65 protein-coding genes and 1 tRNA gene (1 of these 66 running past the window's edge) are annotated in these 56,765 nt (G+C 42.3%); 57 read left to right on the forward strand and 9 right to left on the reverse strand.

What is annotated here, in order from left to right:
• Positions 1 to 54: 54 nt before the first annotated feature.
• The gene (locus tag PG418_RS09785) at positions 55 to 1,704 is read right to left on the reverse strand and encodes an Alw26I/Eco31I/Esp3I family type II restriction endonuclease (RefSeq protein ID WP_118437760.1); all 1,650 of its coding nucleotides are present in this window, start codon (positions 1,702 to 1,704) and stop codon (positions 55 to 57) included.
• 451 nt (positions 1,705 to 2,155) lie between these two features.
• Here PG418_RS09785 and PG418_RS09790 point away from each other — a divergent pair, with 451 nt between their 5' ends.
• Positions 2,156 to 2,818, forward strand: a complete 663-nt coding sequence (locus PG418_RS09790; protein WP_498837333.1) for a hypothetical protein — start codon at positions 2,156 to 2,158, stop codon at positions 2,816 to 2,818.
• A gap of 164 nt (positions 2,819 to 2,982) precedes the next feature.
• Here the strand turns inward: PG418_RS09790 and PG418_RS09795 are convergent, their stop codons facing one another.
• Both PG418_RS09795 and PG418_RS09800 read right to left on the reverse strand, forming a co-directional pair.
• On the reverse strand, positions 2,983 to 3,480 hold the full coding sequence (locus PG418_RS09795) for a hypothetical protein (protein ID WP_498837334.1): 498 nt from the start codon (positions 3,478 to 3,480) through the stop codon (positions 2,983 to 2,985).
• A gap of 132 nt (positions 3,481 to 3,612) precedes the next feature.
• Positions 3,613 to 3,861: a hypothetical protein gene (locus tag PG418_RS09800; protein WP_498837335.1), complete on the reverse strand. Its 249-nt coding sequence runs from the start codon at positions 3,859 to 3,861 to the stop codon at positions 3,613 to 3,615.
• 142 nt (positions 3,862 to 4,003) lie between these two features.
• On the opposite strand from PG418_RS09800, the gene PG418_RS09805 reads away from it, so the two are divergent.
• From PG418_RS09805 to PG418_RS09845, 9 genes are all read left to right on the forward strand, one after another.
• Entirely contained in the window at positions 4,004 to 4,180 is a 177-nt protein-coding gene (locus PG418_RS09805; RefSeq protein WP_015560864.1) for an excisionase family DNA-binding protein, read from the forward strand.
• 36 nt (positions 4,181 to 4,216) lie between these two features.
• On the forward strand, positions 4,217 to 6,526 hold the full coding sequence (locus PG418_RS09810; protein WP_498837336.1) for a phage/plasmid primase, P4 family: 2,310 nt from the start codon (positions 4,217 to 4,219) through the stop codon (positions 6,524 to 6,526).
• A gap of 17 nt (positions 6,527 to 6,543) precedes the next feature.
• The gene (locus PG418_RS09815; RefSeq protein WP_498837337.1) at positions 6,544 to 6,783 is read left to right on the forward strand and encodes a hypothetical protein; all 240 of its coding nucleotides are present in this window, start codon (positions 6,544 to 6,546) and stop codon (positions 6,781 to 6,783) included.
• An 18-nt stretch (positions 6,784 to 6,801) separates the two neighbouring features.
• Entirely contained in the window at positions 6,802 to 7,722 is a 921-nt protein-coding gene (locus PG418_RS09820; RefSeq protein ID WP_498837338.1) for a phage major capsid protein, read from the forward strand.
• Between the two features lie 51 nt (positions 7,723 to 7,773).
• Entirely contained in the window at positions 7,774 to 7,998 is a 225-nt protein-coding gene (locus tag PG418_RS09825) for an excisionase (RefSeq protein WP_187115602.1), read from the forward strand.
• 110 nt (positions 7,999 to 8,108) lie between these two features.
• Complete coding sequence (locus PG418_RS09830) at positions 8,109 to 8,318, forward strand: MerR family transcriptional regulator (RefSeq protein WP_498837339.1); 210 nt, start codon at positions 8,109 to 8,111, stop codon at positions 8,316 to 8,318.
• Positions 8,318 to 9,598 (forward strand): tyrosine-type recombinase/integrase, encoded by a 1,281-nt coding sequence (locus PG418_RS09835; protein ID WP_498837340.1) that lies wholly within the window; start codon positions 8,318 to 8,320, stop codon positions 9,596 to 9,598. The genes PG418_RS09830 and PG418_RS09835 overlap by 1 nt, the downstream gene beginning before the upstream one ends.
• A 109-nt stretch (positions 9,599 to 9,707) precedes the next feature.
• The gene (locus PG418_RS09840; protein WP_349158302.1) at positions 9,708 to 10,721 is read left to right on the forward strand and encodes a DUF4062 domain-containing protein; all 1,014 of its coding nucleotides are present in this window, start codon (positions 9,708 to 9,710) and stop codon (positions 10,719 to 10,721) included.
• A gap of 294 nt (positions 10,722 to 11,015) precedes the next feature.
• Complete coding sequence (locus tag PG418_RS09845) at positions 11,016 to 11,477, forward strand: low molecular weight protein-tyrosine-phosphatase (RefSeq protein ID WP_270613383.1); 462 nt, start codon at positions 11,016 to 11,018, stop codon at positions 11,475 to 11,477.
• A gap of 241 nt (positions 11,478 to 11,718) precedes the next feature.
• On the opposite strand, the gene PG418_RS09850 is transcribed toward PG418_RS09845, so the two are convergent.
• A complete protein-coding gene (locus tag PG418_RS09850; protein ID WP_195509661.1) occupies positions 11,719 to 12,576 on the reverse strand; it encodes a class I SAM-dependent methyltransferase in 858 nt (285 codons plus the stop codon).
• A 443-nt stretch (positions 12,577 to 13,019) separates the two neighbouring features.
• Between PG418_RS09850 and yedF the strand changes: the two genes are divergently transcribed.
• From yedF to PG418_RS09945, 19 genes are all read left to right on the forward strand, one after another.
• Complete coding sequence (gene yedF, locus PG418_RS09855; RefSeq protein WP_022220213.1) at positions 13,020 to 13,619, forward strand: sulfurtransferase-like selenium metabolism protein YedF; 600 nt, start codon at positions 13,020 to 13,022, stop codon at positions 13,617 to 13,619.
• Positions 13,620 to 13,976: 357 nt separating this feature from the next.
• On the forward strand, positions 13,977 to 14,897 hold the full coding sequence (locus PG418_RS09860; RefSeq protein WP_498837341.1) for a selenium metabolism-associated LysR family transcriptional regulator: 921 nt from the start codon (positions 13,977 to 13,979) through the stop codon (positions 14,895 to 14,897).
• An 86-nt stretch (positions 14,898 to 14,983) separates the two neighbouring features.
• Positions 14,984 to 16,027, forward strand: coding sequence for a selenide, water dikinase SelD (gene selD / locus PG418_RS09865; protein WP_082421154.1), 1,044 nt, complete (start codon positions 14,984 to 14,986; stop codon positions 16,025 to 16,027).
• 24 nt (positions 16,028 to 16,051) lie between these two features.
• On the forward strand, positions 16,052 to 17,446 hold the full coding sequence (selA, locus tag PG418_RS09870) for an L-seryl-tRNA(Sec) selenium transferase (protein WP_055297559.1): 1,395 nt from the start codon (positions 16,052 to 16,054) through the stop codon (positions 17,444 to 17,446).
• Entirely contained in the window at positions 17,443 to 19,359 is a 1,917-nt protein-coding gene (selB, locus tag PG418_RS09875) for a selenocysteine-specific translation elongation factor (protein WP_008372453.1), read from the forward strand. Before selA ends, selB begins: the two co-directional genes overlap by 4 nt.
• A complete protein-coding gene (locus PG418_RS09880) occupies positions 19,356 to 20,273 on the forward strand; it encodes a selenium metabolism-associated LysR family transcriptional regulator (RefSeq protein ID WP_022220210.1) in 918 nt (305 codons plus the stop codon). Before selB ends, PG418_RS09880 begins: the two co-directional genes overlap by 4 nt.
• Before the next feature lie 13 nt (positions 20,274 to 20,286).
• Positions 20,287 to 21,426: an aminotransferase class V-fold PLP-dependent enzyme gene (locus PG418_RS09885; RefSeq protein WP_156330664.1), complete on the forward strand. Its 1,140-nt coding sequence runs from the start codon at positions 20,287 to 20,289 to the stop codon at positions 21,424 to 21,426.
• Between the two features lie 181 nt (positions 21,427 to 21,607).
• Positions 21,608 to 22,705 (forward strand): YedE family putative selenium transporter, encoded by a 1,098-nt coding sequence (yedE, locus tag PG418_RS09890; RefSeq protein WP_195367870.1) that lies wholly within the window; start codon positions 21,608 to 21,610, stop codon positions 22,703 to 22,705.
• 69 nt (positions 22,706 to 22,774) lie between these two features.
• The gene (locus tag PG418_RS09895; RefSeq protein WP_498837342.1) at positions 22,775 to 22,978 is read left to right on the forward strand and encodes a sulfurtransferase TusA family protein; all 204 of its coding nucleotides are present in this window, start codon (positions 22,775 to 22,777) and stop codon (positions 22,976 to 22,978) included.
• Positions 22,978 to 23,214, forward strand: coding sequence for a putative Se/S carrier protein (locus tag PG418_RS09900; protein ID WP_008372464.1), 237 nt, complete (start codon positions 22,978 to 22,980; stop codon positions 23,212 to 23,214). The genes PG418_RS09895 and PG418_RS09900 overlap by 1 nt, the downstream gene beginning before the upstream one ends.
• Before the next feature lie 211 nt (positions 23,215 to 23,425).
• Positions 23,426 to 24,043: a GntR family transcriptional regulator gene (locus PG418_RS09905; protein ID WP_227084843.1), complete on the forward strand. Its 618-nt coding sequence runs from the start codon at positions 23,426 to 23,428 to the stop codon at positions 24,041 to 24,043.
• Complete coding sequence (locus PG418_RS09910; protein ID WP_022220206.1) at positions 24,040 to 24,684, forward strand: GntR family transcriptional regulator; 645 nt, start codon at positions 24,040 to 24,042, stop codon at positions 24,682 to 24,684. The genes PG418_RS09905 and PG418_RS09910 overlap by 4 nt, the downstream gene beginning before the upstream one ends.
• A gap of 417 nt (positions 24,685 to 25,101) precedes the next feature.
• Positions 25,102 to 26,370 carry an SLC13 family permease gene (locus PG418_RS09915; RefSeq protein WP_055261647.1) on the forward strand — a complete coding sequence of 423 codons (1,269 nt, stop codon included), beginning with the start codon at positions 25,102 to 25,104 and terminating at the stop codon, positions 26,368 to 26,370.
• Between the two features lie 56 nt (positions 26,371 to 26,426).
• Positions 26,427 to 27,326, forward strand: coding sequence for a L(+)-tartrate dehydratase subunit alpha (gene ttdA, locus PG418_RS09920; RefSeq protein WP_008372474.1), 900 nt, complete (start codon positions 26,427 to 26,429; stop codon positions 27,324 to 27,326).
• A complete protein-coding gene (gene ttdB, locus PG418_RS09925) occupies positions 27,326 to 27,952 on the forward strand; it encodes a L(+)-tartrate dehydratase subunit beta (protein WP_008372475.1) in 627 nt (208 codons plus the stop codon). The genes ttdA and ttdB overlap by 1 nt, the downstream gene beginning before the upstream one ends.
• Before the next feature lie 226 nt (positions 27,953 to 28,178).
• Positions 28,179 to 29,537, forward strand: a complete 1,359-nt coding sequence (locus tag PG418_RS09930) for a Wadjet anti-phage system protein JetA family protein (RefSeq protein WP_055261649.1) — start codon at positions 28,179 to 28,181, stop codon at positions 29,535 to 29,537.
• A gap of 28 nt (positions 29,538 to 29,565) precedes the next feature.
• Positions 29,566 to 30,192 carry a DUF4194 domain-containing protein gene (locus PG418_RS09935; protein WP_173690096.1) on the forward strand — a complete coding sequence of 209 codons (627 nt, stop codon included), beginning with the start codon at positions 29,566 to 29,568 and terminating at the stop codon, positions 30,190 to 30,192.
• Positions 30,176 to 33,544 (forward strand): ATP-binding protein, encoded by a 3,369-nt coding sequence (locus tag PG418_RS09940; protein WP_431834347.1) that lies wholly within the window; start codon positions 30,176 to 30,178, stop codon positions 33,542 to 33,544. Before PG418_RS09935 ends, PG418_RS09940 begins: the two co-directional genes overlap by 17 nt.
• 6 nt (positions 33,545 to 33,550) lie before the next feature.
• Positions 33,551 to 34,753, forward strand: a complete 1,203-nt coding sequence (locus tag PG418_RS09945) for a Wadjet anti-phage system protein JetD domain-containing protein (protein ID WP_055158019.1) — start codon at positions 33,551 to 33,553, stop codon at positions 34,751 to 34,753.
• 273 nt (positions 34,754 to 35,026) lie between these two features.
• Here the strand turns inward: PG418_RS09945 and PG418_RS09950 are convergent, their stop codons facing one another.
• A complete protein-coding gene (locus tag PG418_RS09950; RefSeq protein ID WP_008372489.1) occupies positions 35,027 to 35,614 on the reverse strand; it encodes a TetR/AcrR family transcriptional regulator in 588 nt (195 codons plus the stop codon).
• Between the two features lie 136 nt (positions 35,615 to 35,750).
• On the reverse strand, positions 35,751 to 36,782 hold the full coding sequence (locus tag PG418_RS09955) for a proline racemase family protein (protein WP_022220198.1): 1,032 nt from the start codon (positions 36,780 to 36,782) through the stop codon (positions 35,751 to 35,753).
• A 145-nt stretch (positions 36,783 to 36,927) separates the two neighbouring features.
• Here PG418_RS09955 and PG418_RS09960 point away from each other — a divergent pair.
• The 8 genes from PG418_RS09960 to PG418_RS09995 all read left to right on the forward strand — a co-directional run bounded on the left by PG418_RS09960 (position 36,928) and on the right by PG418_RS09995 (position 43,191).
• Positions 36,928 to 37,025, forward strand: a tRNA-Sec gene (locus tag PG418_RS09960).
• Between the two features lie 421 nt (positions 37,026 to 37,446).
• Positions 37,447 to 38,775 carry a proline reductase-associated electron transfer protein PrdC gene (gene prdC / locus PG418_RS09965; RefSeq protein ID WP_008372495.1) on the forward strand — a complete coding sequence of 443 codons (1,329 nt, stop codon included), beginning with the start codon at positions 37,447 to 37,449 and terminating at the stop codon, positions 38,773 to 38,775.
• A gap of 77 nt (positions 38,776 to 38,852) precedes the next feature.
• Positions 38,853 to 40,724, forward strand: a complete 1,872-nt coding sequence (gene prdA / locus PG418_RS09970; RefSeq protein ID WP_498837343.1) for a D-proline reductase (dithiol) proprotein PrdA — start codon at positions 38,853 to 38,855, stop codon at positions 40,722 to 40,724.
• Between the two features lie 11 nt (positions 40,725 to 40,735).
• Positions 40,736 to 41,017 (forward strand): CBO2463/CBO2479 domain-containing protein, encoded by a 282-nt coding sequence (locus PG418_RS09975; RefSeq protein WP_022220196.1) that lies wholly within the window; start codon positions 40,736 to 40,738, stop codon positions 41,015 to 41,017.
• Positions 41,018 to 41,038: 21 nt separating this feature from the next.
• Positions 41,039 to 41,491, forward strand: a complete 453-nt coding sequence (locus tag PG418_RS09980; RefSeq protein ID WP_022220195.1) for a glycine/sarcosine/betaine reductase selenoprotein B family protein — start codon at positions 41,039 to 41,041, stop codon at positions 41,489 to 41,491.
• Between the two features lie 27 nt (positions 41,492 to 41,518).
• Positions 41,519 to 41,764, forward strand: coding sequence for a proline reductase (locus PG418_RS09985; protein ID WP_008372503.1), 246 nt, complete (start codon positions 41,519 to 41,521; stop codon positions 41,762 to 41,764).
• A 177-nt stretch (positions 41,765 to 41,941) separates the two neighbouring features.
• Complete coding sequence (gene prdD, locus PG418_RS09990) at positions 41,942 to 42,706, forward strand: proline reductase cluster protein PrdD (RefSeq protein ID WP_498837344.1); 765 nt, start codon at positions 41,942 to 41,944, stop codon at positions 42,704 to 42,706.
• A gap of 11 nt (positions 42,707 to 42,717) precedes the next feature.
• A complete protein-coding gene (locus PG418_RS09995) occupies positions 42,718 to 43,191 on the forward strand; it encodes a glycine/sarcosine/betaine reductase component B subunit (protein ID WP_055158009.1) in 474 nt (157 codons plus the stop codon).
• Positions 43,192 to 43,306: 115 nt separating this feature from the next.
• On the opposite strand, the gene PG418_RS10000 is transcribed toward PG418_RS09995, so the two are convergent.
• Entirely contained in the window at positions 43,307 to 43,927 is a 621-nt protein-coding gene (locus tag PG418_RS10000; RefSeq protein WP_008372509.1) for a TetR/AcrR family transcriptional regulator, read from the reverse strand.
• A 196-nt stretch (positions 43,928 to 44,123) separates the two neighbouring features.
• Between PG418_RS10000 and PG418_RS10005 the strand changes: the two genes are divergently transcribed.
• Entirely contained in the window at positions 44,124 to 46,385 is a 2,262-nt protein-coding gene (locus PG418_RS10005) for a methyl-accepting chemotaxis protein (protein ID WP_498837345.1), read from the forward strand.
• A 76-nt stretch (positions 46,386 to 46,461) separates the two neighbouring features.
• On the opposite strand, the gene PG418_RS10010 is transcribed toward PG418_RS10005, so the two are convergent.
• Positions 46,462 to 46,653 carry a hypothetical protein gene (locus PG418_RS10010; RefSeq protein WP_008372514.1) on the reverse strand — a complete coding sequence of 64 codons (192 nt, stop codon included), beginning with the start codon at positions 46,651 to 46,653 and terminating at the stop codon, positions 46,462 to 46,464.
• 425 nt (positions 46,654 to 47,078) lie between these two features.
• Positions 47,079 to 47,621 carry a nitroreductase family protein gene (locus PG418_RS10015; protein WP_195367877.1) on the reverse strand — a complete coding sequence of 181 codons (543 nt, stop codon included), beginning with the start codon at positions 47,619 to 47,621 and terminating at the stop codon, positions 47,079 to 47,081.
• A 471-nt stretch (positions 47,622 to 48,092) separates the two neighbouring features.
• On the opposite strand from PG418_RS10015, the gene rpsJ reads away from it, so the two are divergent.
• The 19 genes from rpsJ to rpsE form a co-directional block, all read left to right on the forward strand.
• Complete coding sequence (gene rpsJ / locus PG418_RS10020; protein WP_008372521.1) at positions 48,093 to 48,410, forward strand: 30S ribosomal protein S10; 318 nt, start codon at positions 48,093 to 48,095, stop codon at positions 48,408 to 48,410.
• A gap of 90 nt (positions 48,411 to 48,500) precedes the next feature.
• Positions 48,501 to 49,181 (forward strand): 50S ribosomal protein L3, encoded by a 681-nt coding sequence (gene rplC / locus PG418_RS10025; protein WP_008372522.1) that lies wholly within the window; start codon positions 48,501 to 48,503, stop codon positions 49,179 to 49,181.
• 30 nt (positions 49,182 to 49,211) lie between these two features.
• Positions 49,212 to 49,832 carry a 50S ribosomal protein L4 gene (gene rplD / locus PG418_RS10030; protein ID WP_008372524.1) on the forward strand — a complete coding sequence of 207 codons (621 nt, stop codon included), beginning with the start codon at positions 49,212 to 49,214 and terminating at the stop codon, positions 49,830 to 49,832.
• A complete protein-coding gene (gene rplW, locus PG418_RS10035) occupies positions 49,832 to 50,137 on the forward strand; it encodes a 50S ribosomal protein L23 (protein WP_008372525.1) in 306 nt (101 codons plus the stop codon). The genes rplD and rplW overlap by 1 nt, the downstream gene beginning before the upstream one ends.
• Before the next feature lie 69 nt (positions 50,138 to 50,206).
• Positions 50,207 to 51,049: a 50S ribosomal protein L2 gene (rplB, locus tag PG418_RS10040; RefSeq protein ID WP_055261675.1), complete on the forward strand. Its 843-nt coding sequence runs from the start codon at positions 50,207 to 50,209 to the stop codon at positions 51,047 to 51,049.
• A 25-nt stretch (positions 51,050 to 51,074) separates the two neighbouring features.
• Complete coding sequence (gene rpsS, locus PG418_RS10045) at positions 51,075 to 51,356, forward strand: 30S ribosomal protein S19 (RefSeq protein WP_008372528.1); 282 nt, start codon at positions 51,075 to 51,077, stop codon at positions 51,354 to 51,356.
• 31 nt (positions 51,357 to 51,387) lie between these two features.
• Positions 51,388 to 51,774 (forward strand): 50S ribosomal protein L22, encoded by a 387-nt coding sequence (gene rplV / locus PG418_RS10050; RefSeq protein ID WP_008372530.1) that lies wholly within the window; start codon positions 51,388 to 51,390, stop codon positions 51,772 to 51,774.
• An 11-nt stretch (positions 51,775 to 51,785) separates the two neighbouring features.
• On the forward strand, positions 51,786 to 52,442 hold the full coding sequence (gene rpsC, locus PG418_RS10055; protein WP_008372532.1) for a 30S ribosomal protein S3: 657 nt from the start codon (positions 51,786 to 51,788) through the stop codon (positions 52,440 to 52,442).
• Positions 52,442 to 52,879 (forward strand): 50S ribosomal protein L16, encoded by a 438-nt coding sequence (gene rplP / locus PG418_RS10060; protein ID WP_008372535.1) that lies wholly within the window; start codon positions 52,442 to 52,444, stop codon positions 52,877 to 52,879. The genes rpsC and rplP overlap by 1 nt, the downstream gene beginning before the upstream one ends.
• Positions 52,869 to 53,075, forward strand: a complete 207-nt coding sequence (rpmC, locus tag PG418_RS10065) for a 50S ribosomal protein L29 (RefSeq protein ID WP_008372537.1) — start codon at positions 52,869 to 52,871, stop codon at positions 53,073 to 53,075. The genes rplP and rpmC overlap by 11 nt, the downstream gene beginning before the upstream one ends.
• 29 nt (positions 53,076 to 53,104) lie before the next feature.
• A complete protein-coding gene (rpsQ, locus tag PG418_RS10070) occupies positions 53,105 to 53,359 on the forward strand; it encodes a 30S ribosomal protein S17 (RefSeq protein ID WP_022220191.1) in 255 nt (84 codons plus the stop codon).
• A 36-nt stretch (positions 53,360 to 53,395) separates the two neighbouring features.
• Complete coding sequence (gene rplN, locus PG418_RS10075) at positions 53,396 to 53,764, forward strand: 50S ribosomal protein L14 (protein WP_008372541.1); 369 nt, start codon at positions 53,396 to 53,398, stop codon at positions 53,762 to 53,764.
• Positions 53,765 to 53,776: 12 nt separating this feature from the next.
• Entirely contained in the window at positions 53,777 to 54,088 is a 312-nt protein-coding gene (gene rplX / locus PG418_RS10080; RefSeq protein WP_022220190.1) for a 50S ribosomal protein L24, read from the forward strand.
• Positions 54,089 to 54,111: 23 nt separating this feature from the next.
• Positions 54,112 to 54,651: a 50S ribosomal protein L5 gene (gene rplE, locus PG418_RS10085; RefSeq protein ID WP_008372545.1), complete on the forward strand. Its 540-nt coding sequence runs from the start codon at positions 54,112 to 54,114 to the stop codon at positions 54,649 to 54,651.
• A 13-nt stretch (positions 54,652 to 54,664) separates the two neighbouring features.
• Positions 54,665 to 54,850, forward strand: a complete 186-nt coding sequence (locus tag PG418_RS10090; protein ID WP_008372546.1) for a type Z 30S ribosomal protein S14 — start codon at positions 54,665 to 54,667, stop codon at positions 54,848 to 54,850.
• A gap of 19 nt (positions 54,851 to 54,869) precedes the next feature.
• Positions 54,870 to 55,271 carry a 30S ribosomal protein S8 gene (rpsH, locus tag PG418_RS10095; RefSeq protein WP_008372548.1) on the forward strand — a complete coding sequence of 134 codons (402 nt, stop codon included), beginning with the start codon at positions 54,870 to 54,872 and terminating at the stop codon, positions 55,269 to 55,271.
• A gap of 133 nt (positions 55,272 to 55,404) precedes the next feature.
• Complete coding sequence (gene rplF, locus PG418_RS10100) at positions 55,405 to 55,947, forward strand: 50S ribosomal protein L6 (protein WP_008372550.1); 543 nt, start codon at positions 55,405 to 55,407, stop codon at positions 55,945 to 55,947.
• Between the two features lie 19 nt (positions 55,948 to 55,966).
• Positions 55,967 to 56,335 carry a 50S ribosomal protein L18 gene (rplR, locus tag PG418_RS10105; RefSeq protein ID WP_008372552.1) on the forward strand — a complete coding sequence of 123 codons (369 nt, stop codon included), beginning with the start codon at positions 55,967 to 55,969 and terminating at the stop codon, positions 56,333 to 56,335.
• A gap of 15 nt (positions 56,336 to 56,350) precedes the next feature.
• Positions 56,351 to 56,765 carry the 5' portion of a 30S ribosomal protein S5 gene (rpsE, locus tag PG418_RS10110; RefSeq protein WP_008372554.1) on the forward strand. It continues 95 nt past the right edge of the window, so the window shows 415 of its 510 coding nt (coding positions 1-415); it begins with the start codon at positions 56,351 to 56,353; its stop codon lies off the right edge, out of view.

Raw genomic sequence — 56,765 nt, forward strand, 5'->3', positions numbered from 1 at the left:
ATAAGAAAAAGGACGCATGAAAAAACTTTCGTTTTTTCACACGCCCAATTAGATTTATTCTTCAATTTCACGTGAATAACGGGCAGAATCCCAGTTGTTGGACAACTCCTGAGCTACAAGAGACATGATTTCATACAGTTTTTCTTTCGCTGCGACATATTCGTTAAGTGACAAAAGTTTATTATAATCGACCTCATTAAGAAATGATTCAATCTCATTGTCTGATATAACTGGATTAGAAATTATGGAACAAAGTTTTGAGTTAAGTATTTTGTATTCTTGTGGTACAGAACTTAAAATATCAAAGATAGTTGATTTTAGCTGTTCTATAGTTGGGCTGTTATATATAAAACCATTTCGATTATCTTTTGTAGCATAATCTGACAGTGATTCAAAGGCAATTCGTATTTTTCGGCGCTTTTGAATAGTAACATAGCGAAGAGAACTGGTTTCATATGTAAAATCAACGGTTACAATATGATTGTAAATTTCTTGGCTATCGGGTATTATTTGATATTGATAATCTGCATATTGCAAATTAAGTAAACTAAGCAGAAATAAACATTCTCCAGAGGTCATAAATTTGCTTAATAGCATCAGTGCAATGTTGCGATTATCACGCATAATTTTAGATAATCGTAGTGCTGTTTCAGCATTTGTAACTTTATTTTTGCAAAGATTCCAAACAGGTGTGGCATACCATGTTGTGACTGTTTCACCAGTGGATTCTACAGCAATTAAGTGTTGAACATCGGAGAAGTAGAGTCTATTATTTTTAGCACTGTTACAGGGAGAACATAGTAATTGAAATTCTGGTCTGTGACAAAAGCCTAATGAAATAGGTCCAATATGATCCGCATCGCAAGGTAATGGGTGTTCGTGGGCATCACCGAAATTTGCGCAAGGTTCTTGTCTAAGAGCTGGATTTGATTTAATATATCCCATTAACATATTGGCTGTAATCCAATTTCCGTCACTCCAATTTTCAAAAGCACGGCGATCTTTTGAATAAGAAGCTAAATTTGCATCAGAACGACCTTTGTCAGTTTTTTTGCGACAACAACGATTATAATGAAAACCATCAAGTCTATCTGGAGCATTTGACATAGAACCAGGTCCAAGCATGCTTGGTTCTAGTGGAATATATTTTTGGTCAATCCATTCTAACCATTCAGAAAGCGTTGACAGTTTTGGAATGTCAGGTGCTTCTTTACAACTAAGTAAAATTGGAAGTGTATGAATGGCATGATTTTTGTATTCGGTGATAAATTCAGTGACAAAATCTAAGATGTGAGTAATTTCTGTCATTTCAATATCGTTGTTGTAAAAATCAAGCAAATGTACTCTTTTTATAAATCTTTTACTTAGATATGCATATCTTATCTCTAGTTCTTTGCCACAAACGGGACAAGGACGTATTCCAGTAGGATGTATTCTCTTTGCAACTTTACTTATCCATTTGTCTTCAGTTGTGCTGATTCCAATTTCCGCAGCTTTGTTTTTCCACCATTGTAGCCTTTTGTCGTGTGAATCTTTAAACTCTCCGCTTTTTCTGTTGGATGGTGTTTCCCATTGTATTCTGCCGTCTGGATAGCGTAAATCAGGCATACCGCTATATGCAGGATGGGAAGCTATAAATTCCTTGTATTTAGAGAAAGCGGGATTAGAAACTTTTTTTCCCTTTTTTTCGCCACTTTTTGCCATAGATTTTCCTCCGTATTTATTAATTTGTAGGTAAAATTATAATTTTTTTTTAAAACTTCATATTATTATATCAGAAAATGAAAGTATTTAATATAGTCTTTTGGAATGCTAAAAGTGTAAATGCACTTTGAAATGGTAGGGGTATTCAAATCTCTACGGGTCTTCTTCCTGAAGACCGATGGCCCCCTTCGTGCGAATTTTCGCAGAATTAAACAGGGGGGATACCCACCAAGGTCGGTTTATGTAAAAATATCCGCAGAATACCGCTGCTAAAGCCGATTTTGTTTTGCTGGATAGTACCGAAATACGAAGAAAAAACATGTAAAAAGCAGCATAAAAAGCACAGTTTTTCTGCGTACATTTTGGCAGAAATATAATCCGAATTGTCTTGCTATTTTGTGCCATCAGAGTGATATATGTACTACCGAATAAAGAAAGGCGGGTACACATTATGATGAATGAAATCAGATTTACATTGGAATCGAAGCAGAGACCAAAGCTGGCACAGGAGATTGGAAACATACTTGGGACAGTACCGCATTATGAACGGGTACCAAGCTGTGCATATGATATTGCAGGATACCGACTGGACAAAGAGGGTGTACTGCATATCCCGGAGGGAGCAGAAGAAACAACGAAAGACCTGATTCTGCAGTTACGAGAGCGTGGGTTTCAGGACGATGCGGAAATAACGGAAGAAGTGCCAGTGCAGCAGGACAAACTGACAATAGTGATTCCGAGAGAAAGCCTTACGGATACGGCATTGGAAAATTTGCAGAAGATCATAGCAAATAAGCAGATGCTTTTTCAACGCGCATTTCGGACGGACAGCACAGAAGTTGAAATTACAGAGGAAAAAATAAACTTCACATGGTTTCCATACACAACGGATAGTGATGAGATTGCAGCCTACACGCAATTTATCTCAAGGCTGTGTGATATGGCAAGAGATGCAAAAAGGGTATCATCAAAGCCGACCGAAACGGACAATGACAAATATGCTTTCCGCTGTTTTCTGCTCAGACTTGGCTTTATCGGAAAAGAGTATAAGACAGCGAGAAAGATTCTGCTTAGAAATCTTACGGGAAATTCAGCATTCCGCTGCGGAGAGTAAGGATAAAATGGCATTGGGTGTCGGTGATGAACCGATGCCCTTTTTCTATGGGAAAATAGTTGGGGCAGCTTGTGGCAGATGATTTAGGTTATTCTTATAGAGCCTATATAGAAAATAACCTATATTACTTGCCACATCTTGCCCCAGTGTGAAAACAGCCGTGGTCACGCCCAGCGGTTATCATTTTCTTCCTGTATCTTTCTGCGATAAGCAGTGCGGGATTTTCTACGGTTTCGTTCTTTTTTACATTCTGGATTGTCACAGTATTTCTGGCGGTTCCCGTTTTTGATGAACAGACGGCCGCAACACTCACAGGTGGCAACGCCCACACGGTCGGCATAAGCAATGGGGTAATCTGTAGGGATAGATACATATTGCGACAGAGCGAATCGGGCAGCATCAAAAACAGAATGGAAGTCCGGCATGACCTTCAATTCTCCATTTTCATCCAGTCCCAACTTCATGGTTACGCCACTCATTTTATTTAGGTAAGTTGATATTTTACCGAGATGTTTCTGCATAGGAAACGAATTAAAATCTGCAAATTCATTCGTCCATGTGATCTGCGCAAGATCCGTGGAAACGTCAAGCCGTTCCAGACATTTTTTGAACATCAGGATGACAAGGGTATCCCGGTACAGGCTTTCGAGATCTTTCCGCATGGTGTGAACATCAAAAGTGAAATTACCAAGAATGTTAGTGGAAAAATCCCAGTATTCCGTATCCTTTTCAATATCCCAACGATATTCTTCGATGTCCTCAGAGGCATAGTAGGGGTGTGCGTACTGCTGACACTAAGAAATGATATCATCGGCAGCAGTGTTGTCATTTTTTCCACGGATACTCTGGTACAGGTTATTCAGCGAAAGCCAGAGCTCATTTCCGTCCAAGCCGTATCCACGGTTGAGTCTTGGAACATCGCCCTCGCCCAGACAGGCAGTGATTATGATTTCTCTATTCTGTTCTGTTTTTTCATAGTATTTGAAAGTTGCGGTCAGCCGTGCATCCGCACTCATTTTCCCCAAACTGAAATCTTCGTTCATATTCTACCTCCATTCTTACCGATAGAACTTGCTTTCAGTACGAGTTCTTACCAATAGAAAATAGTCTTTGGTAACATTATAAAGTATACTGTGATAGAAAACAAGAGCAATTCATGTTTGGAATGCAGAGAGGAGGATGGCTATGGATAAAGTCACGATGAGCGTACAGGAAATGGCAATGCAGATGGGAATCAGCCTGAGCAAAGCGTATGCACTGACCAGAGAAGCGGATTTTCCAATCGTCCGTGTAGGCAAGCGGGTATTGGTTCCTGTTTCCGAATTTAAGGTGTGGTTATCGGCAAGAGCCACGGAGAAATGATACGTCAGAAAATAAGCGGGGAAGGAGGAGCACAGAATGTATGAGAAACTTCCGGAACAGTTGAAAAAAGACGGACGGTTCTGTCTGTGGAAATATGAAGAAAGAAACGGACGCATGACCAAAGTGCCGTATCAGACAAATGGCAGAAAAGCGAGCAGTGCCGATAAAAATACCTTTTCGGATTTTCGATTGGCAGTCAGTGCAATGGATGGTTATGACGGAATCGGTATGGGTGCATTTGATGATTTCTGCATGGTAGATATCGACCACTGTGTGTTTGGTGGAAAGCTGACACAAATGGCAGAAGATGTCGTGTGGAAAATGGACTCCTATACAGAATTCAGTCCCTCCGGCACGGGAGTCCGCATTGTATGTAAGGCATCTTCCCTGTCTTATGATACGGGCAGATATTACATCAATAATCAGAAACTTGGTCTGGAAATCTATGCAGCAGGTGTGACGAAGAAATTTTGTACTCTGACAGGAAATGTGATCCGTAACCGTGGTGTTGAGGAGCGAAGCGTTGAACTTGGGGAAATACTGGAAACTTATATGCTCCGTCCGATTCCTAAGAAAAAGAACGATGTACAGGATATTCCCGGCAGTTATCTGTCCGATGATTCCGTGGTCCGCTTGGCATCGGATTCCAGACAGGGCGAAAAGTTCAAAGCCTTGTGGAATGGAGAAATTCCGGAAGGAAAATCCCACAGCGATGCGGATATGTCGCTTGCAAGTATCCTTGCATTTTGGTGTGGCGGTGACACAGGGCAGATGGACAGACTGTTCCGAAAATCGGGATTGATGCGGAGCAAGTGGGACCGTGTGCAGAGTGGCTCAACCTACGGCGCATTGACGATGGAAAAGGCAGTGGCACAGGCACTGGATTTCTACAGACCTTATGCAAGGACATCAGCAGAGAGTGATTTTGATGATATGCTGCAGAAGCTGATAGAAGTGAATGTGTCGGATAACAGCAGATACCCGTGGAATGACAACGGCTCAGGCAGATTGTTTGCGGATGTGTATAAAGATATCGCAAGGTATGTGCCGGAAAGGAAAAAGTGGTATGTGTATGACGGAACCCGGTGGATTCCGGACATTGGCGGATTGAAAACAATGGAGCTTGCAAAATCCCTTGCGGACAGTCTGGTCAGATATGCCCTGACAATTACTGATGAACGTATAAGAAAGGACTATCTGGAATATTCTGCGAAATGGCAGAGCCGGAATTACCGTAACACGTATATCAGTGATGCCCAGAGCGTGTATCCGATTGCAATGTCTGAGTTTGACCGCAATGTTTATTACCTGAACTGTCAGAACGGAACACTGGATCTGCAGACGGGAGAGTTCCATCCGCATACACCACAGGACAAGCTGACCAAGATTGCAGGGGCGGCCTATGATCCGAATGCAAAGAATCCACGTTTTACCAGATTTGTTTCAGAGGTGATGAGTGGGGATACGGAGAAAGCAAGGTTCATGCAGAAAAGCCTTGGTTATGGTCTGACAGGTGATACCCGCTATGAATGTATGTTTTTTTACTACGGTGCAACCACCAGAAATGGGAAAGGGACTCTGATGGAAAGCACACTTCATGTGATGGGAGATTACGGTTTGACTGTCCGACCGGAAACGATTGCTGCAAAACCGTCTGCCAACAGCCAGAACCCGACAGAGGATATTGCACGTCTTGCCGGAGTGCGGTTCGCCAATATCTCAGAGCCAAGGCGGGGATTGGTGCTGAATGAAGCACAGATCAAAAGCATGACGGGAAATGATACATTGAATGCCAGATTCCTGCATGAAAACAGTTTTGATTTTAAACCACAGTTCAAGTTGTATGTAAATACAAATTATCTTCCGGCTATTACGGATATGACACTGTTTTCGAGCGGACGTATCGTAATCATTCCCTTTGACAGACATTTTGAGGAATGGGAGCAGGAACAGAATCTGAAAGCGGAATTTTCCAGGCCGGAGGCAGCAAGTGCCATCTTAAACTGGCTGATTGAAGGCTACACCATCTTGAAAGAAGAAGGTTTCGCTCAGCCCAAAGCAGTAAAAGATGCCACCATGTCCTATCAGCATGACAGCGATAAAATGGAACTTTTTGTGGAGGAATTTCTGGAACAGGAGAAGGATGCGGAATGCCGGACATCGGCAGTGTATCAGGCATACCGCAACTGGTGCAATGACAATGGATATTTTGCGGAGAACAGCCGGAATTTTAACCAGGCACTTCGTACAATCGGTACGGTAGTCCGCAAGCGTCCGAGGGATGGTGGAGAAAAAACCACACTTTTAACAGGATATCGGCTCTTGTGCAGAGATTTCCTCTGCTGAGAAAAAAGGAGGTATACATGGGAAAACAGAAAGCAGCACCACCGATGCGGTTTGAACCATCGAATTTTTCAACAGACAAGTACAGATGTGTGAATGTCATCAATTTAAGGGACAGATGCCCGGTCATTATCATGGCAAGCGAATCCTGTGACCCGCCCTATTACCGTGTGGTTGACGGCTCATTGGAGATGTTTTATCTGTCCTATTCTGAAGCAGTGGATTATTGCAGACAGAGTGGTTATATGACACAAAAATAATTTTTCAGGAGGTTTATTATGATTAACAGTACAGCTTATTATAACGATTTTTGGAACGAAATGAGAGGAAAACAGGCAGTTACGGACAACCTTTATAACAACCGTGAAAGCAAGACAAATGCGTACCATCTGCCCGGAGAATCAAATAAAAAATATACGGCAGTACTACAGAAAGAAAGTGCAGTCCGTCAGCTGGCAACCGTTGTGAATGCGACCAGAAGTGACAGCCGTCTTTGGACATTTGACTGTGAAGGTCAGGCTGAATGGGGCGATATGGTCAATCTGGAGGGCATGGATAACGAGGACGATTTTCAGAGATTTGAAGTACAGGCATATAGATTGTCCGAGCTTGTCAGACTTGGATTGGAGTTCGCTTCTGACCAGTCCTTTGCCATAGAGGACTATGTAATCGGGAAAATGGCACGCTGTTTTGGCACAAGCGAGGAACAGGCGTTTATCAACGGAACAGGGGAAAATCAGCCGACTGGTATTCTGCACGCCACTGACGGAGCAGAAACGGGCGTGACGGCAGAGAGTGATTCTGCTATCAGCTATGATGAAATCATCAAACTGTATCTATCCGTGGATAAGAAATACCGTAAACATGGTACATGGCTTATGAATGACGAAACGGCTCTGGCACTCCGTACCCTCAAAGATTCAGCCGGAAACTATCTGTGGAAGGAAAGTGATGAAATGATTTTCTCAAAACCTGTGCAGATTGTTGATTCCATGCCGTCTATCGGAAAGGGGCAGAAAGTAATCGCATTTGGAGATTTCAGCAATTACTGGCTCGTTCAGCGTTTTCCGCTGACTATCCGCACATTGAAAGAAAAGTTTGCCATGCGTGGACAGGTAGGATATCTGGGATGCGAATATCTGGATGGAAAGTTGATCCGTAAGGATGCAGTCAAGGTACTTCAGATGGCAGCAGACTAAGCAGTTGGGGCTGTGGAAATACTGCAGCCTCGTATGGAAGGAGGATTGCACATGGTAATAGAAAAACATGATACTACGGAAAATACACTTGTCCCTGTGAGTGAAAAGTACACACTGACAATCAAAGAAGCAGCATCGTATTTTAATATCGGGACAAAGAAAATGCGTAGACTGGCAGAAGATAACAGAGGAAGATTTGCGGTATTCAGCGGAAACAGGTATCTGATTATCCGCCCGCAGTTTGAAAAATTTATTAGTGCTTCTTCGGAGATATAATTCCGTTTGTCTGCCGAAAGTAGTTGATATTATCAGCGTTCAGAGTGATATATAGTATGACCTCGAAAACCTGTGAAAACAGCCACTTTTGGCAGAAAGGAAGTACTTTTATGGCAAGACCAAATTTAGCAGAAAAGGATATTTTAAATCCTTCTGAGGCAATTGAATATTTTGTTTTGAGCCGGAGAAAATTTTATGATTTATTGAGTAATACGGATGGAGAAGATTTTCTGGCATACTACGGAGAACGCAAGCTGATTCTTCGTGTAGCCTTTGAAAGGTATCTGCGTAACCATCCAGAGTTGAGGAGGCGGGGATAATGGCAAAGGTAGGAAGAGGACAGACAAGGCGGGATTCCAAAAGAAGAGTCCTCAGACCGGGGGAGAGCGTAAGAGCAGACGGAAAATATCAATATAAATATCATATTGATGGAAAACCACATTTTGTATACAGTTGGAAATTGGAGCCTACGGACAAACTTCCAAAGGGCAAGAAACCATGCCTTTCCCTTCGAGAGTTGGAAAAACAAGTAAACACAGATTTAGATTTGCTTGTGAATATCGTAGACGGACAGATGACAGTCTGTGAACTGGTAGACCGATATTTGAAAACAAAGACTGGAGTAAGGCAAAGCACGAAACAGGGATATGTTACAGTACAGAGATTACTTGCAAAGGAAGCATTCGGTAAAAAGACGATACGAAGTGTGAAAACTTCCGATGCAAAGCTGTTTCTTATCAAATTGCAGCAGGAAGATGGCAAAAGCTACAGTTCCATTCATACCATCCGTGGAGTGTTGCGACCAGCCTTTCAGATGGCGGTGGATGATGACATTCTGGTAAAGAATCCATTCGGATTTCAACTTGCCGGAGTATTGGTAAATGATGCAGTTACAAGAGAGGCAATCACAAAAGATCAGATGAGAAAGTTCTTAAAGTTTGTGCATGACGATGTGGTGTACTGTAAATACTATGAAGTTGTGTACATACTCTTTCATACGGGAATCCGAATATCGGAATTTTGTGGACTGACGCTGAAAGACATTGATTTTGAGAATAGAACCGTGAATATCGACCATCAGTTGCAGAGAACATCGGATATGCGATATATCATAGAAACCACAAAGACAGATGCCGGAACAAGGGTACTGCCGATTACAGAGGATGTGGCACAGATGTTTCAGGCAATCATCGAGGACAGGAATGCTCCTAAAGTGGAAAAATCCATTGATGGCTATAGTGGATTCCTTTTCTACGATGATAATGGAATGCCACTTGTAGCAATGCACTGGCAGCACCGATTCAACCACATGGTCGGCAGATACAATGATATCTATCGGGTGCAGATGCCAAACATCACGCCTCATGTGTGCCGACACACCTATTGTAGTAATATGGCAAAATCGGGAATGAATCCCAAGACATTGCAGTACCTCATGGGGCATTCGGATATATCAGTCACAATGAATGTGTACACGCATATAGGATTCGATAATGCAGAGGAAGAATTGAAACGGATGGAAGAGTTTAGGAAGGCACAGGCGGAGGTTGAGCAGAAGAAGGAGAAACCGATGTCACAGAAAATGTTCAAGGTAATTTAATATGGAAAAGGGATGACGCTCTGGCTTAGGCTGGGGCGTTATTTTTGTGGAAAAAAGAAAGATGAATTGGTATAATATTGCTAGATTATAAAGAAAAGGATGTGTAAAAATGCAAAATAGAAAATATCAAGTATTTATTAGTTCAACTTATTCAGATTTAGTAGAAGAAAGAAAAAAGGTTTTGGATATTTTATTAATGGCGGAGTGTATTCCAGCAGGAATGGAAGCCTTTGTTGCGACTGATGTTGAACAGTTTGAAGTAATAAAAAAAGTTATTGATTTATGTGATTACTATATATTAATAATTGGACAACGTTATGGTTCGATTAATCCCGATACGGGTATTAGCTATACAGAGATGGAATATGATTATGCCATAAAAAATAAGATTCCAGTGTTGGCTTTTGTGCTTGATGAGCAGACTGTGTTACCAGATGATAAGAAAGAGAATGAACCGGATAAAGTAGAGCGGTTAAAAGCATTTAGAGCAAAAGCATTAACTAATAGGTTATGTAGCATATGGAAAAATACAGATGAATTGGTAGGAAAAGTGGCAGTTTCGATTATGACTGCAAAAGAAACAATAGAAAGACCGGGATGGCAAAGAGGAACAGATTTTGATGAAGCATCGTTACGTAGGACAATAATGAAATTGCAAGAAGAAAATGAAAATTTGAAAGTTAAATTGAATGATGCAATTGAAACAGTGCATTCGTTTACAGAAATTAAAAATGTAGCTTTTGAAAATTATGATGTGAAAATAGATTATCATTATACACCTACGGGTAGTTATAGAAGGAGTGGTAGCATAGAAAAAAAGCTTCCAGAAATATTCAAGGTGATTGCGACACAAATGATGGATGTTTCTTTAACTGAATCGGCGATTAGTGATGCCATAAAATCAAAATATGCTTCAATAACAGGCTGCATGGTGTATTTTAATGATTCACAACAGATAAAAGTAATATTAAATCAGTTGCGAGCTTTAGGCTTGATATATTCTTCTTGGAGTGAAAATGCAGGAAAGCTATATTGGGGATTAACCATAAAGGGAAGAAGATATAGGGACGAAATGATTGTTGTGAAAGAAAATGTGATGAGTGTGGACAATACTGAAGAATAGTAATATATGAGCGTTACTCAGATATGAAGATAGAATATTATGAAAAGGTGTAAAATTTGCTGAAGAACATGATTATTATACTAAGATAAATGAAGATGAGCTAATAATTCATAGAAGAAATCCTTAGTAGTACCCCTTTCCATTTTACTACCAATTTTACTACTAACAGGTAGTAACAACTTGCTCAATCTTGCTCTGATTTGCCATAATCTGTAATTTCAGAGCAAACTACATGAATCCCGAAAACTCTTGCAAAACAGGGCATTCCGGGGCAAAACAAGGAGAAATAAAACAATGATTAAAGTACTTTTCGTATGCCACGGCAATATCTGCCGCTCCACCATGGCAGAATACGTTATGAAACATTTAGTTAAACAATCCGGCATAGAATCCGATTTTTTCATCGATTCCGCCGGTACAAGCAACGAAGAACATGGAAACCCGGTCCACCGCGGCACGCAGAAGAAACTCCGCGAGGAAGGCATCCCGTGTGGCAATCACCGTGCACGCAAGATGCGTAAAGAAGAATATGCCGCATTCGATTACATTATCTGTATGGAGCGATACAATATACAGAATATTATGAGAATTATCGGAAGTGATCCGGAACACAAGGTACAGAGACTTCTGGACTACACGGATCGCCCGGGAGACATTGCAGATCCATGGTATACGGGGAATTTTGATGAGACATTCGATGATGTGATGGAAGGATGCCAGGCATTTCTAGGCTATCTGATGGAGCATCCTCAATAAATCATCAGATGGGTAATCCAAAGAAAAGATGTAACCAAAGGAAAACGAAAAATAAAAAGAGAAGTCATCTGAGTTTAGAAAAGGATTTCACTTTAAAGCACAAGCTTTATGGCAAGGAAAATCCATTTCATATCAGATGACTTCTCTTTTATTTTAGAACTCTTATGATTGCATAAATCAAATTTATACTATTCATAAAATAATCGATTCTAAGAAAGAATGAACAACTCGGTTCCCAGTCTTATTTCTCCCATCTTCCACTTGCCCCACAAGGAAGCACCAGTCCATTGGAAGATACCGGAAGTCCAATCTCCTGTGAATCCACATGTCCACCGTATTTCTTAAGCTCAGTCGCGATCATATAAGTCAGTACTGCCGGGGCAAGTCCTGTCGTATAAGAATTGATCAGGAAGAACAGTGGATCATCGGATAAAATCTTCGTACAGAGTTTTACCAGTGGATGAATTGCGTCTTCAATCTTCCAGATCTCGCCCTTTGGTCCACGACCGTAGGAAGGTGGATCCATGATGATCGCATCGTAATGATTACCGCGGCGGATTTCGCGTTCTACGAACTTGACACAGTCGTCAACCAGCCAGCGGATCGGTGCATCGCCGAGTCCGGATGAAACAGCATTTTCTTTTGCCCATGTGACCATTCCCTTGGAAGCATCAACGTGGGTTACGTGTGCGCCGGCAGCAGCTGCTGCAAGTGTCGCACCACCGGTATAGGCGAATAAATTCAGGACTTTTACCGGGCGTCCGGCATTGCGGATCTTTTCAGAGAACCAGTCCCAGTTGGTTGCCTGTTCCGGGAAAAGTCCGGTATGTTTAAAATTAAACGGCTTTAAGTTAAAAGTAAGATTCTTATAACTGATTTGCCACTGTTCCGGGAGATCGAAGAATTCCCATTCACCGCCGCCCTTTTTGCTGCGGTGATAGTGTGCGTTCGGGTGTTTCCAGCGTCTGTCTGTGCGCGGAGTATCCCAGATTACCTGCGGATCCGGACGAACCAGAATGTACTGCCCCCAGCGTTCCAGCTTTTCTCCGTCTGAGGAGTCTATGACTTCATAATCTTTCCAACCATCTGCTAACCACATATATTACTAAATCCTTTCTGATTTTTTTATTTAACAGGAAATTTCAATAAAATCCACGCTAAATAGAAGGTATACGTGCCTTGACACAATTTTTTTGATAAATTTACGGCTTTCTATAGTTTTGTTTAATACATATTTATAGATATACGTTCTTTCTGTTCTATTTTATTATAGAAGGAAAGATACTGCAAGAAGTGAATGGAAAATATCGCAATAATATATAGAAATGCAAAAATCGCATAGCAATGGAGCAATTCGGATACATTAGTGAACGGGAAAATCTATTTTTTTGTATTCACATCATAATTCACAAAAAGCTATCGCGATAACAATTGGTTTTTGGTAAAAATAACGGGACTATCTGTTTACATAAGGGACGAAGGGTGATAGAATGTATCTATAAGTGAAATGATTCACGTAAAAGAAAGGTGGAAATGAATATTATGGTAACAGTTAATGCAATGGGAGACAACTGCCCGATTCCGGTAATCAAAACAAAAAAAGCAATGCAGGCTCTTACAGGACCGGAGACAATTGAAGTATTAGTAGATAATGAGATTGCGGTACAGAATGTTACAAAGCTGGCAAAAGAACAGGGCGGAGAAGTAAGCTCTGAAAAGCTTGGAGAAAAAGAATACAAAGTAACGATCAAAATGCAGGGAGTACCGGCAGCAGATGCAGAAGTTGTATGTACACCGGATCAGAAGGGAGACCTTATCGTAGTGGTATCTTCTGACCGCATGGGAACAGGTAATGATGAACTTGGTAAAGTCCTGATTAAGGGATTTATTTATGCAGTTACACAGCTTGATACACTTCCGAAGAAGATGCTTTTCTACAATGGAGGAGCTACTCTTACAACAGAAGGATCAGATTCCATTGAAGATCTGAAGTCTCTGGAGGCACAGGGAGTAGAGATTCTTACATGTGGTACATGTCTTGACTACTATCATTTAAAAGACAAACTTGTTGTTGGTGGTGTAACCAATATGTACAGTATTGTTGAATCTATGGCTGAAGCAGGAAAGATCATCAGACCATAGTTTGAGAACTATATAACAAAGAAGTTCGTATAACGGACAGAGAATATTTAAGAAAAGTTGAGAAATTAAGTATGAATAAAGATATCAGAGAGACACAGTGTATAAGGACATCATGTTGAGGCGTCAAAGCAGGTCGAAGGACCCTTGTTCAGGCTCTGGACAAGTTGTTAAAAACTGAAGATGGTAACCTCCTGGATAAAAAGAATTTGTTTGTTCGGGCAGATGCACTTTGCTCTCTGGTATTTGATATCGGATGGTAGAAGATAGATGTGGCTGCGCAATTTGATCAAAGGAAATAACGGAATCCGGTGAGGGTGTATTTATACGAATTTGATCGAATAGAAAGAGGGAATAATTATGAACTTAAAGCAGCTGGAAGCATTTATTAAAGTATCCGATTCAAAGAGCTTTTCAAAAGCAGCACAGGAACTGTATCTGACACAGCCAACAGTAAGTGCGCATATACAGACACTTGAAAAAGAACTGAAAGTGAGATTGTTTGTGCGTAATACCAAGACTGTCAAATTATCTGAAGACGGAAAGACACTTTATCAGTATGCACGTCAGATGATCGAACTGGAACAGGAAATCCAGTCAATGTTTTCAAAAGCAGCAGAGCAGAAAGAAAGATGTATTACGATCGCAACCTCTACGATACCGGCGCAGTATATTCTGCCGGATATTCTGGTGAAATTCCGAGAGAGATTTCCGGAAGAACAGTTCAGAATCGTGGAAAGTGACAGCAGTACTGTCATTGAACAGGTAGCATCGCATCTGGTTGATATTGGATTTTCCGGTACAGTAATCGAAAAAGCAAATTGTAAATACATACCGTTTTACCAGGATGATCTGGTTGTTATTATGCCGAATACGAAAGAATATCAGAAAATCGTAAAAGAGCAGAAGAATTTAAAATGGCTGGAAGGAGAACCTCTGATTATGCGTGAGGAGGGATCCGGTACCAGAAAAGAAGCAGAGAAGCAATTAAAAAAGATGGGAATCTCTTTGGATGATCTAAATATTGTTGCGACAATTGAGAATCCGGAAGCGATCAAGAGATCTGTTAAAAGTGGTCTTGGCATTACAATTATTTCAAGACTTGCGGCCGCAGATGAGATCCAGGCAGGAGAAGTTCTGGAATTCCCGTTTTCACAGGATGGCAGCGGTCGAAACCTGAATCTTGTATATAATAAAAACTACAAACTTCCGGCAGCGGCTGAACATGTGAGAGAATTGATTATAGAAAAGTATGAATTGCAAAAGCAGTCTTTACAATAGAAAGTATGAATGATAGAATTTATCTATGTGCGCATTTTTTGCGGCAGGTAACATGTTAAATGCAAAGTATAAGTTGGGGATAAACAATGAATAAAGAAAAAGTAAGACTGACACAGTATGCAAAAACTTCCGGGTGAGCCGCTAAAGTAGGTCCGGAGACCCTTGCCCAGGTTCTGGGTAAGTTACCGAAATTTGAAGATGAAAATTTGATCGTCGGAATCGAGACATCAGATGATGCTGCGATTTATAAGGTTACAGATGATATTGCGATGATCCAGACCGTGGATTTTTTTACGCCGATTGTGGATGATCCGTATATGTTTGGCCAGATTGCAGCAGCAAACTCGCTCAGTGATGTTTACGCAATGGGAGGAGAGCCGAAGGTAGCACTTAATATCGTAGGATTTCCGAATTGTCTTGATCCACAGATCTTAGGAGATATTCTTGCCGGTGGAGCCGATAAGGTAAAAGAGGCAGGAGCTGTTCTGGTTGGTGGACATACAGTACAGGATGATGAGCCGAAGTACGGACTTTGTGTGTCCGGATTTGTACATCCAAAGAAGATTTTTAAGAATTACGGATGTAAACCGGGGGATGTGCTGATCCTTACCAAACAGGTCGGAACAGGAATTGTTAATACAGCAATCAAAGGAGAAATGGCATCTGCAGCCGCAATCAGGGAAGCTGAGATTGTCATGTCTTCTTTAAATAAAAAAGCAAAAGAAGTTGTGGAGCATTTCCCTGTAAATGCATGTACAGATATTACAGGATTTGGTCTTTTAGGTCACTGCGTTGAAATGGCAGAGGCAAGTAATGTGACATTTGAACTGAATGTTCACGATATTGCATATCTTGATGAAGCAATCAGCTATGCAAAAATGGGCCTTGTTCCGGCGGGGGCTTACAAGAACAAGGGATATTCTTATCAGAAAGTAGATTTCAGAAATGTAGAAGATCATTTTATCGATCTGTTATATGATCCGCAGACATCAGGTGGACTGCTCATCAGCGTGGAAGCGCAGTATGCGGAAGCTGTGATGGAAGCATTCGAGAAGAAGAGACTGGATACCAAGGTATCCCTGATCGGAACCGTAACAGAAAAGAGCGATAAACTGATTCGTCTGCACTAGGAATTCAAAGAGGTAGAGGAGAAAATGAATAAAAATTTATTATTTCGCAGTATTCCGAAAGTAGATATTCTGCTTGAAGAACAGGAGATACAGGATTTGATTGATGCATATGGACGTGAACTTGTGATGGATGTGATCCGTGAAGAGATGGATGCGCTCAGAACATTTATCGGAAAGTGCGAGGAAGAAGAGAAAGCGAAAGCGCAGATCGGGATGCTTACGCAGAATATAAAACGGCATGCCGGAAAGCTGCATGAGCCGAATATGAAAATGGTGATCAACGGAACAGGAACAGTTCTCCACACCAATCTCGGCCGTGCACCGATCAGTAAGGAGCATGTTGAGAGACTGGCAGGAATTGTGAGTGGTTACTCCAATCTGGAATACAATCTGGAAGCAGGAGCACGTGGAGAGAGATACTCTCATTTTGAAAAACTGCTTTGCAAACTGACCGGGGCAGAGGCTGCGATGGCGGTTAACAACAATGCTGCGGCTGTTATGCTGATCTTAAGTTCAATGGCAAAAGGCGGGGAAGTTGTAGTATCCCGCGGAGAGCTGGTTGAGATCGGTGGCAAATTCCGGATTCCGGATGTAATGGAGCAGAGCGGAGCTTCACTTGTGGAAGTCGGAACGACGAATAAGACACATTATTCTGATTATGAAGAAGCGATCACAGAGGAGACAAAAGCACTCCTTAAAGTTCATACAAGCAATTACCGTATTGTTGGATTTACAGAGACGGTTACGATCGATGAATTGATTCCGATTGCGCAGGAACACGATATCCCGATTATCGAAGATCTTGGAAGTGGCGTGCTGATCGACCTGAGTAAATACGGACTGACCTATGAACCGACGGTTCAGGATTCCATCCGCAAGGGAGCGGACGTTGTATGCTTCAGCGGAGACAAGCTGCTCGGTGGTCCGCAGGCTGGAATCATCATCGGTAAGAAGAAATATATTGACCAGATGAAGAAGAATCAGCTGACACGTGCACTGCGAATTGATAAATTTACAGCAGCGGCACTGGAACTGGTATTACAGGAATATTTATCAGAAGAAAAGGCAATCCAGAATCTTCCGGTACTGCGTATGATCACAGAGTCCAAAGCGGATGTGGAAAAGCGTGCAAGATCTCTGAAGCGGATTCTGCAGAATGCACATCTTGCTGCAACGATCGGGATGGAACCGTGTGAATCACAGATCGGTGGAGGCTCTCTTCCACTTGAACGCATTCCGAGTATGGCAGTTACGATTAAGCCGGAGAATATCAGTGTACCGAAGCTGGAAGAAGAGATGCGGCATCTTTCTATGCCAATCATTCCGCGTACAGCCAACGACACGATTTATCTGGATGTGCGGACAATTGAATCCTGCTACTTTAAGAAGATAGCAGAGATGCTGGGAGAATTATTATGAAAAACATTATCGTAGGAACCGCAGGTCACATTGACCATGGGAAAACGACACTGATAAAAGCACTTACCGGACGTAACACGGACCGGTGGGAAGAAGAACAGAGAAGAGGGATCACCATTGACCTCGGGTTTACTTATTTTGATTTGAAAAATGGAGACCGTGTAGGGATCATTGATGTTCCGGGACATGAAAAATTTATCAACAACATGGTTGCGGGAGTTGTCGGAATGGATCTGGTACTTTTGGTTGTGGCAGCGGATGAAGGTATCATGCCGCAGACAAGAGAACACATGGACATTCTGGGACTCCTTGGGATCAAGAAGAGCATTCTGGTGATCAACAAGTGTGATCTGGTCGATGAAGAATGGCTGGAACTCGTTGAGGAAGAAATCCAGGAAGAACTGGAAGGTACTTTTTTGGAAGGTGCACCGGTTGTTAAAGTATCGGCTGCAACCGGGCAGGGGCTTGATGAACTGACGGATACGATTCAGCAACTGATGTCGGATGAGGTGGTTGCAAAGGATACACAGACTATTCCAAGACTTCCGATTGACCGGGCATTTACCCTGTCAGGCTTTGGGACAATTATCACAGGGACACTTATATCCGGTACGATCACCAGGGAAGACGTTCTGGAAATGTATCCGATCGGAAAAGAGTGCAAAATTCGTAATATTCAGGTACATGGGCAGAATCAGGACAAATGCTATGCCGGACAGAGAGTGGCGATCAATCTGTCAAATGTGAAGAAAAAGGAGATTCGCAGAGGGTGTGTGCTTGCGCCGAAGAACAGTATGAAAAATACAGATCTTCTGGATGTGAAGCTGAAAGTTCTGGAAGACTCCATGCGTATCCTTACAAATCATGAGAGATTGCATTTATACACGGGTACGAGTGAGATCCTCTGCCGTGCTGTTCTGCTGGATAAGGAGCAGATCGGACCGGGAGAAGAGGGACTGGTACAGCTCAGACTGGAAGAAGAGATTGCGGTCAAACGAGGTGACCGTTTTGTAGTACGTTTCTATTCGCCGATGGAGACTATCGGAGGCGGGATCGTTCTGGAACCGAATCCGGTGCGTAAGAAACGTTTTGATGCGCAGGCAATCGAAGAACTGAAGAAAAAAGAATCCGGTTCTCTTGGCGATGTTATGGAGCTTCAGATCAAAGAACACGGCGACACGATGATCACACTTGCTGAGCTTGCAAAGGTGATGGCACATTCCGTAGATGAACTGAAGGAGTATCTTGAAGAACTGGAAGAATCGGGCACAATCTTTGTATTCCCAATGAAGAAGGACACATATTTGTGGCACAGAGACAGCGAATTTGCAGTACGTCAGAAGATAGAGGAGACATTGCAGAAATATCACAGTGAGCATCCATACCGATATGGAATGAAGAAAGCCGAAATTCACAACACATTCCTGAAAAAGATCAAACCAAACATATTTGATGCGTATATCGAAAGAATGACGGGAGAAAACGTCTATGGAAGAAGGGAAGAATATCTTTCGCTTCCGGGATATGAAGTTCCGAAGGACGCGATGTATCTTCAGACAGAGAAGCTGATCGAAGATACATTTGAAAAAGCAGGATATGATTTTGTGAGATTTTCAGAGATTGATTTTGGAAAAATTCCGCGCCAGACAGCGGAAGATGTGGTTCTCATGATGATTGACGAAGGAAAAGTACTCCGTATCAATGAAGAGATGTTTACGATGAAACACCTGATGGATGAAGCGAAGGAAAAAATTCAGAATCATCTGAAGGAAGAAAATCTGATCACGATCGCACAGGTGAGAGATATGTTCTCAACAAGCAGAAAGAGTGCGAAACCGATTTTAGAATATATGGACAGCATTAAGGTGACAAAGAAGACAGGCGGAGAAAGTGAGAGGGTGGCATACTTATGAATTTAAAGCAGCTGGAGGCATTTGTTAAGGTAACTGAGTCGGGAAGTTTTTCAAAAGCGGCAAAGCTTTTGTTCCTGACGCAGCCAACGGTCAGTGCACATATCTCTTCTCTGGAGAAAGAACTGGACTCACGGCTTTTTGTCAGAAATACAAAGGAAGTAAAATTGTCGGAAGAAGGAAAGCAATTATACCAGTATGCGCGCCAGATGGTGGAACTCGAAAAAGAAATCGAGCAGGTATTTTCCAAGGATGCGCATCGTGAGGAAAAATGTATTACAATTGCGACCTCTACGATTCCGGCGCAGTATGTTCTTCCAGCGATTCTGGCGAAATTCAGAGAGACTTATCCGGATGAGCAGTTCCGGATTTCAGAAAATGACAGCTGCGGTGTTGTTGAACAGGTAGCAGGGCATATGGTAGATATTGGATTCACAGGTACGGTACTTGAAAAAAAGCATTGCAGATATATGCCTTTTTATCAGGATGAACTGGTTGTTATCATGCCGAATACCGAGTTTTATCAGGAAATACAGAAGCGCTATAAGACAGCAACATGGATAAAGAATGAACCGGTCATTATGCGGGAAGAAGGATCGGGAACCCGCAAGGAAACAGAAAAAATATTGAGAAAAGCAGGAATTATGCCTGATACTCTCAATATAGTAGCATGCATTGAGAATCCGGAAGCGATAAAAAGGTCAGTAAAGAGTGGGCTTGGAATCACGATCATATCAAGACTTGCAGCAGAAGAGGAGATCCGGACCGGACAGGTTCTGGAATTCCCGTTACAGAAGGATGAAAGCAGTCGTTATCTGAACCTTGTATACAATAAAAACTATCAGCTGCCTGCAGCAGCAGAGCATCTGATCCGGATTGTAAAGGATTTCTATCCGGATGCACATATGGGGAAATGAAAAGAGGATCAATATGATATATTTAGATAATGCAGCAACCACAATGCGCAAACCACAGGAAGTAATTGATGCGATCACCGCAGTAATGTGCTCAATGGGGAATGCAGGAAGAGGCGTCAACGAGGCATCTCTCGGAGCAGCAAGAACCGTATATGACACAAGAGAGAAGCTTGCAGGTTTTTTCGGGGCGGAAGATGCAAGACAGATCGTATTTACCATGAATTCAACGGAGAGTCTGAATATTGCGATCAAGGGAATCTTAAATCCGGGAGACCATGTGATCTCTACGGTTTTGGAACATAACTCTGTTCTCCGACCACTTTATGAGATGGAGAAAAAGGGAGTTGAAGTGACATTCCTTGGATGTGATGAAAAAGGAACTCTGGATTACGCAGATTTTGATAAAGCGATCAAAGAGAATACAAAAGCAATTGTCTGTACCCATGGGTCCAATCTGACGGGAAACAAAGTGGATGTGGAGCGGATCGGGGAAATTGCAAAAAAACACGATCTGTTGTTTGTGGTAGATGCATCACAGACTGCCGGTGTATTTCCGATCGATGTGCAGAAGATGCATATTGATATTCTGTGTTTTACCGGACATAAGGGACTTTTAGGACCGCAGGGGACTGGTGGAATGTATGTGAGAAAAGGCGTTCATGTCCGGCCACTTCTTTCAGGCGGTACCGGTGTGCAGACCTATAGTAAGACACAGCCGGAAGAGATGCCGACAGCACTGGAAGCAGGAACACTTAACGGACACGGGATTGCCGGACTGGATGCTGCAATCGGATATCTGGAAGAAACAGGAATTGATACGATCCGCGCAAAGGAACAGGCATTGATGAAGCGGTTTTATGAAGGGATAAAAGAAATCCCGGGAGTCAAAATCTATGGGGATTTCAGTAGCATGGACCGCTGTGCGGTAGTGAGCCTGAATATCAGAGATTATGACTCGGGAGAAGTCAGCGATGCACTTCTGACAGATTATGGGATTTCTACCCGTTCAGGAGGACACTGTGCACCACTGATGCATGAGGCACTTGGAACCGTAGAGCAGGGGGCTGTCAGATTCAGTTTTTCCCACTATAACACAGAGGAAGAAGTGGATACGGCAATCCGGGCAATCTGCGAGCTTGCAGAAGAAGAGTAAAATTTTATAAGATCAGAGATTGATAGAAGACCGATATAATATTGATAGTATCAATATATATATCGGTCTATTTTAATTATGAATTGGACAAGAAGTTGTGCAAAAGATATAATTATAGGGTAACAAAAAAGTCTTTAATAGTCAAAATGACGAATGAGAGAAAGACGAAGGAGGAAGAAAAATGAATTTATCAGATTCAAAGAAGAAGCTTGCACTTGCGGGGGTTCTGTGTGGGCTTGTAGCTGCATGTCTGGCTTACTTTGGTAATCCGGCAAACATGGCATTCTGTATTGCCTGCTTTATCCGTGATACGGCAGGAGCTCTGGGATTTCACCAGGCCGAAGTTGTGCAGTATGCAAGACCGGAGATCATCGGTCTTGTGATCGGAGCATTTATTATTTCAGTGGCAACAAAAGAATACCGTTCAACAGCAGGATCTTCACCGATGATCCGCTTTATCCTTGGTATGGTAATTATGATCGGTTCCCTGATTTTCCTTGGCTGCCCGCTCCGTATGGTGCTCCGTATGTCAGCAGGTGACCTGAATGCATGGGTAGCACTGATCGGTTTTGTACTTGGAGTTGGAACCGGAGCATTTGCACTCAAAAATGGTTTCAGCCTTGGACGTGCGCATGAGACAAACAAAGAAAGTGGAGCAGTGCTTCCGGTACTGATGCTTGGTATTCTGATTCTTGCAACCTGCTCAACACTTCTCAAAGCAAGTGAAGCAGGTCCTGGAAGCTTTCATGCACCAATTATCATGTCACTGATCGGCGGACTTATTTTCGGAGCACTTGCTCAGAAATCAAGAATGTGCTTCGCCGGCGGAATCCGTGATGCGATCTTAATGAAGAACTTTGATCTTCTTACAATTATTGCAGGTCTTTTTGTAGTAATGCTGATCTTCAATCTGGCAACAGGAAGATTTGTACTTGGATTTAACACTCCTGGAATCATTGCACATTCCAACCATCTGTGGAATATCCTTGGCATGTATGCAGTAGGATTCGCGGCAGTTCTTGCCGGCGGATGCCCGCTTCGCCAGCTGATCCTTGCAGGACAGGGTTCCTCTGATTCAGCAGTTACTGTACTTGGCATGTTCTTTGCAGCAGCACTTTGCCATAACTTCGGACTTGCATCAAGCGGAACAGCTATGAATGCAGAGACAGGCGAACTCGTTGCAGGAGCCGTAACGCCGAATGGAAAAGTTGCTTGTATTATCTGTATTATCGCATGCTTTATCATTGCATTTACAAACAAAAGAGAGCAGGCAAAATAGTCAGAAACTGCAAGATATAGATGGATAATCCATAAGAAATATGATATGCTAGGAAGGCAGGTAAAAAATATGAAAGAAGTAGATGCAAGAGGACTTTCGTGTCCGGAACCGCTGATGCTTACTGCAGAGGCACTGAAGAATGCAAACGGACCGATCAAGGTTCTTGTGAGCGAACCTCACCAGAAGACTAATATCGAGAAGTTTGCGAAGGACAAAGGAAAGAAGGCAACTTCTGCCGAGAAGGGCTCTGAATTTGAAATTGTGATTGAATAATGAGAAAAAAAGAGTTAAAGCTGGTTATCACATTCCATACAACAGCGGATGCGATGGCGATGGAAAAAGAATGTAAAAAAGTTGGTGCACAGGGACGTATGATTCCGGTGCCGAGAAGTATTTCAGCAGGATGCGGGCTTTCCTGGTGCGCACCACTGGAATGCAGGGAAGAACTGAAAAATGTCATGCAGGGAATCGGTCTTGAAGAAGAAGAAATCCACGAGTGTATGGTATAAGAAGAGGTAAAACGAGGAAACCGCAAGATGAGGAATCATTTTTGCGGTTTCCTTTTTTGTTTTATTTAACAGGAAATTCTGAAAACATATTTCTAAAATCATTTACTGAGAATATTCGTGGAATAAGAAAAATAATTCTTTACATTTAGACTGATTTTGGATACATTATTAGTATATCCTACTAATTAACTGCGGTATGGTGGAGGGGAAGATGAAAGGATTATCAGAAAAGCGGTTGAGCGATTATATGGCAGAACAGATTGCGGATGAAATTCTGGCGGGCAGGATAGAAGGAGGAAGCCAGTTAAAGCAGGAAGAGCTTGCTGAGGTATTTGGAGCATCCAGAATCCCGATCCGTGAAGCATTTCAGGTTCTGGAGAGTCAGGGGCTGATCGTGAGGCTGGCAACAAAAAGAATTTATACGGTTGAGCTGGATGAAGAGCAGATAGAACTGATTTTTGAGATGATCGGGGAAATCCTCAAAAAAGCGGTTCAGCATGTCCTGAATACGAAAAGTCAAACCGAGGAAAAGGAAGTATTTTCGACGGAAACAAGACCGGACCAGTTGCTTCTTGCACAGATGGAGAATGGATATCTGACGAATCTGCTGAAAAATGCTTCGGAGTGTTATATCCGGTTTGCCACAAAATGTAAAGAGACGGATGGAAAAAAAGAGACAGAAAAGGCAATCTGCGAAAAGATAGCAGGTGCATTAAATGGTGCGGAAAAATATACAAAAACATTTGCAAAAGCGGTCAATAGTGAGATTGACAGATGGGTATTGCTTCTGGCAGAGCAGGTGAAGGAAGAAAGAAGGAAGAATAGATGAATGGTTTAAAACCGATCAAGATGCCGTCAGCGAAGGAAAAAGTTGCTGCGGAGCTTAGAAAAGCAATTTTATCAAGGCAAATGAAAGAAGGAGAGATCCTTTCACTCGACAGTGTGGCATCTCAGCTAAATGTGTCGGCAATGCCGGTAAGAGAAGCATTTCAGATTCTGGCAAGGGACGGGCTGATCCAGCTTCGGAAGAATAAAGGGGCAGTCGTCCTTGGAATCACGGAAACCTATATCCGGGAACATTATCAGCTCCGCGCGATCCTTGAGAGTGCGGCAGCAAAGCTTGCAGCAGAACCGGGAACAGATATTGCGGAAATAGAAGATGTCTATCAGGAATCTTGTGAGGCACTGGAAAACGGGGAATCCCAGAAATACACGGATCTCAACCGTGCATTTCACAATGAAATCTGGAGTGCGGCAGGTAATGGAAAGATGAAAAAAATGATCTCCGAACTCTGGAACGGACTTTCTATGGGAAGTATGGTTTCAGAAGGTGATTATGCGAAGGTATCGATCAAAGAGCATGGAAGGATTCTAAAAGCACTCCAGGAGCATAATGTCGAAGCGGCAGAAAAAGAGATGTATGCGCATATCATGCGAAGCCGCGATGATATGCTGACGTATTACAAGTAGATAAGTGTAAGAAAATAAAAGATATACACAGAACATAAAAAGATTTTGAGAGTATAGATACTTCTTGAAGTCTTTTTTATTTGCAAAAAATTTCAGAATATACTTCAAAAAAGGGTTGGTTTCGATACGCAGCTAAAAAAAACAGTCTGTAATAAGTGCATTGAAATATACAAATATTTGTGTATTGCATACAATAAATCATTCTAAAAGTGTATTTCGTGTAATATGACAGAAGAATCTTAGTCAGAATATACAAAATAGAATATGCAGAATTATGCTATCCGCCAAAATGATAAAAAGTAATTGACATTTTGGTGTCAATGAATTATATTAAAATCAAGATTTGGATACAAAATCAGATATCAAGTAAAAGACATCCAGAAAAAAAACTAAAAAGAGAAATGAGGAGGTAGCAAAATGAGTCAGGTAACTATCACATTATTGTTCCTGCTGTTTGCAATCGTGATGTTCATGTGGGAAAAAATTCCGTTGGGACTGACATCCATGATTGTCTGTGTGGGACTGGTAGTCACGAGAGTTCTGGACTGGAAGACAGCATTTTCAGGATTCATTGACAGCAACGTCATCCTGTTTGTCGCGATGTTCATTGTAGGTGGCGCACTTTTTGAAACAGGAATGGCAAACAAAATAGGGGGAGTTGTAACACATTTCGCCAAGACAGAGAAGCAGCTGATCGTTGCGATTATGGTCATCGTAGGCGTGATGAGCGGTTTCCTTTCCAACACAGGAACAGCCGCAATTCTGATCCCGGTAGTCATCGGTATCGCAGCAAAGTCGGGATATTCAAGATCAAGACTTCTGATGCCGCTTGTATTCGCAGCAGCGATGGGAGGTAACCTTTCTCTGATCGGAGCTCCGGGTAACATGATCGCACAGTCACAGATGGAAAGCATCGGACTGAAATTTGGATTCTTCGATTATGCAAAAGTAGGTGTACCGATCCTGATCGTCGGAATCATTTATTTTGCACTGATCGGATACAAATTTCTTCCAAACAAGACAGATGCAGCTGGAGACAGCATTTATGATGAGGTACAGGATTTCAGCAATGTACCAAAGTGGAAACAGACACTTTCCCTGGTTATTCTGATTCTTACACTTCTCGGAATGATCTTTGAAGAACAGATCGGAATCAAGCTTTGTGTAACGGGTTGCGTCGGAGCAATTGCCCTGATCCTTACAGGAGTTATCAGTGAGAAAGATGCACTTCTTTCCATCGATCTGAAGACGATCTTCCTGTTCGGTGGAACACTTTCCCTTGCAGCAGCACTTGATCAGACAGGGGCAGGAGAGTTGATTGCTGATAAAGTAATCGGACTTCTTGGAAAGAACCCGTCACCTTATGTACTTACATTTGTAATTTTCATGCTGTGCTGTGTACTTACCAACTTTATGTCGAATACAGCAACAACAGCACTTATGGCACCAATCGCTGTGTCAATCGCACAGGGAATGGGAGCAGACCCAAGCGCAGTACTTATGGCATGTGTCATCGGAGGATCATGCGCATACGCAACACCGATCGGAATGCCGGCAAACACAATGGTTGTCACAGCCGGAGGATATACATTTAAAGATTATGCAAAAGCAGGTGTGCCGCTGATTCTGGTATCCACCGTAGTAAGTATGATCTTACTTCCGATATTCTATCCATTCTTCCCGTAAGAAGGGATAACAAAGTAATTAAATTAAATGCAATATAAAAAGAGGAGGATTTTAAAATGTCTAGAGAAGAACAGGTAACACAGCTTACAGATTACATGGCAAAGTTCATTGCACACGTTGCCAAAAAACTTCCAGATGATGTCATCGCAAAACTTCAGGAACTCAGAGAGAAAGAGGACAGCCCGCTGTCTAAGGTAATCTACGATACCATGTTCCGTAACCAGGAACTCGCAGTAGCTCTTAACAGACCAAGCTGCCAGGATACAGGTGTCCTTCAGTTCTGGGTAAAATGTGGAACAAAATTCCCACTGATCGATGATCTGGAAGCATTACTGAAAGAAGCAGTAGTAAAGGCTACATTCGAAGCACCGCTTCGTCACAACAGCGTTGAGACATTCGATGAATATAACACAGGAAAGAACGTAGGAAAAGGAACACCGACCGTATTCTGGGATATCGTTCCAAACTCTGACAAATGTGAAATCTACACATACATGGCAGGTGGCGGATGTACACTTCCGGGAAAAGCTATGGTTCTGATGCCAGGTGAAGGATACGAAGGTGTAACAAAATTCGTTCTCGATGTTATGACAAGCTACGGACTGAATGCATGTCCTCCGCTTCTTGTAGGTGTAGGTGTAGCAACTTCTGTAGAAACAGCAGCTCTGCTTTCCAAGAAAGCTCTGATGCGTCCGATCGGCTCTCACAATGCTAACGAAAGAGCTGCAAAGATGGAAAACCTTCTGGAAGACGGAATCAACGCAATCGGCCTTGGACCACAGGGAATGGGCGGAAAATACTCAGTAATGGGTGTTAACATCGAAAATACAGCACGTCATCCATCTGCAATCGGTGTGGCCGTAAACGTAGGATGTTGGAGTCACAGAAGAGGACACATTGTATTTGACAAGGACCTTAATTACACAATCACAACACATTCGGGGGTGGAATTATAATGGTAGAAGTAAAAGACGGAAAGAAAATTTTAACAACACCAATTTCAGCAGAGGACTTAAAAGACATTAAAATCGGAGACATCATTTACCTGAACGGAAGTATGACAACATGCCGTGATGTTGCTCATCGCCGTCTGGTAGAAGAAGGAAGAGAACTTCCTGTAGATGTAAGAAACAACGCAATTTTCCATGCAGGACCGATCATCCGTCCATTGGAAAATGACAAATTCGAGATGGTTTCCGTAGGACCGACAACCAGTATGCGTATGGAAAAATTCGAGTATGAATTCGTACAGAAATCTGGTGTACGTGTGATCATCGGAAAAGGTGGAATGAAAGAAAACACCGAACGTGCATGTAAAGAGTTCGGAGCAATCCACTGCGTATTCCCGGCTGGTAATGCCGTAGTAGCAGCAACAGAGGTTGAAGAGATCGTAAGAGCTGAGTGGAGAGATCTCGGAATGCCGGAAACACTCTGGAACTGCCGCGTAAAAGAGTTTGGACCACTGATCGTATCCATCGATACAGAAGGAAACAACCTCTTTGAAGAAAGAAAAGTAATCTACAATAAGAGAAAAGACGAACAGTATGAGATAATCAGCAAACAGGTTGGATTTATCAAATAGTCATACTGAAAAATATGGAACCCATACTTGCTTAATTAAAATAATAATCAAATATTCTGCCAGATATTTGGTCTCGTTATGAAGAAGTGCTGCAAGCCGATGAGAGTGATCGGTTTTGCAGCACTTTTTCGTAATGCTTTTTTACAATGTTTTTTCCATTTAGAGACTAGAATATGGTATACTTATAGATAATGGAAAAATTTATGAATTTACAGAAAGGCAAGGCATGCAGTTACGTTTTGAAATTCCGGAGAGTTTCTGGAGTCTGTTCCGTTCTGTGAACAGAGAGACATACATTGAGGCTTTGATGGCGATCAATGAAGAATACCAGTACAGCAATTATTTTCTGACCAGGGAAGTTTGTATTCAGGTGCTTCGGGATCTGTATATGAAGAAACAGATCGAACTTAAACGAGAAGAAGATGAGACTGAGTTTGATATGTTGGAGACTCCGTCGGCAAGGATTCTGAACTGGCTGATCCGAAAAGGATGGCTGAAGAAAATTGAAGATTATAATACATTGGTGACGAATATCGTAATTCCGGATTATGCAGCAATATTTGTGGATGCCTTTGAGCGGCTTTCTACGGAGGACCTGGAGGAGACAGAGATCTATATCCAGAATGTCTATGCGACATTGTTCTCGTTTAAAAATGATCCGAGGGTGAATCTAAATATGCTCCGGACAGCACTTATCAATACCAGACGGCTCAACAAAGCACTGCAGGATATGCTGCATAACATGGATAAATTTTTTGCAAGGCTTCTGGAACAGCAGTTTTACGGGGATCTTCTGAAAGAGCATCTGGACGGATATGTGGAAGAGATTGTCCGGAAAAAATACCATATCCTGAAGACTTCGGATAATTTTTATATCTATAAGACAGATATCAAAGAATGTCTGCGTCAGATGCGGGATGATGAGGAATGGATCGAGAAGATCCGTGAGCGCGCCCGTGCAACCGGAGATACGGGAGAAGATGTGCTGGAACTTCTGGATATGATCGAGAGAGGCTTTGATGATATCGAGCACCGCATTTCCAATATGGATAAGGAGCACAGCAAATATGTGCGTGCGACGGTGACAAGACTGAATTATCTTCTGAGCGGAGAGAGCGACACGAAGGGACTGGTTATTCAGCTCCTGAACCGGATGGCAGAGGATGACTATGAAGAGGTCATTCAAAAGACGGGGGAGAAGATGAATCTGTCTTTGGTTGAAATCCTGTCAGAAAAATCTCTTTATAAGCGAAGAAAAAACCGGAAGGATTTTGTAAGTCAGATGGCACAGGAAGAAGAAGTGGATGATCTGGACAGGGAAGATGTGCTCAGATTGAACCGGATCAAGCGCAGATTCAGCAAAAAGCAGATTGAAGAATTTATCGAAGAGCATATAGAGAAAGATGTGCTGGATACAGAAAAACTTTCCCTTACATCAGAGGAGGATTTTGAAAAGCTGATTCTGGCATATGACTTAAGTACCCGTAAGAACAGCAAATATAAAACGCTGGAAGAGGATGCGGAGACGATTGAAAAGAACGGATACCGTTATCCTGCACTGAAGTTTGTAAGAAGACATTTATAGAAAAAGAAGACAAAATTGGAGAGAATGAATGATAGAATATTTTGAGCAGCTTACGCAGGAAGAACAGGAAGATCTGACAGATGTGATCAGGCTTCTCTATAGACAGACATTTCTTCTGGAGAGGAAGTTTGACAAGCGTGCGGGCAGACTCCAGTATCAGAGAGAGTACCGTATCTGCGAAAAGCACATTGATTTTCTGAAAATGTATTTCCAGATTGCCGGCATTACGTTATGCGAGAATGTACATCTGGGTCTGATCTATATTCAGGATGAGATGGTCTGGGGAGAAAAGCTTCCGCGTCTTGCGACTATTTACATATTATTGCTGAAGCTGATCTATGATGAGCAGATGGCATCGGTTTCGTCGAGCAGCCAGATTGTGACAACCTTGGGGGCACTCAACGGAAAAGCAGGAGATTTTCGCGTGCTTCGCAGTATCCCGTCACCGACCGAGATGAAAAGAACTATTGCCATGCTGAAAAAATACCAGCTGATCGAGCCATTGGATGTACTGGAAGAGTTAAATGAAAGTACAAGACTTCTGATCTATCCGTGTATCCATGCAGTATTGCAGGGAGATGCGGTGAGAGAAGTTCTGGAATCATTTGGAAGCAGCCGGGAAGAAGAGGAGGAGACTCTTGGAGACATTGGATAACAGGCAGCCGTTCTGGGCGATTTCAAAAATCTGCCTGAACAACTGGCATTATATAGACAGAAAAATACTGACTTTGAGTGAAGGGATCAATTTTTTCACCGGGCATTCCGGAAGTGGAAAATCAACGGTTATCGATGCAATTCAGATTGTGCTCTATGCTAACACGGACGGACGTGGATTTTTTAATAAAGCGGCAGCAGATGATTCCGACCGTACCTTGATCGAGTATTTGCGCGGAATGGTAAACATCAGTGAAAATAATGAGTCCCAGTATCTGCGAAATAAGAATTTTTCCAGTACGATCGTGATCGAGCTGGAACAGACGAGAACCCATGAGAAACAGTGCGTGGGCGTTGTATTTGACGTGGAGACAGCAACAAATGAGATCAACCGCCTGTTTTTCTGGCACAGAAGCGGTCTGCTTGCGAATGCTTACCGGGGAGAAAAGAGATGTCTTTCTACTGTGGAAATAAGAGAATATCTGCAGCGTACCTTTGGTGAAGAGGCATTCTACTGCGGACCGAGCAATGAGCGTTTCCGCCGTCAGCTTTATGATGTGTATCTGGGCGGATTGGATAAAGAAAAGTTCCCACGTCTTTTTAAGCGGGCAATCCCGTTTCGGATGAATATCAAGCTGGAAGAATTTGTAAAAGAATATATCTGTATGGAACAGGATATTCAGATTGAGGATCTGAAAGAAAGTATCATGCAGTATGGCAGAATGCGCAGCAAAATTGAGTCAACGATGGAAGAGATTGAGGAACTGAAGAAGATCGATGGAATCTATCAGGATTTTGATGATAAGCGAGAAAAAAGCAGGGAATGTGACTACCGTCTTACCCGTCTGGAAATGCTCCGGCTGCAGGCGGACATCCAGGGACTCCATGATAAGATTAAAACCAGAGAAGAAGGTATCAAGGTACAGGAGCATACGAAAGCCGAGCTGATGCGCCAGAGTGGAGAACTGCAAAAGGAGCATGAGGAGCTGTTACTTCGTCTGAATAACAGTGGTTATAAAGCACTGGAAGCAGAACTTGCAGGACTTAACGAGACTCTGGAACATCTGGGAAAAAGCAGGGCGAGTCTCACAAAGACAGCACAGAGACTTGCAGCATGGAAAGAACAGGAGATTACGTCCAACCAGACCATCTGGGATATTGATAAATTTGAAGCCGGTACGATTTCGGAGGGCGAACTTACAAGGCTGAAAGAAAATATCGCACAGATGCGTGCGGAGATCGAAGAAGAACGTCGGGATACGGACAGTACACTTCGTCAGATCAAGAAAGAAGAACGGGAAGCCAAAGAAGAGCTAAAAGAGCTGAAACAGGGAAGAAAAGCATATCCCAAAGAGCTGGAAGAAGCAAGGCTGGAACTACAGAACCGGTTGCAGGAGAATTGTGGAAAATTTGTTTCCGTGCAGATCCTCGCAGATCTTCTGGAAATCCGGGATGAAAGATGGCACAATGCAGTGGAAGGCTATATGGGAAATAATAAACTTCTGCTGATCGTAGAGCCGAAATACGCAAAAGCGGCAATGGATATTTATCAGGAGATGGATAAGAAGAAATTCTTCCGTGCTGCAATTCTGGATACGGAAAAGGTTATGGAAGAAGAGCACATTGTCCGGCAGGGCGCTCTTGCAGAAGAAGTAAAAGCAAAAGAAAAATACGTGCAGTCTTACATCAATTTCTTTCTTGGTAATGTCATGAAATGTGAGAACATTGAGGAACTCAGGGAGTGCAGGATTGGTGTGACACCGGACTGTATGTTGTATCACAGCTATCGTCTGCAGCATATTAATCCGGAAAATTATACGAGACGTGCTTATATCGGAGAGATTAGTCTCCGTCAGAGGATCCGGCAGCTTCAGAAGCACTGTGATGAGCTTCAGGAGAAGAGGCTTCCACTTGCGGCACTTGTGGAAGAGGCAAAGAAACTTCTGGAACTGGAAGCAATGCCACTTCCGACAGAGGATTATATCAGCCAGATCCTGGATGCAAAGGCGATAAAGGGAAAAGAAACCCGTAAGAAAGATTTACTTGAAAAGCTGCAGAAACTGCGTGCAGAATCAGTCGATACTCTGGAAGCACAGATGAAAGAAGTGCAGGAAAGACGGGATGCAAAGCAGAAAGAGATCACGAAGACAGAGAAAGAAATCTGGAAAAACGGGGAAGAAATCGAAAAATTCAGAAACAGTATTACAGAGTCGGAATTTGCACTTTCTGGAATCCAGAAAGAATTTCAGGAAAACGAAAGGTTTGAAAAGCAGTTTGAAGAGTATCTGGAAGCACAGAAAAGCAGAAACTATATTTATTTAAAAGAGGCAAGTGCAAGGCAGCTGCAGCAGCTTGGAAAGAAAAAAGAAGAGATCTATCAGGAGTTGGTGGCAGCCCGCAGTGCTTATACCAAAAAATATACGCAGCGTAATTTTTCAGTGGTAGAAGAAGATAATAAGGTTTATCAGGAGCTTCTGGAAAGCCTGTCGTGTGATAATCTGGAAACCTACCGGCAGGCAGCGAATGAACAGGCAAAGGCAGCGGTCGAGCACTTCAAGGATGACTTTGTTTTCAAGATCCGCAGTGCGATCCGCGAGGCCTACCAGAGAAGAGATGAGCTGAACCGGATCATCAGCCGGCTGGATTTCGGAAAAGATAAGTACCAGTTTGTGATCGCGAAGAATAAGGGTGCAGACGGAAAGTACTATAAGATGTTTATGGATGATACCCTGCAGATCAATCCGGCACAGCTTTCAGGTTCTATTGAGAACCAGATGAATCTGTTCACGATGGAGCATGAAGAAAACTACGGTGATATGATGAATGAACTGATCGGCATATTTATCCCACCGGAAAATGCTACCCATGAGGAACTGGAAGAGGCGAAGAAAAATATGGACAAGTACGCGGATTACCGTACTTATCTTTCCTTCGACATGCAGCAGATTGTCCAGGGTGAGGAAGATATGAAAATCGGTCTTGGCAAGATGATCCGCAAGAATTCCGGAGGAGAGGGACAAAATCCTCTTTATGTTGCACTTCTTGCAAGCTTTGCACAGATTTACAGGATCAATCTTTCCCCGAAAATCCACAGGAATCCGACGCTCAGACTGGTCGTTCTGGATGAGGCATTTTCCAAAATGGATGCCGAGAAGGTGGCGAGCTGTATTGCGCTGATCCGTGGGCTTGGTTTCCAGGCGATCATCAGTGCCACAAATGATAAGATCCAGAATTATCTGGAAAATGTTGATAAAACCTTTGTATATGCCAACCCGAATAAACGGCATATATCAATTCAGGAATTTGAAAAAACCGAGTTCGCACAGCTTGCGGATGAGGAAGAACAGGGGTGATAGAAAATGTATCTGGTAGACAGGATTATAGAAAGATGTGAGAACAGCAGCCGTGACTGGCGGGAAGGAGTGACTGGAGGGAGGACTCTTCGGATCACACAGGAGGATTATGATGCCTGTGGGAAAGAAGAGCTGATCGAAGAGGTGCAGCGCCTGGAAAGAGCAGGACTTCTGACTGTGAAAAAATGGGTTGTCCCAGACAGCGATGTAGAGCTTGTGGCATATCAGGTAGAGCATCTTCCGGATTTTTACCGTCTTGCAGACAGCGAAAGTGGAGAAGAATACTGGCCGAAGCAGGCGAAGGTAAATTATTATATACGTATGATTGACCAGGAGCTTTCGGAAGGCTTTCAGAAAGAATGGATCGAGAATTATCTGGAAAAGCTGAAAGAGCGGATCGCAGAAGGTGATCTGCCGAAAAATATAGAGAAGCTGGAAAAATATCTGGACTGTTACCGGGGACTGGACTCTCTGGAAGAACCGATGATGAAGCGGATTTTCAGTAAACGCTATCTGAAGGACAGCAAGATCTTCGAGCGGGAGATGGAACGAAATGTGGTGACGGCTGCAAGGAGATATTGCCCGGAGATTACGGCAGATATGGATATCCAGACGGTTCTGGAGCAGCTGCTGATCGAAGAAAATTCCCAGGAACTGGCAGTTAAAGGACCGCTTAAACTGAAGATCTGGAAAGGATCAGAAGCAAAAAGAGTGGATCTTTCCGATTTTACATATGGAGTTGTGCTGAACAGCCAGACAGTCAAGCATGCAATGGTTGAGGTAGAGCAGCCGGCACTGAAAAAAATCGTGACGATCGAGAATAAGACGAATTACCTTGCGATGGAATATGATCCGGAGATCCTTTATATCTACAGTCATGGATATTTTTCACCACTTGAAAGAGAATTTCTAAAGAAGCTGCAGAGAGTGATTGAAGGGAAAGACGTGGAAGTATTCCACAGCGGAGATATGGATTACGGTGGAATCCGGATTTTTGAATATATCCAGAAGCATATTTTCCCGGGAATAAAGCCATTGCAGATGGATGTGGAGACCTACGAGAAATACGAAGAATATGCGAAAACAATCTCGAAAGAGACGATGGAAAAGCTGGAAAAGGTAAATGTTCCACTTTTGGAGGAGTTAAAAGAAAAGCTTCTTGAAACAGGAAAGGGAATCGAACAGGAAAGCTTCCTGATTGAAGAATAGAGTACAGTGCATAAGGAAAAAATGCGGCAGTGAAAAGAAAAAGACCAGAATGCCCTGGTAGTGGGGCGGGTTCTGGTCTTTTTGTGTATACGATGAGCCAAGTGCAGATTTGTGCTTGCACAAGGATCTGCATTTGACGAATGTACATCATCGAGCTGTTAAGCGAGATGATGTACAAAGTATAAGAATCGAGTAGGAGTCAGCCTACTCGATTGTAGTGCGATGATCCATGTGCAGAAGGGTGTCTATACTGTCAATGAAAAAATGACAGAATTAAAAACCTTCTACAAACTGGTCAAGTACATGTGGGAGAAGCTTGTCACTGTATGCGGTGAGAGAATACTTGCCTTTGCATAATGCCCAGTCATAAAGAACAGCACGTTCGTACATTGCATAAATCTTCAGAAGTTCATCGGCAGTACTGGTGCCGTTGAATTCTCCATTTTTCAGTGCAGTGCTGATTGTCTCAGTGAGCCACACGAAATAGTAACGATCGTTTTCAAGAAGGGAGCGCTTATCTTTTGTGATCAGTTGGGACGAGTAGAGGGAGGCTAAAAGCCCGACATCGACACTGGTCTCAATCATATGAAATAGTTCATGGTTAAAAAATAACAGCTTATCATAAGCAGAAAGATCCGGATCTACGATTCCTGCAAGCTCTTCATACTTTTCGTCAAACAGATAAGAAAGTGTGTTGAGAAGAGCTTCTTTTCCCTTAAAATAGTGGTAAAAGGTTCCTTTTGAGGTCTTAGAAGCCGAAATGATCTCATCAACAGTGGTCTGTTCATAACCATGCTTGTAGAATAGATTCCACGCGGCTTTTATGATACGGCTTTTGGTGGAACTTCTTTTCTTTGGCATGAAAATTCCCCTCCTTTGAAAATAGTAATCTTTTTTTATTATAGCAGAATGGACATGAAATAACAAGAAAGTAATTTGTTTACAAAAAAAGGAGACAAAGCCATATACATAGCTCTGTCTCCTGAAAGATTTTGACTTAACGACCTACTTTGAAGCCATATTTTAACGGATCATCTGGATCGATCACATAAGTAGCTTCCCCTGTCAGATAAGCACTTCCGGTAATCTGCGGAATAACGGCATCATAGTCGGCAACCTTTGTAGTATCTAAGATTACGCCTTTGAACTGAGAGCCGATAAAGCTTTCATATACGAAAGGCTGTCCAACTTTGATTTCACCTTTTTTGTAAAGGGTGGCGAGCTTTGCGCTGGTTCCGGTTCCGCAAGGAGAACGGTCAGCCATATGATCTCCGAAGATAACGACATTACGTTTGTCACATCCAGGAGTATCGGTAGAGCAATAAAGCTCTGCAAGGTCGACAGTTGTGATATCAAGTTCCGGATGCCGGATCTCTACTTCAGCATTGACCTTTTCAATCAGCTTCATACCGAAATCGGTAAGCTGTGGGATTGACTGTGGATCTACGTGCCATCCGAACTGTTCGATATCAACAAGCGCGAAGAAGCTTCCGCCGAAAGAAATATCATAGTGAACTTCTCTGCCATCAACTTCTGTGGTGAGGTTTTCTTTGTAAAGGAAAGCCGGTACATTAGTAAGTGTTACATTAAGTACCTTTCCATTTTTGACTTCTGCTTTGGTACGGATAATTCCTGCAGGAGCATCCAGAACAACTTCTGTATAAGGTTCTACGGCAGGAACAAGTCCTGTTTCGATGATTGCTGTGACCGAACCGATTGTTCCGTGGCCGCACATATTCAGATATTCTCCAGTGTCCATGAAGATCACACCAAAATCAGCTTCTGGGTGGATCGGATCTGTCAGAAGAGCACCAAACATATCATGATGTCCACGTGGCTCAAACATCAGAGCCTGACGATATTTGTCGTAATGCTTTGCAAGAAAGTTCTTACGTTCGATCATTGTATCCCCTTCAAGCTTCGGGAAACCTGATGTAATGATTCTTGTAAATTCCCCAACTGTATGTGTGTCAATCGCATGGAAAGATGCCTCAAATGCGTCAAGATTCAGTTTTGGATTGATTTCCATTTTTAATATTCCTCCTTAGTTGAAAGACCAGACCAGAGTCTAGTATGCAGTTCAGTTTTCTTTAAAAATATTATGTACGAAAACACTTGAAAAGTCAATGGTAATTTGCTATAATGAATAAGCTTGATTGGAATAATCAATATATGGGGGTAGATGGATAACTGGTGTGTCTCCTGGTCTTCAAAACCAGTGTGGGGCGTTAGGAGCGTCCTGGGTGGGTTCGATTCCCACATGCCCTCGCCAAAAAGAGAGGTTTTTGGGCGAAAAGCCTTAAAAAGATAAAGAGAAAAGCTGCTGTATTGTTTTAGGGGAAACAGTACGGTGGCTTTTCTTTTTTGACGTAAATCCTCTTGGCCAGAATACTTATAGATAATGCGGATAAGTAAAATGAGGAAAAATAGACAATCTGTAAAAATCAGACAGAACCGATGAAAAAAATAAATAGATTATATATAAAAAAGATATTGAATTTTCAAGTAAAATCATATAGACTATAGTACAGATCAATCACTAGACTAGATTCTAGTATTGAGTCCAACATGAAAAGTGAAAATCTATAAATGCTATTGAAAAAAATATATCTATTTGTTAAACTATAGTCAAATACGCGTAGGACAAGATAAGATATAGATTTCGACGTAGAGGAGAAAGGAAGAGAAGAGACATGGCAAACTTACAGATTTTGCTGCGTCAGCATGTAGGAGCTCCTTGTGCACCGGTTGTAAAAGCCGGAGACAGAGTAGAAAAAGGGACTCTGATTGCAACACCGACAGGCCTTGGAGCTAATATTTTTTCAAGTGCATATGGTGTGGTAGAAGACGTACTGGAAGACCGTATCATCATCAAGCCGGATGAAGAACAGAAGGATGAATATGTAAAGATTCCGGAAGGCAGCAAGCTTGATATGGTAAAAGCGGCAGGTGTTGTCGGAATGGGTGGCGCCGGCTTCCCGACAGGTGTAAAACTCGGAACAGATCTGCAGGGAGGATATATCCTTGTAAATGCAGCGGAGTGTGAGCCTGGACTTCGTCATAACATTCAGCAGCTGGAAGATGACTGTGCGAAAGTTATCCGCGGAGTAAAACACTGCATGGAGATTTCCAATGCATCAAAAGCTATTTTTGCAATTAAGAAGAAAAATGAAAAAGCAGTAAAGGCACTGCGCGAGGCATTAAAAGATGAAGAGGCGATTACAATCCACTTACTTCCGGATATTTATCCGATGGGAGAAGAACGTGCGGTTGTAAGAGAATGTCTTGGAATCGAACTGAATACAACACAGCTTCCGTCAGCAGCGAATGCAATTGTCTGTAATGTAGAAACTCTTGCAAGAGTTGCGGAAGCAATTGAAGAGAGAAAGCCATGCTTTTCTAAGAACCTTACTGTTATCGGTAAGATCAATGGCGGTAATGAGCCACATGTATTTATGGATGTACCGGTCGGCACAAGCGTTGGGGAAATGATTGAACGTGCCGGCGGTATTGATGGTGTATATGGGGAAATCATCATGGGTGGTCCATTTACCGGACATGCTACTACAGAGGATGCACCGATCACAAAGACAACTGGTGGAATCATTGTTACAATTGATTTCCCGGATCTTCATGGTGCAAGTGTAGGTCTTTTGGTATGTGCCTGCGGTGGTAGCGAAGAACGTATGAGAGATATTTGTCAGAAGATGAATGGTGTAGTGAAATCAGTAGCCAGATGTAAACAGGCAATTGAAAACAAACCGGGAGCTCCGCTTAAATGCGAAAGACCTGGAAACTGTCCTGGACAGGCTAAGAATAATATCCAGTTCAAGAAGGATGGATGCGAGTACATTATTATTGGTAACTGCTCAGACTGTTCAAATACAGTAATGGGATCAGCACCGAAGATGGGACTTAAGGTATTCCACCAGACAGACCATGTAATGCGTACAATCGGACATCCACTTTACAGATATCTGCGTGTTTCAAAACAGGTAGAACAGTTACCGGAAGGTAAATAGATAAGTTGATACCTCACTTCGGTGAGTGTATAAATAGTTAATTGAGTTATTGTTAAATTAACAAGGAGGAAATTATTATGTCAATTACAGCGGAAACCGCAAAAGAACATGCAAAAGATCCTGCAGTATTATGCTGTAGAGCAGAAGGCGGCATTACAATCCAGGCTGCAAACCTTGAAGATCCGGCTATCTTTGATGATCTGGTAGATTCAGGACTTCTGAAACTTGATGGAACACTTACAATCGAACAGGTACTTGGAGCAAAGCTTGTTAAGACCTGCGATTCTCTTACACCACTTACAGCTGATCTTGTCGAAGGCGCAAAAGCACCTGCAGCAGAGGAAGCACCGGCTGAAAAAGCAAAAGAAGAAGTGAAAGAAGAAGCACCAGCAGTTACTGCAAATCCTACAGCAAGTGTACAGAAAGTTGGCGGCGTGTTAAAAATCCACATTGGAGAAGGCAAAGATATCGATATCGAAATGCCGATGGGTTTTAATAACGGTGTTGCAGTAGCGGAAGTACCGGCAGAGGTAGAATTACCGGCAGGCGTGGTTTCAGGCGCAGCACCGACAAAAGAGCTGGAACCGAAAGTCGTAAGAAGCGTTACCAGAAAGCATTATAAAATTACAGAAGTAAAGCGTGGACCGGAGACAAAGATCGAAGGAACAACTCTTTACATCCGAGAAGGAATTGAAGAAGAAGCAGTTGCTTCACAGGAACTGGTTCATCAGTTAAAGATTGATATCATTACACCGGATCAGTACCATACTTATTCTAATACAATCATGGACGTACAGCCGATCGCTACAAAAGAGGGCGAAGACGAAATCGGTACAGGTACAACAAGAGTACTTGATGGCGTTATCATGATGGTTACCGGAACAGACGACAATGGTGTTCAGATTGGTGAATTCGGTTCTTCCGAAGGATACCTGGATGAAAATATCATGTGGGGACGTCCGGGAGCTCCTGATAAAGGTGAAATCTTCATCAAGACAGAAGTTATCATCAAAGAAGGAACCAACATGGAAAGACCTGGTCCGCTTGCTGCACATTCTGCAACAGACGTGATCACACAGGAAATCCGTGAAGCTCTGAAGAAAGTAGAAGACGAAAGCCTTGTAGTAGATACAGAGACATTCAATCAGGTAAGAAGACCTGGTAAGAAGAAAGTCGTTATCGTAAAAGAAATCATGGGACAGGGTGCTATGCATGACAATCTGATCCTTCCTGTGGAACCAGTCGGAGTACTTGGCGCAAGACCAAACGTTGACCTTGGAAACGTACCGATCATGGCATCTCCACTGGAAGTACTTGACGGATGTATCCATGCACTTACCTGTATCGGACCTGCATCAAAAGAAATGTCAAGACATTACTGGAGAGAACCACTGGTTCTTGAAACTCTCCATGATGAAGAAGTTGACCTTTGCGGTGTTATCTTTGTAGGTAGCCCACAGATCAATACAGAGAAATTCTATGTATCAAAACGTGTTGGTATGATGGTAGAAGCTCTTGATGTTGATGGCGCATTTGTTACAACAGAAGGATTTGGTAACAACCACATCGATTTCGCAAGCCATATTGAACAGATCGGTATGAGAGGAATTCCGGTTGTTGGACTTTCATTCTGCGCAGTACAGGGAGCACTTGTAGTTGGAAACAAATACATGCAGTACATGGTAGATAACAACAAATCTGAATCAGGAATCGAGAACGAAGTTCTTGCCTGCAACACACTTTGCCAGGAAGAAGCAATCCGTGCACTTGCTATGCTGAAAGCTGGAATGGCTGGAGAAGAAGTGAAGAAGGCAGAAAGAAAATGGAATCCGAATGTAAAAGCAAATAACATCGAACTGATTTCAAAGACTATGGACAGAACAATTGAATTGGTTAAGAACGAGCAGTCGCTGCCGATGAGCCAGAAGAGAAAAGAAAAATACGATTAAGGTGAATGACTATGAAATATGGCGATAAGATCATCTATATGGAAGGCGTAATCGTAGAGATCCATGATGGATGTGTTGGAATCGATTTGAAGGGACGATTAGGTTATCTGAAAATCCCGATGAGAATGCTGATTACGGATTATCCATTAGTGGTAGGACAGGAAGTTGGATGGAATATGAGTTTTGTCGAACAGCTTGGACCGGACGCCAATGAAAAATATGTTAGTAACCTGCAGACGTATCAGAGACGTCAGGAAGAAATGAAGTCTCATAAGAAGAATGATGAAGTGTAATTATATCAGGAGGAAATAGACATGAGTTTGACCGTTGTTAAAGGACTTCAGTCAGAAATCTTTGTTCCGGTAACTCCGCCGCCAGTATGGGCTCCGGTGAAAAAAGAACTGAAGGATATGACAATTGCCCTCGCCACAGCAGCAGGTGTGCACCACAAGGATCAGAAGAGATTCAACCTTGCCGGTGACTTTACCTGGAGAAAAATAACAGATAAAATGCCGTCAGATGAATTAATGGTATCTCACGGTGGATATGACAACAGTGATGTAAACAAAGACATCAACTGTATGTTCCCGATTGACCGTATCCATGAGCTTGCTAAAGAAGGATTTATCAAAGCATGTGCACCGGTACATGCCGGATTCATGGGTGGTGGCGGAAACCAGGAAAAATTCAAACATGAAACTGGTCCTGCCATTGCAAAGATGTTTGTAGAGGAAGGCGTAGACGCAGTTATCCTCACCGCTGGTTGAGGTACCTGCCACCGCTCTGCAGTTCTGGTGCAGAGAGCGATTGAAGCCGCAGGAATTCCTACAATTATTATTGCTGCGCTTCCGCCGGTTGTTCGTCAGACCGGTACCCCACGTGCGGTTGCTCCGCGTGTTCCTATGGGAGCTAACGCTGGTGAACCACACAACGTTGAGATGCAGACAGGCATCGTAAAAGCAACTCTGGAACAGCTTGTGAAGCTGGATACTCCAGGAAAAGTTGTTCCGCTGCCGTTTGAATATGTAGCGAAAGTATAATCAAATAGTAAAAAGGGGACATCCCCGGCAGGATTGGGGCGAAAGCTCTGATTTGCCGGAGATGTCCTTTTTATTTAACTGGATATTTTGATAAAATTTCCTGTTAGATAAAAGGTGCTATGTGCCTCAAATGTGCCAGGGCGCATTTGGGTTCAATTTAGAATTGAGGATGATTATATGGAGAAAGAAATAGATCTGCGCCGGCTTGTGATCAAAGCTTTCCATATTACTGAGGTGGAAGAAGGCGGAGAAAATAAAGTGACAGCATCTGGAAAGATGACGATCGAGAAGAAAATACTGGATGAAATTTTACCGAAATATCCACAGCTTTCCAAATTAGATGTACAGATTATAAGACCGGGAGAACATGACCGTTATACCAATACGATGATGGATATCATTCCGATATCGACCAAAGTACTTGGAAAGATTGGGGACGGGATTACGCATACACTCACCGGCGTTTATGTAATCCTTACCGGTGTAGATGAAAACGGAAAACAGGCACACGAATTTGGGTCCAGTGAAGGCAATCTGAAAGAGAAGCTGTATCTGAACCGTGCGGGTACTCCGGGGGATGATGATTATATTGTGGCATTTGATGTTGTTCTGAAACCTGGAATGGGACAGGAAAGAGAAGGTGTACTTGCAGCCCACCATGCCTGTGACGAGTTTATCCAGATTTTCCGGGAACAGATGAAGAAGTTCAGGGGCGATCTCTGCACAGAGAGACATGAGTACCATGATGTGGTTCGCCCAGGAAAAAAACGTGTTTTGATCGTAAAACAGGTTGCCGGACAGGGTGCGATGTACGATACTTCGTTATTTGCAAAAGAGCCTTCGGGAACTGAAAACGGTCGCTCGATCATTGATATGGGAAATATGCCGGTGATCGTTACACCAAACGAATATCGTGACGGAATTATCCGTTCTATGCAGTAGGAGGTGCGATTATGGGAATTGGACCATCGACAAAGGAAACATCACTACACCATTTCAGGGATCCTCTTCTTGATGTGGTATCATCGGATGAAGATCTGGATCTGATGGGAATCATAATTGTTGGAACGCCGGATGATAATACAGATAAATTGCTTGTTGGAACCCGTGCGGCAGTATGGGCGGAAGCTATGCGGGCAGACGGAGTTATCCTGTCGTCCGATGGATGGGGAAACAGTGACGTAGATTTCGCAAATACGGCTGAACAGATGGAAATCAGAGGAATTCCGGTAACCGGGCTGAAATTCAGTGGTACAGTTGGCCAGTTTGTTGTAGAAAATGATCATCTGGGAGAAATTCTGGATATCAATAAAAGTGAAGAGGGCATTGAGACAGATGTACTCGGAGAAAATAATGTGACGGAGCTGGATGCGAAAAAGGTTACTGCAATGCTGAAGCTGAAAATGCGGAAAAATGAGAAGCGTTAAGGCTTTGAAATTTGAAGAAAACTGTCAAAAGTAAAGCTGGCAGGGAAAGAAGATATAGAAAAGTCCTGTTGAGAATCCGGATTCGATATTCAGATTCTGACAGGACTTTTGCTGTTTAATTTTCTGCGGTATCTTCGATAATATGGTTACGGATGATCGCGCGGATACTTTCGTTAAGATATGGCTTCAATTCTTCAAACGACATCGGATCGTTGTCCAGAATCGTGCTGTATGAAGTAGAACTTGCAAGTTCTATGATCAGAAACAGCATAGTTTCCGGCGCACGAAGTTTGATTGTCGGATGATCCAGAAGGATATTACTAAAATATGCAAGAATTTCACCCTCATCATCCTGCATATTATTGGTGATAGCCTGTCTGAAAATGCCCCAGCTGAGATTCTTAGAGATAAATCTCAGAATCAGTTTATTTTTCTGCATGGCATTTAAAACGTAATCTACAATAAAAATAATCTTATCTTCGAATTCGGGGATGTCGGCTGTCTCCAGAGCTTTGTGTGCTCTCTGGAAAAGTCGGCTGGCTGTCCGTGCGATCAGCCGGTCGCGTATCTCGTATTTGTCTGCAAAATATAAATAGAATGTTCCCTTTGCAACTCCGGCCTTTTTTGCTATATCGCTGATTGATGTTTTCTCAATTCCCTGATTCAGAAATAAATCGTATGCGCTTTGAAAGAGAGCATCCATTTTCTGATGCTTGTTTTCATCTACTTTTCCCATGATTCATTCCTCTTTTCCTTTGAATTATCTTTATTATAAAATCAAAATGACTCAGAGTCAACTTTTTTGTAGAAAAATATTGACTTGTGGTCATTTTTGAGTTATAGTAAGTGCGAGCTAGAAAATGACCAGTAGTCAAAAAGAAGAAAGCATACCGACAGGAAAGTCAGTAGAGGCTTACAGGAGGTTTTTAAACATGAAGAACAGGGAATACAGAGTATTAGTTACACTTGCACTTATGGCATCGCTTGTAGTTGGAAATGTTGCAGGAACATCTGCAAATGTACAGGCGGCAGATAATAAAGATAAAAGCACAGAGACAAAGAAAACAAGCGAGACAAAAACAAGCAGCAGCGCAACACCTACAAAAGATGAGACTGTATATGTAAAAGTAGATGACGCAGGAAACCAGAAAGATGTTACGGTATCGGATCAGCTGAAAAATATTTCGAGCCTTGGAACCATTGATGATGTATCAGATCTGAAAGATATCAAGAATGTAAAAGGTGATGAAACCTTTTCTGAAAATAACGGTAAACTGGTATGGCAGGGAGATAAGAAAGATATCTGCTATCAGGGAACAACCACAAAGAAGATTCCTGTAGGAATGAAGGTTACTTATGAACTTGACGGAAAGAAAGTCAGCGCAGATGATCTGGAAGGAAAGAGTGGACACTTAAAGATTCATTATGAATATCAGAATACAAGTGCTGACAGCGGGAAATACACACCATTTTTGATGGCAACCGGGCTTCTGATGGATGGCGAGAAATTCTCAAATGTAACTGTTGACAATGGGAAAGTAATCTCAGATGGTGACAGAGATATCGTGATCGGAATGGGACTTCCACAGTTGAAAGAACAGCTTACATCAGTTAGCAGCAAGGTGGATGATCTGGATATCCCGGATTCCTTTACAGTAGAAGCAGATGTGACAGATTACGAAAAAGTAGAAGCCGTTACAGTTGCAACAAACGAAGTGTTCAATGAAGTAGGTACCGATAAATTTGACAGCCTGGATGAACTGAAGGATTCTATGACAGAACTTCAAGATGCATCGAACAAACTTGTCAGCGGCTCCGGAGAACTGAAAGAAGGACTGGATACACTGCTTTCTTCATCAGGAACATTGGCAAGTGGAGTAGATCAGCTGGCAAGCGGCGGAAAGGAACTGGCAAGTGGAACAGGAAGTCTGGTCAGTGGGGCAAACACATTGGCCGATGGAAGTAAGAGTCTTGCAAAAGGAACGAGTCAACTGGCAGATGGTACAGAAAGTTTGAAAACAGGGGCAGCACAGGTTGAGGCAGGAGCACAAAATGCCAGTGCGGGAGCAGCTAAACTTGAAAGCGGAGCAAAAGATCTGAATAATGGAATTGCACAAATGCAAAACCAGGTTGGTGCAGGTGTGGATTCTTTGAGCAGTGGTGCAGAACAACTGAATGGTGGAATTAAACAGGCTAAAGCCGGAGCAGAAAATCTGAAAAATGGAGCTGCAAGTGCTGCAGAAGGTGCGCAAAGTGTAAGTGGTGGAATTACACAGGCACAGACAGGAGCCAGCGGACTTGCGGACGGAGCGGCAAATCTTAAAAGTTCACTTGATCAGATTGCGGCAGGGAATGATAATTCAGCAATGATTGCAGCACTGACAAGTCTTCTTGAGTCAGCAACACCGGAGCAGCAGGCTGTACTGAATAATGTTATAAGTGGACTTCAAACACAGCAGCAAGCTGTGAACAGCGGAATTACCCAGGCATCAGCAGGTGCGAATGAACTTGCAGCAGGTGCGAAAAATTTATCTGATAACCTCAAAAGCATCGGATCCGGAGCAAGTCAGGTTGCTGCAGGATTACAAAATATACAAGGAGGAGCCGGCTCGTTAGAAGAGGCACTGGAACTTCTGGGAGCTGGAGCAACAGAGCTTCAAGGCGGTGTTGGAAGTATGAAGACTCAGCTTACAGCTGGAACAAAACAGCTCTTAGATGGAAGTGGAAATTTACTTGCAGGAACACAAGATCTGAATTCGGGACTCGGAACATTAAGTGCCGGAGCTTCACAAGTAAGTGCGGGAAGTGCTACTTTAAATACGAATATGAAGACAGCAAATGCCGGAGCACAGACTGTTGCAAATGGATCTGGTCAGCTTGCAGCAGGTGCACTTAAACTTGACAGCGGAGCTGCCGCACTTTCGACAGGTCTTAACACTCTTCAGAGCAACATAGCACCATTGATTTCCGGTGTTGAGAAACTTGATTCTGGCGCAGCCGAATTAAACAGTGGTATGATTCAGTTTAATGAAGAAGGAATTAAAAAGCTTGTAAGCGTATTTGATGGCGATATTGATGAACTTCTTAATAAAGCAAATGAACTTCTTGATGCATCTAAAGAATATAAGAACTTCTCTGGAATTGCAGATGGAATGGATGGAAGCGTGAAGTTTATTTTCGTGAGTGAAAAATAAAGTATAATAAAGAGCGGCTGGGAAATCATATAATCGATTTTCCAGCCGCTCTTTGAAAATATTCCTGTGAATGGAATTAATATCTCAGTTGAATCCCCTGCTCCTCAATCCAGTCTTCGAGTTCATCCTGGGAATCAGCGGCCCATTCGGAGTTGGAGCCTGCTTTGAATTCATCTTTCAGATCTTCCTGCACCAGCTCTTTTGAAAATACGGGTTTCTCGTCTGTACGGGGATCTTTCGGGTTATCTATCGGTCTTGAACTACTCATATTTTCACGTCTCCTTTACTTTTGGAAAGAAAAAACATGACCCCTCGAGGTCATGTCTTTTCTTTTTGGTATGTCATTGAGAGGTTTTTCCTCGTTGCATTGCAGTTTGCCTTATATACAAAGCTGGGGAATGCTCCTACAAAGAGGATGTATATATAAATTGGAGTTTTATCATTGCAAGATCATTCTTGGGGGAAACGACCGGCAACAATATAACTGCAATAACAACCAATGTTGTAGCTTAATCAAGTCTTTATTAAAAAGCGGTATCCTTGTGTTGGAAACCGCCCTTGGTTTAGCTCTCTGATTAAGTTGGTTACACTATATCACTTTATCACGGTAGTGTCAACAAGAAAATGGTAAATTTATGAATAAATTATGCACTAAAATCTGTACAAAGCGGTCAAGCGTAAGTCTACTGTAGATTAGCGGTACTGGATCAGTTCCTGGACAGGTTTACGTGCTGGTGCGGTCGGTTGGATGGCTGGATGACCGATCGCAATCAGGGCAGATACATTCAGAGTATCGTCAAGACCAAGTAGTTCTTTTACCTTTACCTCATCGAAAATACCCATGACAACCGAACCGATTCCGCATTCATGAGCAGCGAGCTGGAAGGTCTGCGCAGCGATACCGGCATCAAACATTTCCCATTTATCCTTTTTTGAGGTGGAATAAGCTCCGTCCTTTTCGTAACCGCTTTTCCCCGGAACGGAAGCGAGAACAACCAGTACCGGTGCACCAAGAATGATGCCTGTATTCCATTCAAATCCCATAACAGCTTCTCTGGCAATCCTGTCTTTGAGAGCTGTTTCTTCTATTATAATGTATCTTGCTGTCTGCGTATTCTTCCAGGATGGAGCGTAGGCACTTGCTCCTACGATTTTCTCAATCACTTCATGTGAGACAGGCTCCTCTGTAAATTTGCGGATCGTTCTTCTTGTTTTGATTGCATCTAATGTCTGCATAATATGCGTCCTCCTTTTATTCTATATAAGATGATGTGGGGAAAGATCGAAAGACAGGCTGCATTTAGCGAAGAAGCCTATGGATCTGGTACCCCGCTGAATATGAGAATATTATACTGCAAAAAGGGAATAAGAAAAATAGCACAAAAGGAGAAGATTTTTCAAGAAAATTTTGTATGAAAAAAAGTACAAAAAATAAAATAAAATGCTTGCAAAATGCAGAAACATCGGGTATACTAAAAAAGCTGTGACATGATAGCAAAGAAGCGCGAGGTTGCTGCCGAGAAGAATGGCAGGTTTTCCGTGGAGCGAATGTCAAGTTAGGAAACTGGCGACAAGTCACTGTACGAAATCATAACAGCTGCTGAGATGCAGTAACAACGTGTGAGTTTCTCACGACACACACGGGGAAGTGTACAGTCACCGCTTGTCGTACTGAGGTTTAAGTACGAAAAGGAGGCGACTTTTTTTATGGCAAGTCAAGTAATGAGAATCACATTGAAGGCATATGATCATCAGCTTGTAGATGCATCTGCCAAGAAAATTATCGAAACTGTAAAGAAAAATGGAGCAAAGGTTAGCGGACCGGTACCGCTTCCGACAAAGAAGGAAGTTGTAACAATCTTAAGAGCGGTTCACAAATACAAAGATTCCAGAGAACAGTTCGAACAGAGAACTCATAAGAGACTGATCGATATCATTGCACCGACACAGAAGACTGTAGATGCTCTGTCAAGACTGGAAATGCCAGCTGGTGTATACATCGATATCAAAATGAAGAACAAATAAGTTCTAATAAATTAAAACACAGTAGTTCCTAATATTTAGGATGAACACCCATAAGGGCGTTCCGCTGTAAATCACAGGAGGTAAAATAAAATGAAGAAAGCTATCTTAGCTACCAAAGTCGGAATGACTCAAATCTTCAACGAAGATGGAGTACTTACTCCGGTAACTGTTCTTCAGGCTGGACCATGTGTTGTAACACAGATCAAAACCGTTGAAAATGACGGATACAGCGCAGTTCAGGTTGGATTCGTTGACAAGAAAGACAAAATTGTTAACGTTGACAAGAACGGAAAGAAAGAAATCGTGCACAGACACGGTGTTACAAAGGCTGAAAAAGGACACTTTGATAAAGCTGGAGTAACAGGAAAGAGATTTGTAAAAGAATTCAAATTCGAGAACGCTGATGAATATCAGTTAGCTCAGGAAATTAAAGCAGATATCTTTGAAGCTGGCGACAAAGTAGACGCAACAGCAATTTCCAAAGGTAAAGGATTCCAGGGTGCTATCAAGAGACACAACCAGCACAGAGGACCTATGGCTCACGGTTCTAAGTTCCATCGTCATGCTGGTTCCAACGGTGCTGCATCTGACCCGAGTAAAGTATTCAAGGGCAAAAAGATGCCAGGACACATGGGAGCAAAGAAGATTACAATTCAGAACCTTGAAATCGTAAGAGTAGACGTTGAAAACAACCTTCTTCTGGTTAAGGGCGCAGTTCCGGGACCAAAGAAATCTCTTGTAACGATTAAAGAATCTGTAAAATCTATCTAAGATTGGCACTAGGAAAGGAGGAACATACAGATGGCAAACGTATCTGTTTACAATATCGAAGGTAAAGAAGTTGGAACAATCGACTTAAATGATGCTGTATTCGGTGTAGAAGTAAACGAACACCTTGTACACATGGCAGTTGTAAGCCAGCTTGCAAATAAACGTCAGGGAACACAGAAAGCGAAAACTCGTTCAGAAGTTTCCGGCGGCGGAAGAAAACCATGGAGACAGAAAGGTACCGGTCATGCAAGACAGGGATCTACAAGAGCTCCGCAGTGGACAGGCGGTGGAGTAGTATTCGCTCCGACACCGAGAGATTACTCTTTCAAACTTAACAAGAAAGAAAGAAGAGCAGCTCTCAAATCCGCTCTGACATCAAGAGTAGAAGAAAAGAAATTCATCGTTGTTGATGAAATTAACTTTGATGAAATCAAGACAAAGAAATTCCAGGATGTTCTTAATAACCTGTCAGTATCCAAAGCTCTCGTAGTTCTGGAAGACGGAAACAAGAATGCAGAACTTTCAGCTAGAAACATTGCTGATGTTAAAACTGCTAAGACAAACACAATCAATGTGTATGACATCCTGAAATACAATACAGTAATCGCAACTAAGGCTGCTGTACAGGCAATCGAGGAGGTGTACGCATAATGGCAAACATTCAGTATTATGATGTAATCCTTAAACCGGTAGTAACCGAAAAGACAATGGCTCTTATGGCTGACAAGAAATACACATTCCTTGTACACACAGAAGCTAATAAGACTCAGATCAAAGAAGCTGTAGAAAAAATGTTCCCAGGAACAAAAGTTGCTGGCGTTAACACAATCAACATGGACGGAAAGAACAAACGAGTTCGCGGAACCATGACATTCGGAAAAACAGCTAAGACAAAGAAAGCAATCGTTCAGCTGACAGAAGAATCAGCAGAGATCGAAATCTTCCAGGGACTGTAAGAAACTGGAACCTAAACGGTGCAAATCCGTGACAAAAATAACTAGCAAAATGCGAAAGGAGATAGAGTAATGGGAATTAAAACATACCGCCCATATACACCTTCCAGAAGACATATGACCGGCTCTGATTTCTCAGAAATCACAAAAACAACACCGGAGAAATCTTTAGTAGTTTCTCTGAGCAAGACTGCCGGACGTAACAATCAGGGTAAAATCACTGTTAGACACCGCGGAGGCGGAGTTAAGAGAAAATATAGAGTAATCGACTTCAAACGTAAAAAAGATGGAATTCCGGCAACTGTAATCGGAATCGAATACGATCCGAACAGAAGTGCTAACATCGCACTTATCTGCTACGCTGATGGAGAAAAAGCTTACATCATCGCACCAGAAGGACTTACAGACGGAATGAAAGTTATGAACGGACCAGAAGCAGAAGTAAGAGTAGGAAACTGCCTGCCGCTTTCAGCTATCCCGGTTGGTACACAGGTTCATAACATTGAGCTTCATCCTGGAAAGGGCGGACAGATGGTTCGTTCAGCAGGAAACAGCGCACAGCTCATGGCTAAAGAAGGAAAGTATGCAACACTTCGTCTTCCTTCAGGAGAAATGAGAATGGTTCCGATCGAATGCCGCGCATCAGTTGGTGTTGTTGGAAATGGCGATCACAACCTTGTAAACATTGGTAAAGCAGGACGTAAACGTCACATGGGTATCAGACCTACAGTTCGTGGTTCCGTTATGAACCCGAATGATCATCCGCATGGTGGTGGTGAAGGTAAGACTGGAATCGGTCGTCCGGGTCCGTGCACTCCTTGGGGTAAACCGGCACTTGGTCTTAAGACTCGTAAGAAAAACAAACAGTCTAACAAGCTGATCATCAGAAGAAAAGACGGTAGAGGAATCAAATAGTTAATTTTCAAGGAGGTTAGAACCTATGGCTCGTTCACTTAAAAAAGGACCATTCGCAGACGCAAGCCTGCTTAAGAAAGTGGAAGCAATGAACGCATCAGGAGACAAGGGTGTTATCAAAACATGGTCTCGTCGTTCTACAATCTTCCCGATTATGGTTGGACATACAATCGCAGTTCATGATGGAAGAAAACATGTTCCGGTATATGTAACAGAAGATATGGTTGGACATAAACTCGGAGAGTTCGTAGCAACCAGAACATACAGAGGACATGGAAAAGACGAAAAGAAATCGAAAGTTAGATAATATTTAACGTATTGAAAGGAGGTTTCATCCCATGGCAAAAGGACATAGAAGTCAAATTAAGAGAGAAAGAAATGCAAACAAGGACACCAGACCTTCAGCTAAGTTATCTTACGCCAGAGTTTCTGTTCAGAAAGCATGCTTCGTATTAGATGCCATCAGAGGTAAGGATGTAACAACAGCGCTTGGTATTTTAACATACAATCCAAGATACGCTTCAAGCATTATAAAGAAATTATTGGAATCAGCTATCGCAAATGCTGAGAATAACAACGGTATGAGTGTTGAAAACCTTTATATTGAGGAATGCTACGCAAATAAAGGACCAACAATGAAGAGAATCAGACCGAGAGCACAGGGCAGAGCTTACAGAATCGAAAAGAGAATGAGTCATATTACACTTGTGCTTAATGAAAGATAAGGAGGGCAATAATGGGACAGAAAGTTAATCCTCATGGCTTAAGAGTCGGTGTTATCAAAGACTGGGACTCTAAATGGTATGCAGAAAAAGATTTTGCTGACTATTTAGTAGAAGATCATAAAATCAGAAAATTTCTGAAGAATAAATTATACAGCGCAGGAGTTTCTAAGATTGAAATCGAAAGAGCTTCTGATCGTGTTAAGATCATCGTTTATACTGCTAAACCGGGTGTTGTAATCGGTAAAGGCGGTTCTGAGATCGAAAAAGTAAAAGCTGAACTTCAGAAAATGACAGATAAGAAAGTTATCGTTGACATCAAAGAAGTAAAAAGACCTGACAAAGATGCTCAGCTCGTTGCTGAAAACATCGCACAGCAGCTGGAAAATCGTATTTCCTTCCGTCGTGCAATGAAATCTTGCATGTCAAGAACTATGAAATCAGGAGCACTTGGTGTTAAGACATCCGTATCCGGACGTCTCGGCGGAGCTGATATGGCTCGTACAGAGTTCTACAGCGAAGGAACTATTCCGCTTCAGACACTGAGAGCAGACATTGACTATGGCTTCGCTGAAGCAGACACAACTTACGGAAAAGTTGGTGTTAAGGTATGGATTTACAAAGGCGAAGTACTTCCAACAAAGGCAGGTAAGGAAGGGAGCGATAAATAATGTTAATGCCAAAAAGAGTAAAACGTAGAAAACAGTTCCGTGGCTCCATGAAAGGTAAAGCATTAAGAGGAAACAAGATCACGAACGGTGAATATGGTCTTGTAGCAATGGAACCATGTTGGATCAGATCTAACCAGATTGAAGCTGCCCGTATCGCTATGACACGTTACATCAAACGTGGTGGTAAGGTTTGGATCAAGATCTTCCCTGATAAACCAGTAACAACGAAACCGGCTGAGACACGTATGGGTTCTGGAAAAGGAACTCTTGAATACTGGGTAGCTGTAGTTAAGCCAGGACGTGTAATGTTCGAACTTGCAGGAGTACCTGAAGAAGTTGCGAAAGAAGCATTACGTCTTGCTATGCACAAATTACCATGTAAATGTAAAATCGTTTCTCGTGCAGACTTAGAAGGCGGTGATAACAGTGAAAATTAAGACATTTGTAGAAGATTTAAAAGCAAAATCTGTTGCAGAATTAAATGAAGAATTAGTAGCTGCTAAAAAGGAACTCTTCAATCTGAGATTCCAGAACGCAACAAATCAGTTAGATAATACAAGCAGAATCAAAGAAGTAAGAAAGAATATCGCAAGAATCCAGACAGTGATCACAGAAAAAAGCCAGAATGCTTAATTAGGTGATATTCAGAAAGGAGTATAACCGTGGAAAGAAACCTGAGAAAAACGAGAGTTGGTAAGGTTGTAAGCAACAAGATGGACAAGACAATCGTCGTTGCAGTAGAAGACCATGTAAAACATCCGCTTTACAATAAGATCGTAAAAAGAACTTACAAACTGAAAGCGCATGATGAAAATAATGAATGCAATATTGGTGATAGAGTAAAAGTTATGGAGACAAGACCGTTATCTAAAGATAAGAGATGGAGACTTGTTGAAATCGTAGAAAAAGTTAAATAGTTTGACTTTGATAAAAGTATAAGGAGGTTTACCTGCATGATACAGCAAGAAAGCAGATTAAAAGTAGCAGATAATACAGGTGCTAAAGAATTACTCTGTATCCGTGTATTAGGCGGTTCTACAAGAAGATATGCAGCTATCGGTGATGTAATCGTTGCTTCGGTTAAAGATGCAACACCAGGCGGCGTTGTTAAAAAAGGTGATGTCGTTAAAGCTGTAGTTGTTCGTACTGTAAACAGCACTCGTCGTAAAGATGGATCATACATCAGATTCGATGAAAATGCTGCTGTTATTATTAAAGATGACAAAAACCCAAAAGGAACTCGTATTTTTGGACCTGTAGCCAGAGAACTTCGTGAGAAACAGTTTATGAAAATTGTTTCACTGGCTCCGGAAGTACTGTAAGGAGGTTCGAGTATGTCAACAATGAAGATCAAAAAAGGCGATACCGTTAAAGTTATCGCTGGAAAAGATAAAGACAAAGAAGGCAAAGTAATCGCAGTAGATCAGAAAAACGGTACAGTCCTGGTAGAAGGCGTTAACATGAGAACAAAACATGCTAAACCAAGCGCTTCTAATCCGGAAGGCGGAATCCTTCATCAGGAAGGACCGATCGATGCATCTAACGTAATGTATGTTCACAAGGGAAAAGCTACAAGAGTAGGCTTCAAACTTGATGGAGACAAAAAAGTACGTGTTGCAAAATCAACAGGCGAAGTAATTGATTAGTTCTAGGAAGGAGGTCAAAGGCTTTGAGTAGACTTAAAGAACAGTACCAGAACGAGATCATTGACGCAATGATCAAAAAATTTGGTTATAAGAATATTATGGAAGTGCCGAAGCTCGACAAGGTTGTTATCAACATGGGCGTTGGCGAAGCAAAAGACAATGCAAAAGCATTAGACTCAGCTGTAGCTGATATGGAAAAGATCACTGGACAGAAAGCAGTTCTGACCAGAGCTAAAAATTCAGTAGCTAACTTCAAAATCCGTGAAGGAATGGCTATCGGATGCAAAGTTACTTTAAGAGGAGAAAAGATGTATGAGTTCGTTGATCGTCTCATCAACCTTGCACTGCCTCGTGTACGTGACTTTAGAGGAGTTAATCCGAACGCATTCGACGGAAGAGGTAACTACGCTCTTGGTATCAAGGAGCAGCTTATCTTCCCAGAAATCGAATATGATAAAGTAGATAAGGTTAGAGGTATGGATGTTATCTTCGTAACAACTGCTAATACAGACGAAGAAGCACGTGAATTGTTAACACAGTTCAACATGCCATTCACAAAATAAGGAGGAAATTTTCATGGCAAAGACAGCAATGAAACTGAAACAGCAGCGCAAACAGAAATTCTCTACAAGAGAATATAATCGTTGCAGAATCTGTGGACGTCCACATGCATATTTAAGAAAATATGGAATCTGCCGTGTATGCTTCCGTGAACTGGCATACAAAGGTGAAATTCCGGGCGTAAAGAAAGCAAGTTGGTAGAAAAGGAGGATAATCCACAATGACTATGAGTGATCCAATTGCAGATATGCTTACAAGAATCCGTAACGCAAACACTGCAAAACATGATACAGTAGATGTTCCGGCTTCAAAGATGAAGATCGCTATCGCTGACATTCTCGTTAACGAAGGATACATCACAAAATATGACATCGTAGAAGAAGGAAACTTCAACACAATCCGCATCACATTAAAATATGGTGCAGATAAGAACGAAAAAGTTATTTCTGGAATCAAAAAGATTTCTAAACCAGGTCTTCGTGTTTACGCTGGTAAAGACGAACTTCCGAGAGTACTTGGAGGACTTGGAACTGCAATCATCTCTACAAACCAGGGCGTGATTACAGACAAAGAAGCCAGAAAGCTCGGCGTAGGCGGAGAAGTTCTTTGCTTCGTATGGTAATAACCAGATAAAATGGAGAAAACGAATGAAATCATATTTCCTGTGATTTCATTCGATACTCAATAAATTGCAACTGAAAACAGAGCAGCCATAAGGTGCTGTTCCGAAAATGTAAGTGTAGGAGGTAAAAGGTATGTCACGTATCGGAAGACATCCAGTAGCGATCCCGGCAGGCGTAACTGTTGAAATCGCAGAGAAGAATGTAGTGACTGTTAAAGGTCCTAAGGGAACTCTCGTAAGAGAACTTCCAGTTGAAATGGAAATCAAAAAAGAAGGCGAAGAAGTTATCGTAACAAGACCGAACGATCTCAAGAAGATGAAATCTCTTCATGGTCTTACAAGAACACTGATCAACAACATGGTAATCGGTGTTACTGAAGGATATGAAAAAGTTCTTGAAGTAAACGGTGTAGGTTACAGAGCTTCCAAATCAGGAAACAAATTAACATTGAATTTGGGATACTCTCACCCGGTTGAGATGGAAGATCCGGAAGGAATCGAAACTGTTCTTGACGGACAGAACAAAATCATCGTTAAGGGAATCAGTAAAGAAAAAGTTGGCCAGTACGCAGCTGAAATCAGAGATAAGAGAAGACCGGAACCTTATAAGGGCAAGGGAATCAAATATGCTGATGAAGTTATCAGACGTAAAGTTGGTAAAACTGGTAAAAAATAAGTAAGGAGAGTGTGAACAAATGGTTAGTAAGAAATCAAGAAGCGAAGTTCGTGTAAATAAACATAGAAAACTGCGTAACCGTTTCAGTGGTACAGCTGAAAGACCGCGTCTCGCTGTGTTTAGAAGTAATAATCATATGTATGCTCAGATTATTGACGATACAGTTGGAAACACTCTGGTTTCCGCTTCCACTCTTCAGAAAGATGTGAAAGCAGAACTGGAAAAAACCAACAACGTTGAAGCAGCAGCATACCTTGGAACAGTAATTGCAAAAAAAGCAATCGAGAAAGGTATCACTTCTGTTGTATTTGACAGAGGAGGATTTATCTATCACGGAAAAATCAAAGCATTAGCAGACGCAGCAAGAGAAGCTGGTTTGAATTTCTAGAAGGAGGACGGACACATGAAACAGGAACGTATTGATGCTAATCAGTTAGAACTTACCGAAAAAGTAGTATCAATCAAACGTGTTACCAAAGTTGTTAAGGGTGGTCGTAACATGAGATTCACAGCTTTAGTAGTTGTTGGCGACGGAAACGGCCATGTTGGTGCAGGTTTAGGAAAAGCAGCTGAAATTCCGGAAGCAATCCGCAAAGGAAAAGAAGATGCTATGAAGAAACTTATCAAAGTTACTTTAGATGAAAACGACAGTATTACACATGATTATATTGGAAAATTCGGAAGTGCTTCTGTACTTCTGAAAAAAGCTCCGGAAGGTACTGGTGTTATCGCAGGTGGACCGGCTCGTGCCGTAATCGAACTTGCAGGTATCAAGAACATCCGTACAAAATCTCTCGGATCTAACAACAAACAGAACG

The sequence above is a fragment of the Bariatricus sp. TF06-38A genome, assembly GCF_027690675.1.
GTDB classification, from domain to species: Bacteria; Bacillota; Clostridia; order Lachnospirales; family Lachnospiraceae; genus Allocoprococcus; species Allocoprococcus comes.

Bases quoted from the DNA above. Each gene is read 5' to 3' on its own strand.
- PG418_RS09785 (WP_118437760.1), bottom strand. From the start codon at position 1,704: ATGGCAAAAAGTGGCGAAAAAAAGGGAAAAAAAGTTTCTAATCCCGCT.
- PG418_RS09790 (WP_498837333.1), top strand. From the start codon at position 2,156: ATGATGAATGAAATCAGATTTACATTGGAATCGAAGCAGAGACCAAAG.
- PG418_RS09795 (WP_498837334.1), bottom strand. From the start codon at position 3,480: ATGCGGAAAGATCTCGAAAGCCTGTACCGGGATACCCTTGTCATCCTG.
- PG418_RS09800 (WP_498837335.1), bottom strand. From the start codon at position 3,861: ATGAACGAAGATTTCAGTTTGGGGAAAATGAGTGCGGATGCACGGCTG.
- PG418_RS09805 (WP_015560864.1), top strand. From the start codon at position 4,004: ATGGATAAAGTCACGATGAGCGTACAGGAAATGGCAATGCAGATGGGA.
- PG418_RS09810 (WP_498837336.1), top strand. From the start codon at position 4,217: ATGTATGAGAAACTTCCGGAACAGTTGAAAAAAGACGGACGGTTCTGT.
- PG418_RS09815 (WP_498837337.1), top strand. From the start codon at position 6,544: ATGGGAAAACAGAAAGCAGCACCACCGATGCGGTTTGAACCATCGAAT.
- PG418_RS09820 (WP_498837338.1), top strand. From the start codon at position 6,802: ATGATTAACAGTACAGCTTATTATAACGATTTTTGGAACGAAATGAGA.
- PG418_RS09825 (WP_187115602.1), top strand. From the start codon at position 7,774: ATGGTAATAGAAAAACATGATACTACGGAAAATACACTTGTCCCTGTG.
- PG418_RS09830 (WP_498837339.1), top strand. From the start codon at position 8,109: ATGGCAAGACCAAATTTAGCAGAAAAGGATATTTTAAATCCTTCTGAG.
- PG418_RS09835 (WP_498837340.1), top strand. From the start codon at position 8,318: ATGGCAAAGGTAGGAAGAGGACAGACAAGGCGGGATTCCAAAAGAAGA.
- PG418_RS09840 (WP_349158302.1), top strand. From the start codon at position 9,708: ATGCAAAATAGAAAATATCAAGTATTTATTAGTTCAACTTATTCAGAT.
- PG418_RS09845 (WP_270613383.1), top strand. From the start codon at position 11,016: ATGATTAAAGTACTTTTCGTATGCCACGGCAATATCTGCCGCTCCACC.
- PG418_RS09850 (WP_195509661.1), bottom strand. From the start codon at position 12,576: ATGTGGTTAGCAGATGGTTGGAAAGATTATGAAGTCATAGACTCCTCA.
- yedF (WP_022220213.1), top strand. From the start codon at position 13,020: ATGGTAACAGTTAATGCAATGGGAGACAACTGCCCGATTCCGGTAATC.
- PG418_RS09860 (WP_498837341.1), top strand. From the start codon at position 13,977: ATGAACTTAAAGCAGCTGGAAGCATTTATTAAAGTATCCGATTCAAAG.
- selA (WP_055297559.1), top strand. From the start codon at position 16,052: ATGAATAAAAATTTATTATTTCGCAGTATTCCGAAAGTAGATATTCTG.
- selB (WP_008372453.1), top strand. From the start codon at position 17,443: ATGAAAAACATTATCGTAGGAACCGCAGGTCACATTGACCATGGGAAA.
- PG418_RS09880 (WP_022220210.1), top strand. From the start codon at position 19,356: ATGAATTTAAAGCAGCTGGAGGCATTTGTTAAGGTAACTGAGTCGGGA.
- PG418_RS09885 (WP_156330664.1), top strand. From the start codon at position 20,287: ATGATATATTTAGATAATGCAGCAACCACAATGCGCAAACCACAGGAA.
- yedE (WP_195367870.1), top strand. From the start codon at position 21,608: ATGAATTTATCAGATTCAAAGAAGAAGCTTGCACTTGCGGGGGTTCTG.
- PG418_RS09895 (WP_498837342.1), top strand. From the start codon at position 22,775: ATGAAAGAAGTAGATGCAAGAGGACTTTCGTGTCCGGAACCGCTGATG.
- PG418_RS09900 (WP_008372464.1), top strand. From the start codon at position 22,978: ATGAGAAAAAAAGAGTTAAAGCTGGTTATCACATTCCATACAACAGCG.
- PG418_RS09905 (WP_227084843.1), top strand. From the start codon at position 23,426: ATGAAAGGATTATCAGAAAAGCGGTTGAGCGATTATATGGCAGAACAG.
- PG418_RS09910 (WP_022220206.1), top strand. From the start codon at position 24,040: ATGAATGGTTTAAAACCGATCAAGATGCCGTCAGCGAAGGAAAAAGTT.
- PG418_RS09915 (WP_055261647.1), top strand. From the start codon at position 25,102: ATGAGTCAGGTAACTATCACATTATTGTTCCTGCTGTTTGCAATCGTG.
- ttdA (WP_008372474.1), top strand. From the start codon at position 26,427: ATGTCTAGAGAAGAACAGGTAACACAGCTTACAGATTACATGGCAAAG.
- ttdB (WP_008372475.1), top strand. From the start codon at position 27,326: ATGGTAGAAGTAAAAGACGGAAAGAAAATTTTAACAACACCAATTTCA.
- PG418_RS09930 (WP_055261649.1), top strand. From the start codon at position 28,179: ATGCAGTTACGTTTTGAAATTCCGGAGAGTTTCTGGAGTCTGTTCCGT.
- PG418_RS09935 (WP_173690096.1), top strand. From the start codon at position 29,566: ATGATAGAATATTTTGAGCAGCTTACGCAGGAAGAACAGGAAGATCTG.
- PG418_RS09945 (WP_055158019.1), top strand. From the start codon at position 33,551: ATGTATCTGGTAGACAGGATTATAGAAAGATGTGAGAACAGCAGCCGT.
- PG418_RS09950 (WP_008372489.1), bottom strand. From the start codon at position 35,614: ATGCCAAAGAAAAGAAGTTCCACCAAAAGCCGTATCATAAAAGCCGCG.
- PG418_RS09955 (WP_022220198.1), bottom strand. From the start codon at position 36,782: ATGGAAATCAATCCAAAACTGAATCTTGACGCATTTGAGGCATCTTTC.
- prdC (WP_008372495.1), top strand. From the start codon at position 37,447: ATGGCAAACTTACAGATTTTGCTGCGTCAGCATGTAGGAGCTCCTTGT.
- prdA (WP_498837343.1), top strand. From the start codon at position 38,853: ATGTCAATTACAGCGGAAACCGCAAAAGAACATGCAAAAGATCCTGCA.
- PG418_RS09975 (WP_022220196.1), top strand. From the start codon at position 40,736: ATGAAATATGGCGATAAGATCATCTATATGGAAGGCGTAATCGTAGAG.
- PG418_RS09980 (WP_022220195.1), top strand. From the start codon at position 41,039: ATGAGTTTGACCGTTGTTAAAGGACTTCAGTCAGAAATCTTTGTTCCG.
- prdD (WP_498837344.1), top strand. From the start codon at position 41,942: ATGGAGAAAGAAATAGATCTGCGCCGGCTTGTGATCAAAGCTTTCCAT.
- PG418_RS09995 (WP_055158009.1), top strand. From the start codon at position 42,718: ATGGGAATTGGACCATCGACAAAGGAAACATCACTACACCATTTCAGG.
- PG418_RS10000 (WP_008372509.1), bottom strand. From the start codon at position 43,927: ATGGGAAAAGTAGATGAAAACAAGCATCAGAAAATGGATGCTCTCTTT.
- PG418_RS10005 (WP_498837345.1), top strand. From the start codon at position 44,124: ATGAAGAACAGGGAATACAGAGTATTAGTTACACTTGCACTTATGGCA.
- PG418_RS10010 (WP_008372514.1), bottom strand. From the start codon at position 46,653: ATGAGTAGTTCAAGACCGATAGATAACCCGAAAGATCCCCGTACAGAC.
- PG418_RS10015 (WP_195367877.1), bottom strand. From the start codon at position 47,621: ATGCAGACATTAGATGCAATCAAAACAAGAAGAACGATCCGCAAATTT.
- rpsJ (WP_008372521.1), top strand. From the start codon at position 48,093: ATGGCAAGTCAAGTAATGAGAATCACATTGAAGGCATATGATCATCAG.
- rplC (WP_008372522.1), top strand. From the start codon at position 48,501: ATGAAGAAAGCTATCTTAGCTACCAAAGTCGGAATGACTCAAATCTTC.
- rplD (WP_008372524.1), top strand. From the start codon at position 49,212: ATGGCAAACGTATCTGTTTACAATATCGAAGGTAAAGAAGTTGGAACA.
- rplW (WP_008372525.1), top strand. From the start codon at position 49,832: ATGGCAAACATTCAGTATTATGATGTAATCCTTAAACCGGTAGTAACC.
- rplB (WP_055261675.1), top strand. From the start codon at position 50,207: ATGGGAATTAAAACATACCGCCCATATACACCTTCCAGAAGACATATG.
- rpsS (WP_008372528.1), top strand. From the start codon at position 51,075: ATGGCTCGTTCACTTAAAAAAGGACCATTCGCAGACGCAAGCCTGCTT.
- rplV (WP_008372530.1), top strand. From the start codon at position 51,388: ATGGCAAAAGGACATAGAAGTCAAATTAAGAGAGAAAGAAATGCAAAC.
- rpsC (WP_008372532.1), top strand. From the start codon at position 51,786: ATGGGACAGAAAGTTAATCCTCATGGCTTAAGAGTCGGTGTTATCAAA.
- rplP (WP_008372535.1), top strand. From the start codon at position 52,442: ATGTTAATGCCAAAAAGAGTAAAACGTAGAAAACAGTTCCGTGGCTCC.
- rplN (WP_008372541.1), top strand. From the start codon at position 53,396: ATGATACAGCAAGAAAGCAGATTAAAAGTAGCAGATAATACAGGTGCT.
- rplX (WP_022220190.1), top strand. From the start codon at position 53,777: ATGTCAACAATGAAGATCAAAAAAGGCGATACCGTTAAAGTTATCGCT.
- PG418_RS10090 (WP_008372546.1), top strand. From the start codon at position 54,665: ATGGCAAAGACAGCAATGAAACTGAAACAGCAGCGCAAACAGAAATTC.
- rpsH (WP_008372548.1), top strand. From the start codon at position 54,870: ATGACTATGAGTGATCCAATTGCAGATATGCTTACAAGAATCCGTAAC.
- rplF (WP_008372550.1), top strand. From the start codon at position 55,405: ATGTCACGTATCGGAAGACATCCAGTAGCGATCCCGGCAGGCGTAACT.
- rplR (WP_008372552.1), top strand. From the start codon at position 55,967: ATGGTTAGTAAGAAATCAAGAAGCGAAGTTCGTGTAAATAAACATAGA.